The 57,671-nt window shown below is 72.4% G+C and carries 44 protein-coding genes and 1 tRNA gene (1 of these 45 running past the window's edge); 28 read left to right on the top strand and 17 right to left on the bottom strand.

Annotated features, from left to right (window positions below):
* From ACFWVC_RS02585 to ACFWVC_RS02570, 4 genes are all read left to right on the top strand, one after another.
* A protein-coding gene (locus tag ACFWVC_RS02585; protein WP_384274768.1) for a S8 family serine peptidase crosses the window boundary here: on the top strand, nt 1-1,509 show its end. It extends 1,785 nt beyond the left edge of the window; 1,509 of the gene's 3,294 nt are visible here — the last part of the coding sequence; its start codon lies beyond the left edge, outside the window; it ends in the stop codon at nt 1,507-1,509.
* 78 nt (nt 1,510-1,587) lie between these two features.
* A complete protein-coding gene (locus ACFWVC_RS02580; protein ID WP_384274759.1) occupies nt 1,588-3,009 on the top strand; it encodes an amidase in 1,422 nt (473 codons plus the stop codon).
* A 740-nt stretch (nt 3,010-3,749) separates the two neighbouring features.
* Nucleotides 3,750-5,843, top strand: coding sequence for a 4-alpha-glucanotransferase (malQ, locus tag ACFWVC_RS02575; RefSeq protein ID WP_384274752.1), 2,094 nt, complete (start codon nt 3,750-3,752; stop codon nt 5,841-5,843).
* A 58-nt stretch (nt 5,844-5,901) separates the two neighbouring features.
* Nucleotides 5,902-6,138, top strand: coding sequence for a hypothetical protein (locus ACFWVC_RS02570; protein ID WP_384275024.1), 237 nt, complete (start codon nt 5,902-5,904; stop codon nt 6,136-6,138).
* 149 nt (nt 6,139-6,287) lie between these two features.
* Here ACFWVC_RS02570 and pepN read toward each other — a convergent pair whose 3' ends face one another.
* The gene (gene pepN / locus ACFWVC_RS02565) at nt 6,288-8,858 is read right to left on the bottom strand and encodes an aminopeptidase N (protein ID WP_384274745.1); all 2,571 of its coding nucleotides are present in this window, start codon (nt 8,856-8,858) and stop codon (nt 6,288-6,290) included.
* A 207-nt stretch (nt 8,859-9,065) separates the two neighbouring features.
* Between pepN and ACFWVC_RS02560 the strand changes: the two genes are divergently transcribed.
* The 4 genes from ACFWVC_RS02560 (at nt 9,066) to ACFWVC_RS02545 (ending at nt 15,304) form a co-directional block, all read left to right on the top strand.
* On the top strand, nt 9,066-12,497 hold the full coding sequence (locus ACFWVC_RS02560; RefSeq protein ID WP_384274738.1) for a beta-N-acetylglucosaminidase domain-containing protein: 3,432 nt from the start codon (nt 9,066-9,068) through the stop codon (nt 12,495-12,497).
* A 127-nt stretch (nt 12,498-12,624) separates the two neighbouring features.
* Nucleotides 12,625-13,164 (top strand): PadR family transcriptional regulator, encoded by a 540-nt coding sequence (locus tag ACFWVC_RS02555; RefSeq protein ID WP_384274731.1) that lies wholly within the window; start codon nt 12,625-12,627, stop codon nt 13,162-13,164.
* Nucleotides 13,161-13,847, top strand: coding sequence for an ABC transporter ATP-binding protein (locus ACFWVC_RS02550; RefSeq protein WP_384274724.1), 687 nt, complete (start codon nt 13,161-13,163; stop codon nt 13,845-13,847). The genes ACFWVC_RS02555 and ACFWVC_RS02550 overlap by 4 nt, the downstream gene beginning before the upstream one ends.
* The gene (locus tag ACFWVC_RS02545) at nt 13,844-15,304 is read left to right on the top strand and encodes an FtsX-like permease family protein (protein WP_384274719.1); all 1,461 of its coding nucleotides are present in this window, start codon (nt 13,844-13,846) and stop codon (nt 15,302-15,304) included. Before ACFWVC_RS02550 ends, ACFWVC_RS02545 begins: the two co-directional genes overlap by 4 nt.
* Before the next feature lie 94 nt (nt 15,305-15,398).
* Here the strand turns inward: ACFWVC_RS02545 and ACFWVC_RS02540 are convergent, their stop codons facing one another.
* The gene (locus tag ACFWVC_RS02540) at nt 15,399-15,935 is read right to left on the bottom strand and encodes an HNH endonuclease (RefSeq protein ID WP_384274714.1); all 537 of its coding nucleotides are present in this window, start codon (nt 15,933-15,935) and stop codon (nt 15,399-15,401) included.
* Nucleotides 15,936-16,166: 231 nt separating this feature from the next.
* Between ACFWVC_RS02540 and ACFWVC_RS02535 the strand changes: the two genes are divergently transcribed.
* The 15 genes from ACFWVC_RS02535 (at nt 16,167) to ACFWVC_RS02465 (ending at nt 35,143) form a co-directional block, all read left to right on the top strand.
* Nucleotides 16,167-17,204: a mechanosensitive ion channel family protein gene (locus ACFWVC_RS02535; protein WP_384274707.1), complete on the top strand. Its 1,038-nt coding sequence runs from the start codon at nt 16,167-16,169 to the stop codon at nt 17,202-17,204.
* 339 nt (nt 17,205-17,543) lie between these two features.
* Nucleotides 17,544-18,740 (top strand): ROK family protein, encoded by a 1,197-nt coding sequence (locus tag ACFWVC_RS02530; RefSeq protein WP_384274702.1) that lies wholly within the window; start codon nt 17,544-17,546, stop codon nt 18,738-18,740.
* 158 nt (nt 18,741-18,898) lie between these two features.
* A complete protein-coding gene (locus ACFWVC_RS02525; protein WP_384274697.1) occupies nt 18,899-20,236 on the top strand; it encodes an ABC transporter substrate-binding protein in 1,338 nt (445 codons plus the stop codon).
* A complete protein-coding gene (locus ACFWVC_RS02520; RefSeq protein ID WP_384274692.1) occupies nt 20,236-21,186 on the top strand; it encodes a carbohydrate ABC transporter permease in 951 nt (316 codons plus the stop codon). Before ACFWVC_RS02525 ends, ACFWVC_RS02520 begins: the two co-directional genes overlap by 1 nt.
* 5 nt (nt 21,187-21,191) lie before the next feature.
* The gene (locus tag ACFWVC_RS02515) at nt 21,192-22,094 is read left to right on the top strand and encodes a carbohydrate ABC transporter permease (protein ID WP_384274684.1); all 903 of its coding nucleotides are present in this window, start codon (nt 21,192-21,194) and stop codon (nt 22,092-22,094) included.
* Nucleotides 22,091-23,353 carry a 6-phospho-beta-glucosidase gene (locus ACFWVC_RS02510; protein WP_384274677.1) on the top strand — a complete coding sequence of 421 codons (1,263 nt, stop codon included), beginning with the start codon at nt 22,091-22,093 and terminating at the stop codon, nt 23,351-23,353. Before ACFWVC_RS02515 ends, ACFWVC_RS02510 begins: the two co-directional genes overlap by 4 nt.
* Nucleotides 23,344-24,360, top strand: coding sequence for an N-acetylglucosamine kinase (locus ACFWVC_RS02505; RefSeq protein WP_384274672.1), 1,017 nt, complete (start codon nt 23,344-23,346; stop codon nt 24,358-24,360). Before ACFWVC_RS02510 ends, ACFWVC_RS02505 begins: the two co-directional genes overlap by 10 nt.
* Nucleotides 24,361-24,582: 222 nt before the next feature.
* On the top strand, nt 24,583-26,004 hold the full coding sequence (locus ACFWVC_RS02500) for a hypothetical protein (RefSeq protein WP_384274666.1): 1,422 nt from the start codon (nt 24,583-24,585) through the stop codon (nt 26,002-26,004).
* 20 nt (nt 26,005-26,024) lie between these two features.
* Nucleotides 26,025-27,044 (top strand): glutamate ABC transporter substrate-binding protein, encoded by a 1,020-nt coding sequence (locus tag ACFWVC_RS02495; RefSeq protein WP_384274660.1) that lies wholly within the window; start codon nt 26,025-26,027, stop codon nt 27,042-27,044.
* A 96-nt stretch (nt 27,045-27,140) separates the two neighbouring features.
* Nucleotides 27,141-28,427, top strand: coding sequence for a hypothetical protein (locus ACFWVC_RS02490; RefSeq protein ID WP_384274654.1), 1,287 nt, complete (start codon nt 27,141-27,143; stop codon nt 28,425-28,427).
* The gene (locus ACFWVC_RS02485) at nt 28,424-31,105 is read left to right on the top strand and encodes a tetratricopeptide repeat protein (RefSeq protein WP_384274646.1); all 2,682 of its coding nucleotides are present in this window, start codon (nt 28,424-28,426) and stop codon (nt 31,103-31,105) included. The genes ACFWVC_RS02490 and ACFWVC_RS02485 overlap by 4 nt, the downstream gene beginning before the upstream one ends.
* 4 nt (nt 31,106-31,109) lie before the next feature.
* Entirely contained in the window at nt 31,110-32,264 is a 1,155-nt protein-coding gene (locus tag ACFWVC_RS02480; RefSeq protein ID WP_384274638.1) for a PP2C family serine/threonine-protein phosphatase, read from the top strand.
* A gap of 76 nt (nt 32,265-32,340) precedes the next feature.
* A complete protein-coding gene (locus ACFWVC_RS02475; protein ID WP_384274631.1) occupies nt 32,341-33,690 on the top strand; it encodes a VWA domain-containing protein in 1,350 nt (449 codons plus the stop codon).
* A 101-nt stretch (nt 33,691-33,791) separates the two neighbouring features.
* On the top strand, nt 33,792-34,700 hold the full coding sequence (locus ACFWVC_RS02470) for an FHA domain-containing protein (protein WP_384274625.1): 909 nt from the start codon (nt 33,792-33,794) through the stop codon (nt 34,698-34,700).
* Nucleotides 34,701-34,729: 29 nt separating this feature from the next.
* Complete coding sequence (locus tag ACFWVC_RS02465) at nt 34,730-35,143, top strand: globin (RefSeq protein WP_384274619.1); 414 nt, start codon at nt 34,730-34,732, stop codon at nt 35,141-35,143.
* 68 nt (nt 35,144-35,211) lie between these two features.
* Here the strand turns inward: ACFWVC_RS02465 and ACFWVC_RS02460 are convergent, their stop codons facing one another.
* From ACFWVC_RS02460 to ACFWVC_RS02420, 9 genes are all read right to left on the bottom strand, one after another.
* A complete protein-coding gene (locus ACFWVC_RS02460) occupies nt 35,212-35,913 on the bottom strand; it encodes a hypothetical protein (RefSeq protein WP_384274615.1) in 702 nt (233 codons plus the stop codon).
* The gene (locus tag ACFWVC_RS02455; protein ID WP_384274611.1) at nt 35,910-36,377 is read right to left on the bottom strand and encodes an acyl-CoA thioesterase; all 468 of its coding nucleotides are present in this window, start codon (nt 36,375-36,377) and stop codon (nt 35,910-35,912) included. The genes ACFWVC_RS02460 and ACFWVC_RS02455 overlap by 4 nt, the downstream gene beginning before the upstream one ends.
* A gap of 7 nt (nt 36,378-36,384) precedes the next feature.
* Nucleotides 36,385-38,049 carry an energy-dependent translational throttle protein EttA gene (gene ettA / locus ACFWVC_RS02450; protein ID WP_384274606.1) on the bottom strand — a complete coding sequence of 555 codons (1,665 nt, stop codon included), beginning with the start codon at nt 38,047-38,049 and terminating at the stop codon, nt 36,385-36,387.
* 199 nt (nt 38,050-38,248) lie between these two features.
* Nucleotides 38,249-38,659, bottom strand: coding sequence for a cytidine deaminase family protein (locus ACFWVC_RS02445; protein ID WP_384274600.1), 411 nt, complete (start codon nt 38,657-38,659; stop codon nt 38,249-38,251).
* A gap of 21 nt (nt 38,660-38,680) precedes the next feature.
* On the bottom strand, nt 38,681-39,244 hold the full coding sequence (locus ACFWVC_RS02440; RefSeq protein WP_384274594.1) for a hypothetical protein: 564 nt from the start codon (nt 39,242-39,244) through the stop codon (nt 38,681-38,683).
* 149 nt (nt 39,245-39,393) lie between these two features.
* The gene (locus tag ACFWVC_RS02435; protein WP_384274589.1) at nt 39,394-40,806 is read right to left on the bottom strand and encodes an LAETG motif-containing sortase-dependent surface protein; all 1,413 of its coding nucleotides are present in this window, start codon (nt 40,804-40,806) and stop codon (nt 39,394-39,396) included.
* 234 nt (nt 40,807-41,040) lie between these two features.
* Nucleotides 41,041-41,487: a single-stranded DNA-binding protein gene (locus ACFWVC_RS02430; protein WP_384274585.1), complete on the bottom strand. Its 447-nt coding sequence runs from the start codon at nt 41,485-41,487 to the stop codon at nt 41,041-41,043.
* 120 nt (nt 41,488-41,607) lie between these two features.
* Nucleotides 41,608-43,269 carry a GTPase gene (locus tag ACFWVC_RS02425; RefSeq protein WP_384274579.1) on the bottom strand — a complete coding sequence of 554 codons (1,662 nt, stop codon included), beginning with the start codon at nt 43,267-43,269 and terminating at the stop codon, nt 41,608-41,610.
* 4 nt (nt 43,270-43,273) lie between these two features.
* Nucleotides 43,274-44,917 carry a dynamin family protein gene (locus tag ACFWVC_RS02420; RefSeq protein WP_384274573.1) on the bottom strand — a complete coding sequence of 548 codons (1,644 nt, stop codon included), beginning with the start codon at nt 44,915-44,917 and terminating at the stop codon, nt 43,274-43,276.
* 324 nt (nt 44,918-45,241) lie between these two features.
* Here ACFWVC_RS02420 and ACFWVC_RS02415 point away from each other — a divergent pair.
* Nucleotides 45,242-45,314, top strand: a tRNA-Arg gene (locus ACFWVC_RS02415).
* 733 nt (nt 45,315-46,047) lie between these two features.
* Here ACFWVC_RS02415 and ACFWVC_RS02410 read toward each other — a convergent pair.
* The 3 genes from ACFWVC_RS02410 to ACFWVC_RS02400 all read right to left on the bottom strand — a co-directional run bounded on the left by ACFWVC_RS02410 (nt 46,048) and on the right by ACFWVC_RS02400 (nt 49,581).
* A complete protein-coding gene (locus ACFWVC_RS02410) occupies nt 46,048-46,641 on the bottom strand; it encodes a uridine kinase (protein WP_384274566.1) in 594 nt (197 codons plus the stop codon).
* Between the two features lie 101 nt (nt 46,642-46,742).
* A complete protein-coding gene (locus tag ACFWVC_RS02405; RefSeq protein ID WP_384274562.1) occupies nt 46,743-47,903 on the bottom strand; it encodes a hypothetical protein in 1,161 nt (386 codons plus the stop codon).
* Nucleotides 47,904-48,225: 322 nt separating this feature from the next.
* On the bottom strand, nt 48,226-49,581 hold the full coding sequence (locus ACFWVC_RS02400; RefSeq protein ID WP_384274557.1) for a VanZ family protein: 1,356 nt from the start codon (nt 49,579-49,581) through the stop codon (nt 48,226-48,228).
* Between the two features lie 114 nt (nt 49,582-49,695).
* On the opposite strand from ACFWVC_RS02400, the gene ACFWVC_RS02395 reads away from it, so the two are divergent.
* The 4 genes from ACFWVC_RS02395 (at nt 49,696) to ACFWVC_RS02380 (ending at nt 55,015) form a co-directional block, all read left to right on the top strand.
* Nucleotides 49,696-50,100 carry a hypothetical protein gene (locus ACFWVC_RS02395; protein WP_384274554.1) on the top strand — a complete coding sequence of 135 codons (405 nt, stop codon included), beginning with the start codon at nt 49,696-49,698 and terminating at the stop codon, nt 50,098-50,100.
* A gap of 185 nt (nt 50,101-50,285) precedes the next feature.
* The gene (locus tag ACFWVC_RS02390) at nt 50,286-50,558 is read left to right on the top strand and encodes a hypothetical protein (protein ID WP_384274551.1); all 273 of its coding nucleotides are present in this window, start codon (nt 50,286-50,288) and stop codon (nt 50,556-50,558) included.
* A gap of 152 nt (nt 50,559-50,710) precedes the next feature.
* Entirely contained in the window at nt 50,711-52,339 is a 1,629-nt protein-coding gene (locus ACFWVC_RS02385) for a phytoene desaturase family protein (protein WP_384274546.1), read from the top strand.
* Nucleotides 52,340-52,567: 228 nt separating this feature from the next.
* Nucleotides 52,568-55,015, top strand: coding sequence for a SpoIIE family protein phosphatase (locus ACFWVC_RS02380; protein WP_384274999.1), 2,448 nt, complete (start codon nt 52,568-52,570; stop codon nt 55,013-55,015).
* 215 nt (nt 55,016-55,230) lie between these two features.
* On the opposite strand, the gene ACFWVC_RS02375 is transcribed toward ACFWVC_RS02380, so the two are convergent.
* The 3 genes from ACFWVC_RS02375 to ACFWVC_RS02365 are packed head-to-tail and all read right to left on the bottom strand — an operon-like array spanning nt 55,231 to nt 57,544.
* Nucleotides 55,231-55,800, bottom strand: a complete 570-nt coding sequence (locus ACFWVC_RS02375) for a flavoprotein (protein WP_384274539.1) — start codon at nt 55,798-55,800, stop codon at nt 55,231-55,233.
* A 9-nt stretch (nt 55,801-55,809) separates the two neighbouring features.
* The gene (locus ACFWVC_RS02370; protein WP_384274992.1) at nt 55,810-56,586 is read right to left on the bottom strand and encodes a phosphate ABC transporter ATP-binding protein; all 777 of its coding nucleotides are present in this window, start codon (nt 56,584-56,586) and stop codon (nt 55,810-55,812) included.
* A 58-nt stretch (nt 56,587-56,644) separates the two neighbouring features.
* A complete protein-coding gene (locus ACFWVC_RS02365) occupies nt 56,645-57,544 on the bottom strand; it encodes a sortase (RefSeq protein ID WP_384274533.1) in 900 nt (299 codons plus the stop codon).
* Nucleotides 57,545-57,671: the final 127 nt, after the last annotated feature.

Below are 57,671 nucleotides of genomic sequence, written 5' to 3'. Positions count from 1 at the left end.
GCCAAGCACGCCCACATCGATCTGACTCCGCTGAAGCTGCGCACCGCGCTGACCAGCACCGCGAGGAAGATCAAGGACGTCCAGGCCTTCGCCCAGGGCGCCGGCCTGCTGGACGTGGACCGCGCCTGGCACCTGATCAAGACCGGCGCCGACGCCAACACCTACACGGTCAAGGCACCGGTCGCCACCTCCCTGTCGCAGTTCCTGGCGACCCCGGGCTACGGCACCGGCGTCTACGACCGTGAGACCGGCCTGAAGGCGGGCCAGAGCAAGACGTACAACGTCACGCTCACCCGCACCTCCGGCCCGGACCGCACGATCCGCCACGACCTGGACTGGCTGAACGACGACAGCACCTGGCGGTTCCCCGGTGACGACACCGTCGACCTGCCGCTGAACAAGCCGGTCACCGTGCAGATCACCGCCAAGCCGCACACCGCCGGCGCGCACAGCGCGATCCTCGAGGTCGACGACCCGTCGACGCGCGGTGTCGACCAGCAGATCCTCAACACGGTCGTGGTCGCCACGCCGCAGGCCAAGCCGGGCTACACGTTCACCGCGTCCGGCACGGTCCAGCGCAACAGCACCACCTCGTACTTCGTGACCGTGCCCGAAGGCGCCAAGTCGCTCGAGGTCAAGATGAGCGGTCTCGCGGCGGGCAGCCAGACCCGCTTCATCGCCATCAACCCGTGGGGCGTCCCGGTGGACGACACCTCCACGCCGTCCTGCTACCCGAACTACAACAACCCCGCCAACACCTGCCGTCCCGACCTGCGCTCCTACGCGGAGCCGCTGCCGGGCGTCTGGGAGTTCGAGGTCGAGGCCCGGCGCACCTCGCCGCTGCTGGACAACCCGTACGCGCTCACCGCGACCGCGCTCGGCGTCTCGTTCGACCCCGAGGTGCAGACCGTCGCGGAGGCCACCGTCGGTACCCCGGCCCCGGTCTCCTGGAAGGTCACCAACGGCTTCGCCCCCGTTCAGGGCAAGCTGAAGGGCGGCGCGCTCGGCTCGGCGGAGGCCAGCCGTCCGTCCGTCGCCGAGGGCGTGGTCAACACCACGCAGGTCGTCGTGCCCGCGGGCGCCACCCGTCTCGACGTGGCGATCGGCGGCACCTCGGACACCGGCGCCGACCTGGACCTGTACGTCTACCGGAACGGCGTCGAGGTCGGCCGCTCCGCGGACGGCGACTCCGAGGAGGCGGTCAGCATCGCCAACCCGGCGGCCGGCACCTACACCGTCCAGGTGGAGGGCTTCTCCGTCCCGTCCGGCAGCACCGCGTACGACTACCGTGACGTCTTCTACTCGGCGTCGCTCGGCTCGGTCGTCGTCGACGAGGCGGCGAACGTGCCGCTGGCCAACGGCGCCTCGGCGAACGTCACCGCGAACGTGCTGGTGGCCGCCCCCGCGCCCGAGGGACGCCAGTTCTTCGGCGAGGTCCAGCTGCTCAACGCCAACGGCACCGCCGCGGGCACCGGCAGCGTCATCATCGGCAAGGTGAACGCGGGCTAGTCCGCGCGACCTTGCGCACGATCCGGGGCGGGTGCTGGAACGAGCACCCGCCCCGGCCTTTTGCCTAGGCTGGGCCGGGTGACCGCACCCCATGAACTGACGATGCTGGAGCAGGCCGCCGCGGTGCGACGCGGGGAGATCTCGCCGGTCGAGCTGACGGCCCACCACCTGGAGCGGATCGAGCGGATCGATCCCGCCCTCGGGGCCTATCTGACGGTCACCCCCGAACGGGCGCTGGAGGACGCGCGGCGCGCCGAACGGCTGCTGCTCGCCGGCGGGGACCTGCCGCCCCTGCTCGGCGTCCCGGTCCCGGTGAAGGACCTCACCCCGGTGGCCGGGATCCGCTTCACCTCCGGCTCCGCGGTCTTCGCCGACCGCGTCGCCGAGCGGGACGCCCACCTGGTGACCCTGCTGCGGGAGGCCGGCACGGTGCTGACCGGCAAGACCAACACCCCGGAGTTCGGGCTCCCCGCCTATACCGAGGGCCGGGCCGGACCGCCCGCCCGCACCCCGTACGACCTCACGCGCGGCGCGGGCGGCAGCAGCGGCGGCGCGGCGGCCGCCGTGGCCGCGGGCCTCGCGGCGGCGGCGCACGGCAGCGACGGCGGCGGCTCCATCCGCATCCCCGCGAGCTGCTGCGGCGTCGTCGGGCTCAAGCCGAGCCGCGGCCGCGTGAGCCCCGCGCCCTGGGGCGACGTCAGCGGACTGGCCGTGCACGGCCCGATCGCGCGCACGGTGCGCGACGCCGCCGCGCTCCTGGACGTGCTGTCCGTCCCCGCCCCCGGCGACCCCTTCCCCCTGCCGGTGCCCGAGCGGACCTTCCTCCAGTGGTGCGACCACGAACCGCGCCGGCTGCGCATCGCCCGCTGGGCCCTGCCGGACGTCGCCGGGGTCACGGTCGACCCGGAGGTGCTGGCGGCGTACGAGCGGACCTCGGCACTGCTGGAGGACCTGGGGCACGAGGTCCTCGACGTGCCCCAGCCGCTGGCACCCGGCGACCGGGACGCGTTCACCCCGGTGTGGGCGGTACTGGCGGCGCTCACGCCCGTGCCGGTGGAACACGAGGGCGAACTGCTCCCGCTCACCCGGTGGTTGCGTGCGCAGGGGCAACGCGTCGGCGGCCTCGGCTACGCGCGTGCCCTCGGGGCGATGCAGGCCGTGGGCCGCGAACTGGCGCGGGCGGTCCACCCGTACGACGCCGTCCTCACCCCGACCCTGGCCCAGCTCCCCGCGCGGGTCGGTGCCCTGCGCGACGACGCCGACCCCGAGGCCGACTTCGCCGCGCAGCTGGCGTTCACGCCGTTCACCGCGCCCTGGAACATCGCCGGGCTGCCGGCGGTGTCGCTCCCGCTGGGGTGGAGTGACGGGGGGTTGCCCATCGGCATGATGCTTGGCGCGCCTCACGGCGCGGAGGGGCGGCTGCTCGCGCTTGCGGCGCAGCTTGAGGCGGCGGCCCCTTGGCGCGAGTGCGCTGCGCGCGCGTTTGCGGTCCTCCCCTGACGGTCCGGGTGGGTTTTTCCCCCGCCCTCCCGCCCGTGTGCCCTGTGAAGTCCGGGCGGCCCGGCGCGCGTGCGGGGTGGGCCGGGGTCGGGGCCTCCGGGGCTGGCCATTCTGGACTGGGATATTTACGTGCGTGACGGGCACTTGCCCATCCCATCCTGTCCCGGATGCTGCACACAAATATCCCGCAGCGTCCAGAACATCCACCCCTCCGACCCCGCCCCCTCGGTTTCGTCATGCGCCTGATCCCCAGTGGGGGGGTTGAAGGCGGCCATGGCACAGCCCCATGGTTGGTCCAGCGGCACATCGGCCGCCCAGGCGTCACCGCCCACACACACCGGTGGGGTGGATCCAGGCAACCGCGGTCCCCCCGGACTGCCTCCATACCCCCACTGGGGATCAGGCGCGAACACTACGGAGGGGGCGGGGTCGTAGGGGTGGGCGTTCTGGACTGTGGAGCATATTTGGGTGCACAACCCGGGGTGCCCAGCGGAGAGTGCCCGAGGCACCAAAATGTGCTGTCCAGAATGGCCAGCCCCGGAGGCCCCGAACCCGGCACCCAACGAAACGCGCGCCGGGGTCACTAACTTCACAGGGCACCCGGGAGGGCGGGCGGGGGAAAACCCACCCGGAACGCACGCGCAGCGCGGCGTACACACACGGAGGGCGACTGTGCCGCCACGCAGTGGGTATGGCTGAGGCTGTCGCCCTGTTCCGCCGACGCCCGGGAGGGCACCCCGATGACCGATTCCGCCGAGAGGGACAGACTTGCCGTGCTGCACGGCGTGGCCCCGACGTACCGCCCCTCGGCCGACCGGGAGGTGCGGGTGCCGGACGAGACGGTGATCGAGGTGCTGGCCGCGCTCGGGGTGGACGCCTCGACGCCCGCGGCGGTGCGGGACGCGCTGGCGGAGCACGAGCAGCGGGCGGGGCAGCGGCTGCTGCCCCGGAACGTGGTGGTGCGGGCCGGGCGCGCGGCGGGGCTGGTGCTGCCGGACGGCACCGCGCTGCGGGTGGAGACCGAGGACGGCGTCGAGACCGAGTGGGACGGACAGGCACCGCTGCCCGTCGGCCGGCACGCGCTGCGCGCGCGTACCCCGGACGGCCGCACGGCGTCCGCGCAGCTGGTCGTGGCACCGGACCGGCTGCCGGGGCCGCCGGAGCGGGTGTACGGCTTCATGGCGCAGCTCTACTCCGTGCTGTCGTCGCGTTCGTGGGGCATGGGCGACCTGGGTGATCTGGCCGACCTCGCGGCGTGGACGGGGCGCGCGCTGCACGCGGGTTTCCTCCAGGTCAACCCGTTGCACGTGGCGGTGCCGGGCAAGCCCACCGATCCGTCGCCGTACCGGCCGTCCTCGCGCCGCTTCCCGGACCCGGTGTACCTGCGGGTGGAGGAGATCCCGGAGTACGCGCATCTGGACGCCGAGGACCGCGAGCGCGCCGCGGACCTGCTGCGCAGGGCGGCCGTGCTGCGTGACTCGGTGCTGCTCAAGGACGCCCTCATCGACCGTGACGCGGTGTGGGAGCTCAAGCGCGAGGCGCTGGCGCTGGTCCGCAAGGTGCCGCTGTCGCCGGGCCGCCGGGCCGCGTACGGGGACTTCCTGGCCGAGCAGGGACAGGCGCTGGACGACCACGCCACCTGGTCGATGCTGGCCGAGCTGCACGGCCCCGACTGGCGGTCCTGGCCGGCCGGGCTGCGCGATCCGCGATCGGGGCAGGTCGCCCGGCAGCGCGGGCAGCGGCTGGACCAGGTGGACTTCCACTGCTGGCTGGCCTGGCTGACCGACAGTCAGCTGGGGGCGGCCCAGCGGGCCGCGCGCGACGCGGGGATGGCCGTGGGTGTCGTGCACGACCTCGCGGTGGGCGTGCACCCCTCCGGCTCCGACGCCTGGGCGTTGCAGGACGCACTCGCCCGCGGCATGTCGGTGGGCGCGCCGCCGGACGCCTTCAACGCCCGCGGCCAGGACTGGGGGCTTCCCCCGTGGCGCCCGGACGCGCTGGCGGCCACGGGGTACGCGCCGTACCGCGATCTGCTGCGCGGCGTCCTGCGGCACGCGGGCGGACTGCGCATCGACCATGTGATGGGCCTGTTCCGCCTGTGGTGGGTGCCGGAGGGCAGGCCCCCGACCGAGGGGGTCTACGTCCGGTACGACGCCGGGGCCATGCTCGGCATCCTCGCCCTGGAGGCGCACCGCGCGGGCGCGGTCGTCATAGGGGAGGACCTCGGCACGGTGGAGCCCGGCGTACGGGAGGAGCTCGCGGACCGGGGCATCCTCGGCACGTCGGTGCTCTGGTTCGAGCGGGACTGGGAGGGGGCGGCCGCCGCGGGCGCGCACGGGCACGCCCGGCCGCTGCCCCCGGCGGAGTGGCGGGCCGACGTGCTGGCCACCGTGACCACGCACGACCTGCCGACGACGGCCGCACGGCTGACCGGCGAGCACGTGGACTTGCGGCACCGGCTGGGGCTGCTGACGCGGTCGCTGGAGGAGGAGCAGGCCGCCGACGCGGTCGACGTCGCGGAGTGGCTGGCGCTGCTCGGGCGGCTCGGGCTGCTGCCGGAGGGCACGCGGGACGAGGAGTCCGTGGTCAAGGCCGTGCACCGCTTCCTGGCCAGGACGCCGGCCCGGATGGTCGGGGTGTGGCTCCCCGACGGCGTCGGCGACCGCCGCCCGCAGAATCTGCCCGGCACCTGGGACGAGTACCCCAACTGGCGGCTGCCCATCGCCGACGCCGAGGGCCGCCCCTTCACCCTGGAACAGCTGGCCGCCTCGCCGCGGTTGCACGCCCTCGCCCATGAGGTGCGCACCGCGATGGAGGCGACGGACGTCCCGTAGCGGCCGCGAAGGCCACCCCGGGCGCGCGGGGTGCGGGAGCGTTCGCTAGTTTGAGAGCGTGGACAAGCTCAACAAGAACGCCCTGCGCGCCGGTGCCGTCTCGGCCACCACGGCGCTGATGCTGCTCGTGTCGTCCCCCGCGTTCGCCAACACCGTGGACGACGGCTCCGACCCGGGGCCGGGGCTGAGCGTGATCGAGACGCTGGGGCTGTTCCTCGGCATCCCGGTCCTGGCCTTCCTCGTCATCGCGGGCCTGGTCACCATGACCGACAAGTCCCGCAAGCCGCAGGCCTGACGGGTCCTTCTCCCGACCGACCGCACGGGCCGGGCCGCGGTGCCGCCGCGGCCCGTTCCGGCATGCCCGGACTCAGTCGTCCTCGGCTCCCCCGCACGGCGGAGCGTCGCCGGGGCCCGGGGACGTGATGTCCCCGGGCCCCGGCGCGGTCACGCCGCCGCCGCGTCCACGGCCTGGGCCTTGAGGGCCCGCTCGACGCCCGCACGGCTCTCGGTGACCATGCGGCGCAGCGCGGGCGCCCGGTCGGCCGCCGCGAGCCACGCGTCGGTGGCGTCCAGCGTGGCCTGCGAGACCTGCAACGCCGGGTAGAGCCCGATGATGATCTGCTGGCCCATCTCGTGCGAGCGGGACTCGAAGATGCCCGCGATCGCCTCGAAGTACCGCTGCGTGTACGGCTCCAGCAGCTCGCGCTGGTCCGGCTCGGAGAAGCCGCCGATGACCGCCTCCTGAACGGCGTTGGTCAGCGTCTCGGCCTCGACGACCGCGGCCCAGGCCTCGGCCTTGGCCTCGGCGGTCGGCCGGGCGGCGCGCGCGGTCGCCGCGTGCCGCTCACCGGCGGCGGTGGCGTCCCGCTCCAGCTCCGCGGCGATGGCGGCCTCGTCGGCGCGGCCGGTGGCGGCCAGCCGCTGCAGCAGGCTCCAGCGCAGCTCGGTGTCGACCTCCAGGCCCTCGACGACCTCGGAGCCGTCGAGCAGCGCGCCCAGCAGGTCCAGCTGGTCCTTGGTCCGCGCGGCGTTCGCGAAGGCACGCGCCCAGGCCAGCTGGTGGTCGCTGCCCGGGGCGGCCGCGCGCAGGTGCTCCAGCGTGGCCTCCGTCCAGCGGGCCAGCCCGGTCTCGCGCCACTCGGGGGCGGCGTACAGCTCCAGTGCCGTCTTCACCTGCCGGTGCAGCGACTGCACGACGCCGATATCGGACTCCTTGCCGATGCCGGACAGCACCAGCTCCAGGTAGTCACGGGTGGCCAGTTCGCCGTCGCGGGTCATGTCCCAGGCCGAGGCCCACACCAGTGCGCGCGGCAGCGACTCGGTGAAGTCGCCGAGGTGCTCGCGCACGGTGGCCAGCGAGACCTCGTCGAGCCGCACCTTGGCGTACGACAGGTCGTCGTCGTTGAGCAGCACGACCGCCGGGCGCTGGGCGCCCACCAGCTCGGGCACCGCCGTCAGCTCGCCGTCGATGTCCAGCTCCACGCGCTGGACGCGCACCAGCTTGCCGTCGCGCAGGTCGTACGCGCCGACCGCGATGCGGTGCGGCCGCAGGATGGACTCGCCCTTGGCGCCGGCCGGCAGCGCCGGAGCCTCCTGGCGTACGGCGAAGGAGGTGATGGTGCCGTCGGCGGCGGTGGTGATCTCCGGGCGGAGGATGTTGATGCCGGCGGTCTCCAGCCACTTCTTCGACCAGGTCTTCAGGTCGCGGCCGGAGGTCTCCTCCAGGGCGGACAGCAGGTCGGTCAGGCGGGTGTTCTTCCAGGCGTGGCGCTTGAAGTACGCCTGGACGCCGGTGAAGAACTCGTCCATGCCGACGTAGGCCACCAGCTGCTTCAGGACGGAGGCGCCCTTGGCGTAGGTGATGCCGTCGAAGTTGACCTGGACGTCCTGCAGGTCGTTGATCTCCGCCATGATCGGGTGGGTGGACGGCAGCTGGTCCTGCCGGTACGCCCAGGTCTTCATGGAGTTGGCGAAGGTGGTCCACGAGTGCGGCCACTTGCTGCCGGGCGCGTAGGCCAGGCAGGCGATGGAGGTGTAGGTGGCGAACGACTCGTTCAGCCACAGGTCGTTCCACCACTCCATGGTGACGAGGTCGCCGAACCACATGTGGGCGAGCTCGTGCAGGATGGTCTCGGCCCGCACCTCGTAGGCCGCGTCCGTCACCTTGGAGCGGAAGACGTACTGGTCGCGGATGGTGACCGCGCCCGCGTTCTCCATGGCGCCCGCGTTGAACTCCGGCACGAAGAGCTGGTCGTACTTCGCGAAGGGGTACGCGAAGTCGAACTTCTCCTCGAACCAGTCGAAGCCCTGCCGGGTGACCGCGAAGATCGCGTCCGCGTCGAGGAACTCGGCCAGCGACGGGCGGCAGTACAGGCCGAGCGGCACGCTGCGCCCGCCCTCGCCCTCCCAGGTGCTGTGCACGGCGTAGTAGGGGCCGGCGATCAGCGCGGTGATGTAGGTGGAGATGCGCGGGGTCGGCGCGAAGCTCCACACGTTGTCGGCCGGCTCGGGGGTCGGGGAGTTGGAGATGACCGTCCAGCCCGCCGGGGCCTTCACGGTGAAGGCGAAGGTCGCCTTGAGGTCGGGCTGCTCGAAGTTGGCGAAGACGCGGCGCGCGTCGGGCACCTCGAACTGGGTGTAGAGGTAGGCCTGCTTGTCGACCGGGTCGACGAAGCGGTGCAGGCCCTCGCCGGTGTTGGTGTACGCCGCGTCGGCGACGACCCGCAGTTCGTTGGGGCCGGCCTCCAGCGAGGGCAGCGCGATGCGGCTGTCCGCGAAGACCTCCGCCGGGTCGAGCGCCCTGCCGTTGAGGACCACCTCGCGGACGGCCGGCGCGACCAGGTCGATGAAGGTCGAGGCACCCGCCTCGGCGGACTCGAAGCGCACCGTGGTCACCGACCGGAAGGTGCCGCCCTCCTGGGCCCCGCTCAGGTCGAGCTCGATTTCGTATGCGTCCACGGTCAGCAGGCGCGCACGCTGGCGCGCCTCCTCACGTGTGAGGTTCGTGCCGGGCACGTTTCCGTCTCCTTCGTCGGTTTTTCGGCCATCCTCGCACGCGAGGGGGGTCGCGCCGCCAGGGGTTTACCCTCGACCGGCGGAGCGTTCCCCTTATGGGCGGCGGCTACCGGCGGTACGGGACCGCACGCCACGGGGGCGGGAGGGGAAGGAGGGGCTCCCGTATGCGTTGACACGCCCGCGGGCGGGTGATGGGCTGGCGCGGACATGACCCGGGGCAGAAGAACCGCCGCAGCGAGAACGGCCGCGATCGTCGCCGCCGTGGTCGGCGGCATGCTGGGCGCGTCCCCCGGCGTGCTCGCCGCGCCGGCCACCGCTCCGAGCACGCCCGCGACCCCCGCCACCCTGCCGGACGCGCCGAGCACCGTACTGGCCGATGGGTTTCCCACGGTCCACCCCAGGCCCCAAGTGCTGCGCAAGCGGGGCGGCTTCACCGCCGTTCCGGCCACGGTGACGCTGGTCGCCGGGCCGGGCGCCGACCCCTTCGCCCTCGACGTGCTCCGCGAGGTCCTGCGCGTCGCGGGCGCGACGGATCTGCGCGAGGCCGCGGACGCCCCCGTCGGCGGCCTGGTGGTGTACGCCGACGGCCACGGCGCGGACTCCGCGCTCCGTGCCCTGGGCGCCGCGCCCGTGGGCGACCTGCCCTCCGGGGGCTACCGGCTGGCCGTGGGCCGCGCCCTCGGCCACGACACCGTGGCACTGGCCGGCACGGGCGAGGACGGGCTGTTCCACGCCGTACAGACGCTGCGTCAGCTGGTGACGGCGCACGGCCTGCCCGGCGTCGTCGTGCGCGACTGGCCGGTGGCCCCCTCCCGCGGCATCGCCGAGAGCTTCTACGGCGAGCCGTGGACGCGTGAGCAGCGCCTGTCGCAGATCGACTTCCTGGGCCGCACCAAGCAGAACCGCTATCTCTACGCCCCCGGCGACGACCCCTACCGCCAGGAGCGGTGGCGCGAGCCCTACCCGGCCGCGCGCCGGGCGGACTTCCGCGCCCTGACGGAGCGCGCCCGGGCCAATCACGTCACGTTGATCTGGGCCGTGGCCCCCGGTCAGGCGCTGTGCTTCTCCTCGCCCGACGACCGCAGGGCGCTGCTGCGCAAGATCGACGCGATGTGGGCACTGGGCGTGCGCGGCTTCCAGCTCCAGTTCCAGGACGTCAGCTACACCGAATGGCACTGCGGGGCGGACGCCGACGTCTACGGCGACGGCCCGCGGGCGGCCGCCCGCGCCCAGGCGGAGGTCGCAAGCGCCGTCGCGCGCCATCTGGAGGGCAGGCAGGGCGACGGCGGCGTCCCGCTGTCACTGCTGCCGACGGAGTTCTACCAGGACGGCGACACCGACTTCCGCCGTGAACTCGCACAAACGCTGGACAGCTCCGTCGAGGTGGCCTGGACGGGCGTCGGGGTCGTACCGGCGACGATCACGGGCGCGCAGGTCGCCGACGCGCGGGACGCGCTCCGCCACCCGCTGCTGACGATGGACAACTACCCGGTCAACGACTGGGCGGACGACCGCGTCTTCCTCGGCCCGTACACCGGGCGCGAGCCGGCCGTCGCGGCCGCCACGGCCGGACTGCTGTCGGCCGCGATGCGGCAGCCGGTGGCGTCCCGGATCGCGCTGTTCACGGCCGCGGACTACGCCTGGAACCCGCACGGCTACGACCGGGCGTCCTCCTGGCAGGCCGCCGTCGACGACCTGGCGGGCACCGACCCGGCCGCCCGCGGCGCGCTGCGCGCACTGGCCGGCAACGAGGCCTCCTCCGTGCTGGACGACAGCGAGTCGGCCTATCTGCGGCCGCTGCTGAAGGAGTTCCTGGACGCGTACGAGAACGGGAGCGACAAGCGGCTGCGTCGCGCGGCACAGCGGCTGCGGGCGGACTTCACCACGATGAGCCGCGCCCCGGAACGGCTCGACGGCCTGGCCGGCGGTTCCTTCGGCAGCGAAGTACGGCCGTGGCTGAGTCAGTTGGCGCGTTATGGCTCCGCGGGAGAACACGCGGTGGACATGCTGCTGGGGCTGCGCGAGGGCGACGGCACCGGCGCGTGGAAGGACCGGCTCGCGCTGGAGCGGGCACGGCGCCGGATAGCGCAGAGCCCGGTAACCGTCGGCGACGGGGTGCTCGACCCGTTCCTGGCCAAGGCCCTGGCCACGGCGGACGCCTGGACCGGGGTGCGGGGCGAGGGCGGCACCGCCACCGCGACCCTCGGCTCGGCGCGTGCCACCGAACCGTCCCTCATGACCGACGGCAAGGACTCCACCGCCTGGGCCAGCGACGCCCCGCCGCAGCAGGGCGACACCTTCGGGGTGGACCTCGGCGGCACCCGCGAGATCCGCGAGGTGCGGATCGCCATGGGCTCCGCGCGTCCCGGCCCGGAGCAGGACGACTATCTGCGCAGTGCGGTGCTGGAGTACTCGGCGGGCGACGACGCCGGCTGGCGGCCCGTCACCGGCGTCGCGGGCGGGCGCACCGTCACCGCGACCCTGCCGGAGGGCACCCGCGCCCGCTATGTGCGGCTGCGGGCCACCGCCGCGCAGGAGAACGCCGTCACCGTGCGGGAGTTCACCGTGACCACCGGGGACGGGCACGAACCCGCCGTCGCCGAGGGCGACCCGGCGGCCCGCGCCGCCGCCGACGGAGACGCGACCACGGCGTACCGCGTGCCGCCGGAGGGGCTGACCCTGGAGTACGGCACCGCCCGCCCCCTGGAGGCGCTGACCGTGCTGACCGGCCCCGAGGGCGGTACGGGCGGCTCCGTCGAGGCGCGTGTGCCCGGGCAGGGCTGGCGCCGGCTCGGCGCGCTGGGCAGCGGCTGGACCGAACTCCGCGCGAACGGCCTGCGGGTGGACGCGGTACGGGTCACCCCGGCGCCCGGGGCGCCGGCGCCGGTCGTCCACGAGATCGTGCCCTGGTACGCGGACCGGCCGGCCGCCCGGATGACCCTGGACCGTACCGAGGCCGACGTCGAGGCCGGTGGCGCACCGGCGACGGTCACCGCCGAACTGACCGACGCCTCCCCGGGCGCCGCCCGCGTCACCCTCACGGCCAAGGCCCCGCCCGGGGTGCGGGCGGTGGCCCCCGGGACCGTGGAACTGCCGCGCGGTGGCAAGGTCTCGGTGCCGGTGAGGCTGTCGCTGCCCGAGGACGGCGTGCCGGGCGTCTACGAGGTGCCGCTGGAGTTCCGCGCCGAGGGCCGCACGGTCCGGCAGACCGTGACCGTGCACGCCTATCCGCGCACCGGCGGCCCGGACGTCGCACAGGGCGCCACCGCCACCTCCTCCGGCGACGAGACCGCGGACTTCCCCGCCTCCGCGGCCACCGACGGCGACCCCGCCACCCGCTGGTCCTCCCCCGCGCAGGACGACGCGTGGGTGCAGGCGGAGTTGCCGCGGCCGGCCTGGATCGGCCGGGTGACGCTGCGCTGGCAGGACGCGTACGCCTCCCGCTACACGATCCTGACCTCGGCCGACGGGCTGAGCTGGCACACGGCGGCCGTCGTCGACGACGGCCGCGGCGGCACCGAGTCGGTGCGCCTGGACGCACCCGCCGACACGCGCTTCATCCGTGTGCAGGGTGTGGAGCGCGGCACGAGGTACGGCTACTCGCTGTACTCGCTCCAGGCCTTCGCCGTCACGGGCTGAGCCCGCGCCCCACGGGCACATTCCGGCGAACCGCTTGCCCGGTGGTCACGCGCCTGCCACTATTCACTCAGTACATGTAGTCAGTGAATAGATTACCGACACAGCACGGAACAGGGGGTGAGGCCCGGTGAGCACCGGCGACACGCTGCTGGGACTGCTCGCCGCGGGGCCCGGACACGGGTACGACCTGAAGCGGCGGCACGACGAACGCTTCCCGCAGGCCCGTCCGCTCGCCTACGGCCAGGTCTACACGACCCTGCAGCGCCTGGTCCGCGACGGCCTGGCCGAGGTCGACGCCACCGAGAGCGAGGGCGGCCCCGAGCGGACCACGTACCGGCTCACCGAGCAGGGCACCACCGCGCTGCTCGACTGGCTCGCCGACCCCGTACCGCCCGCGCCGGTCACCGCGGCGAACGAGATCTTCGCCAAGGTCACGGCGATCATCGCCTCCGGCCAGGGCGACCCGGCGGACTTCCTGCGCGCCCAGCGCGCCGCCCACCTCGCCCGGATGCGCGAGCTCACCGCCGTCAAGACCGCGCCCGGCGCACCCCTGTCGGCCGTGCTCTCCGCCGACTACGCCCTCACCCATCTCGACGCCGACCTGCGCTGGATGGACAACGCCGCGCAGCGTCTCGGCGCACTGGCCGAGGAGGTCACCTCCGCATGACCCCACCCCTGATCGAGGCCCGCGGCCTGGTCAAGCGCTACGGCACGATGGACGCCCTGCGCGGTGCGTCGCTGCGCCTGCACCCCGGCGAGATCCTGGCCGTCAGCGGCCCGAGCGGCAGCGGCAAGTCCACGCTGCTGCACTGCCTGTCGGGCATCGTCCGGCCGGACGAGGGCGAGGTGCTGTACGGCGACGAACGCCTCGACCAGGCGGGCGAGACCCGCCGCACGACGCTGCGCCGCACCGACTTCGGCATCGTCTTCCAGTTCGGGCAACTGGTCGGCGAGCTGACCGCCCTCGACAACGTGGCGCTGCCGCTGCTGCTGGCCGGCACCTCCCGCGCGGCCGCCCACGCCGGCGCCAGGGAATGGCTGGAGCGCTTCGGCGTGGCCGGGCACGCCGCCCTGCGTCCCGGCGAGCTGTCCGGCGGCCAGGCCCAGCGCGTCGCCCTGGCCCGCGCCATGGTCACCGGCCCCAGGGCCGTCTTCGCCGACGAGCCGACCGGGGCCCTGGACTCCCTCGCCGGCGAGCAGGTCATGACCGCCCTCGTGCACGCCGCCCGCGAGGCGGGCACCGCCGTGCTGCTCGTCACGCACGACGCCCAGGTCGCGGCCTACGCCGACCGCGAGGCCACCGTCCGCGACGGCGCCGTGGAGGGCGAACCCGCGCAGGTGCTCCGGTGACCGCGCTGCGCGCCGACGCCCGGCTGGCCTGGTCGCTGCTGCGCGGCTCCCCGCGCGGCGAGTGGTGGCGGCTCGGCCTGACGGCGGCGGGCACGGCGCTGGGCACGGTCTTCGCGCTGGCGGCCACGGTCGTCGCGGTGATCGGCACCCGGTTCGGCGGCGGGGCGCACTGGTACACCCATCGGCTGTTCAACGACCCGACCACCCGGTACGGGCTGGTCATGGGGCTGTTGCTGCTGATCCTTCCGCTGCTGGCGTTCCTCGGACAGTGCACCCGGATCGGCGCCGTGCATCTGGAGCAGCGACTCGCCGCGCTGCGGCTGGCCGGGGCGACCCCGCGCCAGGTGCGCCGCGTCCAGGCGCTGGAGACCGGTGCGGCCTGCGGGATCGGGGCGCTCGCGGGGCTGGCCGCCTTCCTGGTGCTGCGGGCGGTGCTCGCCGCGGCGCAGCCGGTCGTGGTCACCGACGGCTGGACGTGGCGGCCGACGGCCTGGCCCACGGACGTACCGGTGCCGTGGCTCGCGGCCGCGGCCGTGGTGCTCGGGATGCCGCTGCTGGCGACGCTGGAGGCCCGGTTCACGCTGCGCCGCGCGGCGGCCGATCCGCTGGGGGTCGCGTCGGGAGGCCGCAGGCCGCACCCCCGGCCGGGACGGGGACGCCTGGCGCTGTGGGCGCTGGCGCCACTGGCGCTCGTCGCGGCGACCGCTCTCCAGCTGGCGAACATGTTCGTGCTCGACGGGCGGGCCACGGTCCACGGGATCTACGGGGTCGCCGCGTCGGCCGGTCTGGCCACCGTCGTGCTGTCCGTGGTCGGCGTGCTGTACGGCAGCGCCGGGCTCGCCCTCCTCACCGGGCGCCTCGCAGCCCGGTCCGGACGCCCGGCACTGCTGATTGCGGGGGAACGCCTGCAGGCCGACCCCTGGGCGGGCGCCCGCGCGCACGGGGCGGTGCTGCTGGCCGTGCTGGCGGGGGCCGGCTTCATGGGCGTACGGCGTCTGTTGATCGAGTACCTGACCGCTCCGCGCCGCTTTCCCTACAGCGCGTCGGACCTGGCCTTCTACTTCGACGGGCTCCGCCTGGTCGGCGCCGGCATCGTGATCGCCTTCGCGGTGGCCGTCGGCGGCCTGGTGGTCGGGGCAGTCGAATCGGTGGTCACCCGCCGCCGGACACTGGCCGCCCTGGCCGCCGGCGGGGTGCCCCGCGGCGTCCTGAACCGGGCGGCACTGCTGGAGACCGCTCTGCCGCTGGTGCCGGCGGTCGTGCTGGCCACGGGGTGCGGTCTGCTCGCCGTCGCCGGCTGGTGGAAGGCGGTGGGACTCGACAGCTCGTACGCGTTCCCGCTGGCGGAACCCCTGCTCGCCGCCGTCGCCCTGCCGGCCGCCGCCCTCCTGGCCACCGCCGCCTCGCTCCCGCTGCTGCGGCGCACCGTGCACCCGGCACAGCTGCGCTACGAGTAGGACGCACGCCGGCGCGGGCCCACGGGCCCCGGGACCCGCCACGAGGGCGGCCCGGGGCCCGTGGGCCCGCGCCGGGCAACACAAAGGCCCGGTCTCAGGCGGATATGCCGTCGATCCGGGCCATGGCGTCGTCCGCGCCGAATGGCTGCAGGTATGGCAGCCAGCGCGGGTCCCTATGCCCCGTCCCGATGATCCGCCAGGCGAGGCCGGACGGCGGGGCGGGCTGATGGCGCATGCGCCAGCCGAGCTCGGCGACATGCCGGTCGGCCTTGAGATGGTTGCACCGGCGGCAGGCAGCGACCACGTTCTCCCACGTGTGCTGGCCTCCGCGGCTGCGCGGGATCACGTGGTCGACGCTGGTTGCGACGGCTCCGCAGTACGCGCACCGGCCGCCGTCCCGGGCGAAGAGCGCCCGCCGGGTCAGGGGCACGGGGCCGCGAAAGGGGACTCGCACGAACTTGGTGAGCTTGACAACACTGGGTGCGGGGACAGAACAGGTCGCGCTGTGCATATAAGCGCCGGATTCCTCGAGGCACACGGCCTTCTTGTTCAGCACGAGGATCAGTGCGCGGCGGAGCGGTACGACGCCGAGCGGCTCGTACGACGCATTGAGGACCAGGACATGCGGCACGGGTGCCTCCTTTTACGCCGGCGGCGCGTGGCTCGCGCCGGGACGATCTGCCCACAGTCTCTCCGGAAGCCTGGTCGCGGCGCCACCATGACCGGGTAACGGACCGAGGGTGTTTTCGACCACACCCCTTTACATGCCCTGAATCAGCGCACGTCGCTCTCGAACGGGACAACGAGACACATCGTTTACCCCGTTAGTGTGGGAAGCCTGCCCAACCGGAGGTTTCCGCCTGTGTCCGCACCGCTCGCCACCGCCTCGACCATCGACGACGCCCACAAGTCCGCCAACGGCGCGGCCGACTACATCGGCCAGAACTGGGCCGACTGGCTCGGCGCCGGCCTGCGGATCGTGCTGATCCTGGTCATCGCGCTGGTGCTGCGCGTGATCGTGCGCCGGATGCTGACCAAGGTGATCGAGCGGATGAACCGCGGCGCCGAGGCCGCCGCGTCCGGCGCGCTGAGCGGGCTGCTGGTCAACGCCGAGCGACGGCGGCAGCGCAGCGAGGCGATCGGCTCGGTGCTGCGCAGCGTGGCGTCGTTCGTGATCATGGGAACGGCCGCGCTGACCGTGCTGTCAGTACTGCGGATCAATCTGGCCCCGCTGCTGGCCAGCGCCGGCGTGGCCGGTGTGGCCATCGGTTTCGGCGCGCGCAACCTGGTGACCGACTTCCTCTCCGGGGTCTTCATGATCCTGGAGGACCAGTACGGCGTGGGCGACGTCATCGACGCGGGCGTGGCCAACGGCACGGTGATCGAGGTCGGGTTGCGGGTCACGAAGCTGCGCGGCGACAACGGCGAGATCTGGTACATCCGCAACGGCGAGGTGAAGCGCATCGGCAACCTCAGCCAGGGCTGGGCGACGGCGACGGTGGACGTGCAGATCGGCTACCACGAGGACTTGGACCGGGCCCGTGCCCTGATCCTGCGGGCGGCCGAGGAGATGGCCAAGACCCAGCCGTGGGACGAGGTGCTCTGGGAGCCGGTCGAGGTGCTGGGACTGGAGTCGGTGACCGCTTACTCGATGGTCCTGCAGGCGCAGGCCAGGACGATGCCCGGCAAGGCGCTGTCGGCAGCCCGCGAACTGCGCTGGCGCATCAAGCGGATCTTCGACGAGGAGGGGATCGCGATCGTCGGCGGCCTGCCGGCAGCGGTGGACGAGGAGGGGGCGGTGGACCCGACGGCCGGCATCGCCGCGCCGTCGGCACTGGCCAACCCCGTGTCGCCGCAGGCCCTCGCGGCGCAGCCGCTGCCGACCGGCATCACGAAGTGATCTGACACGGCGGGCGCACGCGCCCGGGATCGGAAGGGGGCGCCGGGCAGTTGCCCGGCGCCCCCTTTTCATGCCTTGACGCCCCTGATAACACTTTGACGCCGTCCCTGATCCACCCTTGACGCTCCCGTCGCCGGGCGCCTACCTTGCCTTTCACCAACAGGAAAGTTTACTAACTACCAACCCGCCACATCCCGCGCACGAACCCCATCCAGCCCGTCCGCCGTGCCGTAGCGTGCGGCGCGAGCCGTCGACACGAGGGAGGACGAGACAGTGGCCGGTACCCCCGGAGCCCCCGGCACCCCAGGTACACCGGGTACGCCGCGCGTCCTGCGCGCCATGAACGACCGCGCCGCACTCGACCTGCTCCTCGAACACGGGACCCTGTCCCGCACCCGTATCGGCAAGCTCACCGGCCTGTCGAAGCCGACCGCCTCACAACTGCTGGCCCGGCTGGAGTCCGCCGGACTGGTGGTCGCCACCGGCACCACCGCGGGCCGGCCGGGCCCCAACGCCCAGCTGTACTCGGTCAACCCCGCCGCCGCGCACGTCGCTGGGCTCGACGTGACCACCGAGCACATCCGTGCCGCGGTCGCCGACATCACCGGCACCGTCACCGGCGAGTTCGAGCTGCCGACCCCGGGGCGCAGCCGGCGCTCCCACGGCGTCGTCGAGCAGGTGGTCCAGGCGGTGGACGGCGCGGTGAAGGCCGCCGGACTGCACCTGACCGACCTGCACCGGATCGTCGTCGGCACCCCCGGCGCCTTCGACCCCAGCACCGGACGGCTGCGCTACGCCAGCCACCTCCCCGGCTGGCACTCCCCCACCCTGCTGGAGGAACTGGCCGCGGCCCTGCCCGTACCCCTGGAGTACGACAACGACGTGAACCTCGCCGCCGTCGCCGAGCAGCGGCTCGGCGCGGCATACGGCCACGACGACTTCGTCCTGCTGTGGAACGAGGAGGGCATCGGCGCCGCCATCGTCATCGGCGGCCGGCTGCACCGCGGCCGGACCGGTGGCGCGGGCGAGGTCGGCTTCATGCCGGTGCCGGGCACACCCCTGGTCCGGCACGTGGCCAAGGCCAACGCCGGAGGCTTCCAGGAACTGGCGGGCTGCAACGCCGTGTTGCGGATCGCCCGCGAGCTGCGGCTGCCCGTGCCCCGGGGCACCCAGGCCCAGGCGGCCTCGGCACTGCTGTCCTCGGCGGCCGCGGCCACCCGCAACGGCACGGACGGCGGCAGCGACGGCGACGACGGGCCGCAGGCAGAACTGCTGCGGCACTTCGCCACCGGGCTCGCCATCGGACTCGCCTCGCTGGTGACCGTGCTCGACCCCGAACTGATCGTCCTGGCCGGTGGAGTGATCGCCGCCGGCGGGGAACCCCTGCGCGCGCTCGTCCAGGCGGAACTCGCCGAACTCGCCGTGCCCCGGCCCCGGCTGGTGCTCGGCGGGGTACCGGAACACCCCGTTCTGAGCGGGGCACTGCAAAGCGCCCTCGCCACCACCCGCGACGAGGTGTTCGACACCTCCCGCTGAACCCCGCCGAATACCGCCGAGTCCCGCCGAACCGAACCACCGCCCGCCCACCACCCGCACACGCAGCGGGGGCCACCCGTCGCCGGCACCGCCCGGCAGGGCCCTCCGCAGGCATCGCACACCCTCGAACCGCCCCCGAAGTCCCCGGAGGAAGCGAAGTGTCCGGTTCCACCAAGAAGGCCGCGGCCGCCATCGCCGCCGCCGCCGCGATATCCCTGTTGACGAGCGCGTGTACGGGCTCCAGCAACAACACCGCGAGCGACGACCCCAACAAGGACGTCACCATCACCTTCTGGCACGGCTGGTCCGCGCCGAGCGAGGTGAAGGCGATCAGCGCCAACGTCGAGGCGTTCGAGAAGGCGCACCCCAACATCCACGTCAAGGTGCAGGGCAACATCACCGACGACAAGATCAACCAGGCACTGCGGGCCGGCGGCCCGAACGCCCCGGACGTCGTCTCCTCCTTCACCACCGACAACGTCGGCAAGTTCTGCTCGTCCAACGCCTTCGCCGACCTGGCCCCCTTCCTGAAGAAGTCCGGCATCGACCCGGCGACGACCTTCCCCAAGCCGATGCTGGAGTACACCCAGTTCGAGGGGAAGCGCTGCACGCTGCCGCTGCTCGGCGACGCCTACGGCCTGTACTACAACAAGGACGCCTTCAAGGCCGCCGGGATCTCCGCCCCGCCCAAGACGCTGTCGGAGTTCAAGGCCGACGCGGTCAAGCTCACCAAGTCCAAGGGCGACTCCTACTCCCAGCTCGGCTTCATGCCGAACTTCCACGGCTACGAGTCGACCACCACGCACCTGGCCGCGCAGTGGGGCGCGAAGTACTTCGACGCCGACGGCAAGTCCAACGTCGCCAAGGACCCCGGCTTCGCGGCCATGTTCACCTGGCAGCAGGACATGGTGAAGGCGCTCGGCGGCTTCAAGAAGCTGGAGAAGTACCGGTCCACCTTCGGTGACGAGTGGGGCGCCAAGAACCCCTTCCACACCGGCCAGGTGGCCATGGCGATCGACGGCGAATGGCGGGCCGGCATGGCCAAGGAGGCCGGCGCGAAATCCGACATCGGCGTCGCCCCCTTCCCGGTGCCGGACGACCAGGCCGACACCTACGGCAAGGGCTACCTGTCGGGGACGATCATCGGCGTCGCCAACACCAGCGCCAAGAAGAACGCCGCCTGGGAACTGGTGAAGTACATGGCCACCGACACCGACGCGGTCGTCGGCTTCGCCAACGCCATCCACAACGTGCCCTCCACGCTCGCCGCGCTCAAGGCGCCGAAGCTGGACGCCGATCCCCTCTTCCGCACCTTCGTGGACATCGCGCAGAACCCCAACAGCACCACCACCCCCGCCAGCGTCAACGGTGGCACCTACCAGCTGACGCTGCAGGACTTCGGCTACGCCTACGAGTCCGGCAAGCAGTCCGACCTGACCGCCGGCCTCAAGGGCGTCGACACGCAGGTCGACAAGGACATCGCGCAGGCCCAGTGATGAGTGCGAGCGTCCACCCCCTGCTGAGGGCGAAGCGCCGCCGCGAGGCGCTTCGCACCCTCGCCTTCCTCTCCCCGTGGCTGATCGGCTTCAGCGTCTTCTTCGCCTACCCGTTGATCTCGACCGTCTACTTCTCCTTCATGAAGTACGACGGCTTCACCGCCCCGACCTGGAACGGCCTCAAGAACTGGTCGTACGTCTTCAACGACTACCCCTTCTTCTGGCCCGCGCTGCGCAACACCCTGTGGCTGGTCGTGGTCATGGTCAGCCTGCGGGTGGTCTTCGGCCTGGGCATCGGCCTGCTGATCACCAAGATCAAGACGGGCGCGGGGCTCTTCCGGACCGCCTTCTACCTGCCCTACCTGGCCCCACCGGTCGCCGCGACGATGGCCTTCGCCTTCCTGCTCAACCCTGGCACCGGGCCGGTGAACCACCTGCTGGGCAGCATCGGCCTGCCGCAGCCCGGCTGGTTCAACGACCCGTCCTGGGCCAAACCGGCCCTGACGCTGCTGGCGCTGTGGGGCATCGGCGACCTGATGGTGATCTTCATGGCCGCGCTGCTCGACGTGCCCAAGGAGCAGTACGAGGCCGCCGAACTGGACGGCGCCGGCGCCTGGTCCCGGTTCCGCTACGTCACCCTGCCGAACATCTCGCCCATCGTGATGTTCGCCGTGGTGACCGGGGTCATCCAGACCATGCAGTACTACACACAGCCCCTGGTCGCCGGAAAGGTCGCCAGCGGCATCATCGGCGGGTCCGGCCAGCAGTTCGAGCCCGGCTATCCGGAGAAGTCCACCCTGACGCTGCCGCAGTTGGTCTACAACCTCGGCTTCCAGCGCTTCGACACCGGCGCGGCCTGCGTGATCGCCCTGGTGCTGTTCGCGCTCGCCATGGCCTTCACCGCACTCCTGATGCGCCGCCGCAGCGGCTTCCTGTCGGCGGAGGACTGATACCGATGACCCACGCGACACTCGCCCCGCCCACCACCACCCCGGCGACCGGTCTGTCGGACCGGTCCCGGCGGGCCGCGACCCGCAGGGCGGCGCTGCACTGGATCGCGGTCCACGCCCTCGGCATCGCCGCCGCCCTCTTCTTCGTCCTCCCGTTCGTCTTCGTCTTCCTCACCGCGGTGATGAGCGACAACCAGGCCCTGACCCGCGACCTGTGGCCCAGAACCTGGGAATGGGGCAACTTCGGCACCGTCTGGGACACCCCCGGCTTCCTCACCTGGTGGCGCAACACCCTGCTGTACGCCGGCCTCGGCACCGTGCTGACGGTCGTCTCCAGCACACCGGTCGCCTACGCGCTGGCCAAGTTCCGCTTCCGCGGGCGGAATCTGTCGATGATGCTCGTGATCTCCACGATGATGCTCCCCCCACAGGTCGTCATCGTCCCCATGTATCTCTTCTGGGCCAAGCAACTGCACCTGTCGGGCACCCTGTGGCCGCTGATCATCCCGATGGCCTTCGGTGACGCGTTCACCATCTTCCTGCTGCGGCAATTCCTGCTCACCATCCCCAAGGAGTACACGGACGCGGCGAGGGTCGACGGCTGCGGCGAGCTGCGCACGATGCTGCGCGTCGTCCTGCCCATGGCGAAGCCCGCCATCGCCGCCGTGGCGCTGTTCCAGTTCTTCTACTGCTGGAACGACTACTTCGGGCCGCAGATCTACGCGAGCGAGAACCCGGCGGCCTGGACACTGAGTTACGGCCTGGAATCCTTCAAGGGCGCCCATCACACGAACTGGAACCTGACGATGGCCGCCACCGTGCTGGTCATGGCACCGGTGATCGTCGTCTTCTTCTTCGCGCAAAAGGCCTTCATCGAGGGCGTGACATTGACGGGAGTCAAAGGATGAAGCTGGCTGTCGTGGGCGGCGGGTCCACGTACACCCCCGAACTCATCGACGGGTTCGCGCGGTTGCGCGAGACCCTGCCGATCGAGGAGCTGGTCCTCGTCGACCCGGCCGAGGACCGGCTGCGGCTGGTCGGCGGCCTGGCCCGGCGGATCTTCGCCAGGCAGGGCCACTCCGGCATCGTCACCACCACGTCCGATCTGGACGCGGGCGTGGCGGGCGCCGACGCCGTGCTGCTGCAGCTGCGAGTGGGCGGTCAGGCCGCCCGCGCGCAGGACGAGACCTGGCCGCTGGAGTGCGGCTGCGTCGGCCAGGAGACCACCGGCGCCGGCGGGCTGGCCAAGGCGCTGCGCACCGTGCCGGTGGTGCTGGACATCGCCGAACGGGTGCGCCGGGCCGCGCCCGATGCCTGGATCATCGACTTCACCAACCCCGTGGGCATCGTCACCCGGGCCCTGCTGCAGGCCGGGCACAAGGCCGTCGGCCTGTGCAACGTGGCGATCGGCTTCCAGCGGAAGTTCGCCTCCTTCCTGGGGGTGACCCCCGAGCAGGTCCACCTGGACCATGTGGGCCTGAACCACCTCACCTGGGAGCGGGGGGTGCGGATCGGCGGACCCGAGGGCGAGGACGTGCTGCCCAAGCTGCTCGCCGCGCACGGCGACGCCATCGCCGGCGACCTGCATCTGCCCCGGACCCTGCTGGACCGGCTCGGCGTCGTGCCCTCCTATTACCTGCGCTACTTCTACGCGCACGACGAGGTCGTGCGGGAACTGCGGGAAAAGCCGTCCCGGGCGGCCGAGGTGGCCGCGATCGAGGCCGAACTGCTGGAGATGTACGGGGACGAGACCCTCGACGAGAAGCCTGAGCTGCTGTCCCGCCGCGGTGGCGCGTACTACTCCGAGGCCGCCGTGGCCCTCGCCTCCTCGCTGCTGCGGGACACCGGCGACGTCCAGGTCGTCAACACCCTCAACAACGGCACCCTGCCCTTCCTCCCGGACGACGCCGTCATCGAGGTGCCCGCCACCGTCGACGCGAGCGGGACGCACCCGCTGCCCGTCGCGCCGCTGGACCCGCTCTACAGCGGCCTGATCGCGAACGTCACCGCCTATGAGGACCTGGCCCTGACGGCCGCCGTGCACGGCGGCCGGGACCGCGTCTTCAAGGCGCTGCTGTCCCACCCCCTGATCGGCCAGCACGAGTACGCCGACGCCCTGACCGACCGTCTGATCGCGCACAACCGGGAGCACCTCGCGTGGATCTGAACCATCCCCTCGACGGGGGGGTCCTCGCGATCGACGCGGGCAACAGCAAGACGGACGTCGCCCTCGTCGCCGCCGACGGGTCGGTGCTCGGCACCGCCCGCGGCGGGGGCTTCCAGCCGCAGATCACCGGCGTGGAGGCGGCGGTCGAGGTGGTCGCCCGTATCGTCGAGCGGGCGGCCGACGCGGCCGGTGTCGCCGTGCGCCCCGGCGAGCCGCTGGTGGGGCATGTCTCGGCCTGTCTGGCCAACGCCGATCTGCCCGTGGAGGAGCAGCAGCTCGAACTCGCCGTGCAGGCACGGGGGTGGGGTGTCTCCGCCCGCGTCGCCAACGACACGTTCGCGCTGCTGCGCGCGGGCGTGGACGAACCGCGCGGGGTCGCCGTCGTCTGCGGCGCCGGCATCAACTGCGCGGGCATGCTGCCCGACGGCCGCACGGCCCGCTTCCCCGCCGTCGGCCACCTCTCCGGTGACTGGGGCGGCGGATCGGGCCTGGCCGACGAGGCGTTGTGGTGGGCGGCCCGCGCCGAGGACGGGCGCGGCGGCCCCACCGCGCTGGCCACCACTCTGCCCGCGCACTTCGGGCTGATCTCGATGTACGCGCTGATCGAAGCACTGCACCTGGGACGCATTGATCTCTCCCGGAAACACGAATTGACCCCTGTACTCTTCAAAACCGCAGAAACGGGCGATTCGGTTGCACGGGCCATCGTGGAACGTCAGGCGGAGGAGATCGTGGTCATGGCCGCGGTGGCGCTCGGCCGGCTCGGTCTGCTGGACGAGGAGACCGACGTGGTGCTCGGTGGCGGTGTGCTGGCCGCCCGGCACCCGTTGCTGATGGACTCGGTGACGGCCCTGCTGGCCGCCCGCGCCCCCCGGGCCGTCCCGCGGGTCGTCACCGCCCCGCCCGTCCTCGGCGCGGCTCTGCTCGGCCTGGACCACTGCGGAGCCGGGCCCGAGGCGCAGGCCAGGGTCCGGGCGCACTACGAGCCGGTGGCGCCGGTGCCGTAACCCGCGCGTACGCCGGGAACCGAACACGTACCCGCGTGCGTGGTGAGCTGCGAGGGGGAGCGCGCGAACGGACCGGGCGGGGGGCATCGACCGGGGCGGAGCGGGCGGTGCCGGCGACAAGATCCACCCAATTCGGGGGTGGATGTCGGCGCCGGCGGCCATACTGCTGGTCATGGGCTCGGCGCGCGTGCGCGGGGATCGAGTCGGGGGGAGGGCTGGCGGATGCGGACGCCGACGAACACGGAGCCGCCGACCGTGCGAATGCCCGGCGACACACCGGGGGACGACTCCGGCGCGCCCGGGGAGGCGCGGTCGTGGGCCTGGGTCGACCAGTTGCGCGCCTGGCGTGCGGCCGCGACCACCGAGCCGGGCCGTCTGCGGGTGATCGGGGCCCTGCTCGTGGTGCTCGTCGTGGCGTTCGGCGCGGTGACGGCCTGGCAGATCACCGAGCGAGCGGCCGCGGCCGACGACGTGATCCACCACAGCGAGCCGCTGAGTGCGCGCGCGGCGGACATCTACCGGTCGCTGGCCGACGCCGGCGCCACCGCCTCCGGCGGCTTCCTCGCCGGCGGTGTGGAGCCCAAGAACGTCAGCGACCGCTACGACAAGGACATCGACGTCGCCTCGCGGAGCATCACGCAGGCGGCGGCGAGCTCGGAGGGCTCGCCCGGTTCGCGCGACCGGCTGGAGCGGCTCAGCCAGGGGCTGTCCGAGTACACCGGCCTGGTCGAGCGGGCCCGGTCCAACAACCGGCAGGGCTTCCCGGTCGGCGGGGCGTATCTGCGGCGTGCCAACGACCTGATGAACGAGCAGATCCTGCCCGACGCCAAGGAACTGTGGACGATCGAGACGGCCCGGCTCGGCCGGGACTACGACGACGCCCAGGCCCTGCCGTGGGGTGCCTGGGCGCTCGGCGCCGTCGCGCTGGTGGCCCTGTTCTGGGCGCAGCGGCGCTCGTACAAGCGCACCCACCGGGTCTTCAACGTCGGCCTGCTGGCGGGGACCGCCGCCACCGTCGCCGTGCTGTTGTGGCTGGTCGCAGGGCACGGCGTGGCGCGTGCCCGGCTGGACGACTCGTACGCGCACGGGGCCCGGTCCCTTCAGGTGCTCAACGAGGCGCGCATCGAGTCCCTGCAGGCCCGCAGCAACGAGAATCTGACGCTGGTGGCCCGTGGCGGCGGGGACGCGTACAACACCGCCTATCTCAAGCAGATCCAGGACATGGCCGGCACCAAGGCCGACGGGAAGACCGGCCTGCTCGCCCAGGCGCTGCGTCTGGCGGACGACGCCGAGAGCCGCGAGAGCATCACCACCGCGATGAAGGACGCCAAGGCCTGGTGGCGGCTGAATCTCCAGGCCCGCGCGAAGGACGACGCGGGCAGTTACCTCGACGCGGTGGCCCAGACGATCGGCGGGCGGTACGAGAACGGCGAGCAGGCCAAGGAGTATTCGGGCGTCTGTTTCGACGGGGTCGACAGCAGCCTGGCCAAGGCCGTCGCCCATGAGCAGGACGAGTTCGAGCAGGCGGCCGAGGACGGCCGCGGCGCGCTGAACGGACTGGGCGCCGGCGCGGCGCTACTGGCGGTGTTCGGCGCGGCGGGTGCGGTGCTCGGCATCGGGCGCCGGTTGTCGGAGTACCGATGAGCGGCGGAGGGAGGCCGCGGATGACACGCGGGGGGCAAGGCATGCGGGGCTGGGGAGGCGTGGCCGCGATGGCCGGGCTGTGCGTGCTGGCGGTCGCCGGCACGGCGCTGCCGCTGCACCTGCGGGCGACCGAGCGGGCGGAGGCGGAGCGCGCGGTGGCCACCACGCACACCGCGACGCCGGCCGCCGCGGAGCAGGCAGGACAGCAGGCCGCCGACGACTGCGGCGGTCACCCGGAGGCGAGCCTGCGGCCGTCCGGGGAGAGCGGCCCGGCCATCGAACGGATCAGGGAGCGCGGCAAGCTCGTCGTCGGCGTGGACCAGAACGGCTACCGCTGGAGTTACCGCGACCCCGTCAGCCGCAAGATCATCGGCTTCGACATCGACCTGGCCAAGGCGATCGCCGAGGACATCCTCGGCGACGAGAACGCGATCGTGTACAAGACGGTGCCGACGGCCAAGCGCTTCGAGGCCGTCAACCACGGTGACGTGGACCTGCTGGTGCGCACCGTCAGCATCACCTGCGAGCGGATCAAGGAGAAGCACATCGCCTTCTCCACGGCCTACTTCGAGGCGGGGCAGCAACTGCTCGTCCCCCGGCAGGGTTCCGGGATCCAGGGCTTCGACGGCTCCATCACCGGCAAGCGGATCTGCACCGCGCAGGGAACCACCGGTGAGGCGAAGCTGGAGGAGGAGAAGGAGCGGCTGCGGCCGCGGATCGTCCTCGTGCCCAACCAGCTTGACTGCCTGGTGAAGCTCCAACTGAACGAGGCCGACGCCGTGTTCACCGACAACGCGCTCGCCGCGGGGCAGGCCGCCCAGGACCCGGCGGTGCGCCTGGTCGGGAAGCCCGTCACGACGGAGTACTACGGCGTGGCCATGAACGAGAAGGACACCGACCTGGTGCGCCGGGTCAACAAAGTGCTGGAGGACTACCGCGGTGGCGGCCCGGACAGCAGGTGGATGCAGGCGTACCGTACCTGGCTGGAGGCGGATCTCCCCGGCATCGAGGGCCCGCCGGAACCGCTCTACCGGGACTGAAGCAGACTGGCGCCCGCGAGGGCGTCGCACGACCGACGGGGAACTGGCCGACAGCTGACGCAGACACGGGGACCGGCGGAGAAGGAAGAAGGTGCGATGGCGCTCGCGGGACCATCCGGACCGGCGATGAGCCGCGAGGACGTCGACCGTGCCCTGGCGCGGCTCGGTGACGAGCGGGACGCGATCGAGGCGTCCCTGCTCGCGCTCCAGGACCACTCCGGCCGCAGGCTGCTGGACGGGGCGGCGCTCACCGGTGCCACCAAGGAGCGCTGGGCCGGCGCCGAGCAGGCCCTTTCCTTGCTGTGGGCGCACTTCGACGCGTACACCGACGCGCTCACCAGCGCCCGGGCGCTGCGCTCGCGCCGCCGCTGGCCCACCCAGAACGAGTTGCGGGAGCTGACGGAACTGCTGCGCGGCTCCGGGGTCACGGTCTCCGGAGGGGCGGTCCCGGAGGCCGCCCGCGGGCTGACCGGGCCCGCCCGGCTGAGCGAACGGCTCAGCCTGGAACAGCTGCTGGCGCGGATGAACGAGTGGTACGCACAGGTGCTGGACGTCGTGTCGGCCGCCGACGCGGTCTGGTCCGCGCTGCCGGCACGCATCGACCTGCTCGCCGCCGAGGCCCAGCGGGTCCGTTCGCTCGCCGGATCGGTCGGGGTCCGTCCGGGCACCCACCCCTCCGGCGACGACCTGGAGGAACTGCTGACGTCCCTGGCGGCGCTGCGCGGCCAGGTCGTCTCCGACCCGCTGCTGTTCTGGACCGCCGGGCGTCCCGACACCGGCCGCTACGACCGGGCGGGCCGCGCCCTGGAGGACATACGCCGCGAGGTCGAGGCCGTCCTGCACGTGCGGGACGACGCCGACCACCGGATGATGCGGCTGCGGGACGTGCTGTCGCGCGCCGACCGGACGCTCACCGAGGCGCGCAGCGCCCGCGTCGAGGTGCTCTCCAAGATCGCCGCGTCGGAGGTGCCCGCGGTGAGCGGCGCCCCGTTCGCGCTGCAGGACCAGTTGACCTCTGCCGTGGAATTCCGCAGGACGGGCCAGTGGCACCGGCTGTCCCCGCTGCTGGACGGCCTGGAGCAGCGCGCCGACGACGAGTTGCTGCGCGCCCGTGAGTCGCTGACCGCGGTCACCGCGCCACTGGCGGTCCGCGCGGAGCTGCGCGGGCGGCTGGACGCCTACCGGGCGAAGGTGGCACGTCACGGTTTGGCGGAGGATCCGCTGCTGATGGAGCGGTACGACCAGGCACGGCGTCTTCTGTGGAGTGCGCCGTGCGATTTGCGTGCCGCCGAGAGCGCGGTGCTGCGCTATCAGCGGGCGGTGTCCGACATGCTGGTACCGGGGCAGGCGGGACCTGCCGATCACAAGGGGGATGGGCGATGAAGTGCCAGCGTCCGGGCTGCGACGGGACGATCGAGGACGTCGGCGGCGGAGAGCTGTTCTGTGACACCTGCGGCCTCGCGCCGGTGACGGCGGGCGGCGGAGCGGGCAAGGGCCCGGCGAGCGCCTCGGGAACGGGGGCCGGTGCCGGGGCCGGTCCCGGCACGGGTTCGGGTGCGGGACCGGGACCGGGACCGGGATCGGCATCGAGCGCCTCTTCGGGGTCCGCTCCCTCCTCGCGTTCCTCCCGCTCGTCGGGGACCTCCCGCTCCTCCCGCCGCTCGGTGTCCGGACGGCTGTCCCGCTCCCTCAGCGGCAGCACGATCGGCGGCACCCCGGTCTCGGTGCGCAGTTCGCGCTCCGGCTCCAGCGGCCCGACCCGCAGCAAGCTCGGCGCGGGACTGGTGGCCGTTCCGCCGATCCCGCGGCCCGACCCCGCCGCGTCGGTGCTGCAGGACCCGCAGGTGCCCGAGCGGAAGCGGTTCTGCAGCAAGGGCGACTGCGGTGCGCCGGTCGGACGCAGCCGCGGCGACCGCCCGGGGCGCACGGACGGTTTCTGCACCAAGTGCGGCCACCCGTACTCGTTCACGCCCAAGCTCCAGGCGGGCGACGTGGTGCACGGCCAGTACGAGGTGGTGGGCTGCCTCGCCCACGGCGGACTGGGCTGGATCTACCTGGCGGTGGACCGGGCGGTCAGCGACCGCTGGGTGGTGCTCAAGGGCCTGCTGGACACGGGCGACGAGGACGCTTTGGCGGCCGCGGTCTCCGAACGGCGCTTCCTGGCCGAGATCGAGCACCCCAACATCGTGCGGATCTACAACTTCGTCGAGCACCTCGACCCGCGCACCGGCAGCCTCGACGGCTACATCGTGATGGAGTACGTCGGCGGCAAGTCCCTCAAGGAGATCGCCAACGAGCGCCGCTCCGCCGACGGCAGGCGCGAGCCGCTGCCCGTCGACCAGGCGATCGCCTACGCCATAGAGGCGCTGGACGCGCTCGGCCACCTGCACAGCCGCAATCTGCTCTACTGCGACTTCAAGGTCGACAACGCCATCCAGACCGAGGACCGGCTCGAACTCATCGACATGGGCGCGGTCCGCCGCATGGACGACAGTGACAGCGCGATCTACGGCACCGTCGGCTACCAGGCCCCCGAGGTGGCAGAGGTCGGCCCCTCCGTGGCCTCCGACCTCTACACGGTCGCGCGCACCCTGGCGGTGCTCACCTTCGACTTCCAGGGCTACACGAACGTCTTCGTCGACAGCCTCCCCGACCCCGGCAACATCGAGGTCTTCTCGCGCTACGAGTCCTTCTACCGGCTGCTCGTGCGGGCCACCGACCCCGACCCGGGGCGCCGCTTCGCCTCTGCGGAGGAGATGGGCGACCAGCTGCTGGGCGTGCTGCGCGAGGTCGTCGCGATGGACACCGGCACGCCGCGGCCCGCGCTGTCGACCCTGTTCGGGCCCGAGCTGCGCGTGGTGGACACCGAGTTGCTGGCGCCCGCGAACGGCGACGCCTCCTCGCTCGGCGGCGGCCGCCGGACCAACGGCCGGGCCGCCGGCAAGGCAGCGGTGGCCGCCCCCGCTCTGGCAGCCGCGCCCCCGCCGCCCGCCCTGCCGCCGGCGAACGGCACCTACAGCCCGACGGTGGCAGGCGCCGCCTACACCGTCCCGGCGCAGCGGACCGGGTCCGCCCCGGCGCCCGTGGCCGGTCATGCCGGGCCTGCCGGTCCGGCGGTCACACGGCTCGACGTACGGGCCGCCGCCCTCGCGCTGCCGGTGCCGCACGTCGACTCGGCAGATCCCAACGCCGGCTTCCTCGCGGGCATGGCTGCCGCCGCGCCCGCGGAGCTGGTGGCGGCCCTGCAGGCGGCGCCGACCGAGTCCACGGAGCTGAGGCTGCGCCTGGTGCGCGCCTGGCTCGACACCGCGGACGTGCGCTCGGCCACCGAGGCGCTGGACGCGCTCCAGGGCGAACACGGCGACGACTGGCGGGTGGTGTGGCACCGCGGCCTCGCCGCGCTCGCCACCGGCGACCACGAGACCGCCGCCCTCGCCTTCGACGCGGTCTACGACGCCTTCCCCGGCGAGCCGGCACCGAAGCTGGCGCTCGGCATCTGCGCCGAGGTGCTGGGGCAACTGGACAACGCCGCCGAGTACTACCGCCTGGTGTGGACCACCGACCACAGCTACGTCAGCGCCGCCTTCGGCCTCGCCCGGGTCCAACTCGCCTCGGGGAACCGCGCGGGGGCCGTCGCGGCGCTTGAGTCGGTGCCCGAGGCGTCCATCCACTACACGGCGGCGCGCGTCGCGGCGGTACGGGCGCGGTTGCGCGACCGCCCGCCGCAGGAGGCCCTGCTCGGCGACCTGCGGGCCGCCGCGCGGCAGGTCGAGGATCTGCAGCGGCTGGGCCTGGACACCCGGTTGCGCGAGCAGTTGTCCACGGAGGTGCTGGGCACCGCCTTGGACTGGGTGCTCGCCGGGCAGCAGGGCGGCTCGCCGGCCGGTGCCCCAGTCGAGGCAGGATCGCCGGCGCTGCTGGGCCGGGATCTCGACGAACGCGGCCTGCGCTTCGGCCTGGAGCAGTCCTACCGGGTGCTGGCCCGCCTTGCCGACCAGGGCCGGACGAGGATCGAACTGGTGGAGCGGGCCAACCGCTTCCGCCCCCGGACGTGGGTGTAACGCCATGCCCCAGACGACCGTTTGCCCGGAGTGCGCCGAGCCTCTGGAGCCCGCCGACAAGTTCTGCGACGCCTGCGGCGCCGATCTGACCGCCCCGCGGCGGCCTGACGGCTACGCGCTCGCGCCGCCCGAGGAGCCGGAGGCGTACGAACTCGCCCCGCCCGCCGGGGAGTCCGACACCCTCGCCTTCGGCCTCGGCACCTCGGGGCTCACCCAGGCCCGCATCGCCGACCCCCGTGTCGAGCAGCCGGGCGCCGCGCCGGCCCCCCGGCCGCACTGCGTGGCCTGCGAGGTGGGCACCATCGACGCCGACGGCTACTGCGAGCGCTGCGGCCACGCCCAGCCGCGTCCGCGCGACCACCAGGAAGTGGAGCTCGGCGGGGTGGCCGCGGTCACCGACCGGGGCCTGCGGCACCACCGCAACGAGGACGCCTTCGCGCTGTCGACCACCACGTTGCCGGACGGCACTCCGTCGGTCGTCGCCGTCGTGTGCGACGGCGTCTCGTCGGCGTACCGTCCCGACGACGCCTCGGAGACCGCGGCGGAGGCGGCGGTGAAGGCGCTGGTGCCCTCGCTGTCGCGCGGCGTGCGGCCCGAGGAGGCGATGCGCGAGGCCCTGCTGGTCGCCGCGCAGGCCGTCGCCGACCTGGCCGCCGAGACCCCCGAGGAGGAGAGCCGGCGGCACCAGAACGCGCCCGCCTGCACGTGCGTCAGCGCGGTCACCTCGGGCAAGACCTTCACCGTCGGCTGGATCGGCGACAGCCGCGCCTACTGGATCCCCGACGACCGCTCGGTCCCCGCCGCCCGGCTGACCGAGGACGACTCCTGGGCCGAGCGCATGGTCTCGCTCGGCCTGATGACGCAGGCCGAGGCGTACGCGGACGAGCGGGCCCACGCCATCACCGGGTGGCTCGGGGCGGACGCGGTCGAACTGGACCCGCACACCGCTTCCTTCGAGCCGGACGGACCGGGTGTAGTGGTGGTGTGCACCGACGGACTGTGGAACTACGCGGAATCGGCCGCGGAGCTCGCCTCGGTGATGCCCGAGGACGCCCGCGCCCGGCCGCTGCACTGCGCCCGCACCCTGGTGGGCGTCGCCATCGACGGCGGAGGACACGACAACATCACCGTGGCCGTGCTGCCCTTCCCGGTGGCCTGACCTCGACTCCACCACTCCTCAACTCGTTGACTCGTTGATCCTTCTTCTTGGTTGACAAGCGCAAGGAGCGCACCCGATGGCCAACTTCTCCAAGTCGAACGTGCCGCAGTTCTCCGTCGACATCTACCAGAACGAGTTCCTCCCGGAAGGCGGCCGCGAGGTCAACGCGATCGTCACCGTGACCTCGACGGGCGGCGGCACCTCGGGCGGGCTGCCGCTGGCCAGCCAGACCCCCACCGACCTGCCCGGCACACGCCCCGGCGCGGCGGTTGTGATCATGGTGGACTGCTCGGGCTCCATGGACTACCCGCCGACCAAGATGCGCAGTGCCCGCGACGCGACGGCCACGGCCATCGACACCATCCGCGACGGGGTCGCCTTCGCGGTGGTGGCCGGCACGCACCAGGCCAAGGAGGTCTACCCGGCCGACGGGGGCCTGGCCGTGGCCGACCCCACCACCCGCCACCAGGCCAAGCAGGCGCTGCGCCGGCTCAGCGCGGGCGGCGGCACCGCGATCGGCACCTGGCTGCGGCTGGCCGACCGGCTGCTGTCCACCGCCGACGTGTCGATACGCCACGGCATCCTGCTGACCGACGGCCGCAACGAGCACGAGAAGCCGGAGGACCTGCGGGCCGCCCTCGACGCCTGCGCGGGCCGCTTCACCTGCGACGCGCGCGGCGTCGGCACCGACTGGGAGGTCAAGGAGCTGACCGGCATCGCCTCGGCGCTGCTCGGTTCCGTCGACATCGTCGCCGACCCGTCCGGCCTGGAGGCCGACTTCCGGCAGATGATGGAGACGGCCATGGGCAAGGAGGTCGCGGACGTGGCCCTGCGCGTGTGGACTCCGCAGGGTGCGGAGATCCAGTACGTGAAGCAGGTGGCGCCCACCGTCGAGGACCTCACCGCCCGGCGCGCCGAGGCCGGTCCCCGGGCCGGCGACTACCCGACCGGTTCCTGGGGCGACGAGTCCCGCGACTACCACGTCAACGTGGTCGTGCCGACGGCCGGAGTGGGCCAGGAGATGCTGGCGGCCCGGATCTCGCTCGTCCAGCCGCAGCCGGACGGCACGCCGCAGGTGCTCGGGCAGGGCCTGGTACGGGCCGTGTGGACCGACGACATGGTCGCCTCCACCCGGATCAACCCCCAGGTCGCCCACTACACCGGCCAGGCGGAGCTGGCCCAGGTCATCCAGCAGGGCCTGGAGGCCCGCAAGCAGGGCGACTTCGACTCCGCGACCGCCAAACTCGGCCGCGCGGTGCAGCTGGCCAGCGCCTCGGGCAACGAGGACACCGCGAAACTGCTGGCCAAGGTGGTGGACGTGGTCGACGCGGCGACGGGTACTGTGCGGCTGAAGGCCAGGGTCGCGGACGCCGACGAGATGACCCTGGAGACGCGTTCGACGAAGACTGTCCGCGTCAAGAAGTAGCGTGGTGGGGTAAAACGGGGCGGAGGGGGAGAGAAAACGACATGTCGACTTGCCCGAACGGTCATGAGTCCGCGACGGACGACTGGTGCGAGGTGTGCGGGATGCGCATGACCTCACCGGCGGCCACCTCCGCCCCACCCGCCTCCTCCTACCCGCCGCCACCGCCCCCACCGCCGTACTCGGGCGGCTACGACCCCGGGTACAACCCCGGTTATGACCCCGGCTACGACCCCGGCCGCGGCTACGGCGGCGGCCGGGCCTACGACCCGGACGCCACGGCGGCCGCGGAGCCGTGCCCCCACTGCGGGACTCCCCGCGAGGGCTACGCGCAGTTCTGCGAGGAGTGCCGCTACAACTTCGTCACGCACGTGGGCACGACCTTCGTCCCGCAGGCACCGGCCGGCGGGACGGCCGCGCCGCCGTTCCCGGCCGCCCAGCCCGGCATGCCGCCGTACCAGCGCTACGAGTCGTCGTCCCTGACCCGCCCGTCGCAGGTGAACCGGCCCGCCGAGCCGCTGGAGCCGGAGTCGGTCACGGCCGGCTCCGGCGACTTCCTGCTCACCCCGCCCGCCGCGCACGAGCCCGGGGCGGCGCCGGCGGGCCCCGGCACCTGGACCGCCGTGATCGCCGCCGACCGGGAGTACTTCACCGCGATGATGGGCCGCAGCGGCCCCGAGGCGCAGGGCCTGTACTACCCCTCCTACTCCCCCGAGCAGCGTCTGCCGCTCACGGGCCCGCAGATCACCATCGGCCGTCGCCGGCACAGCACCGGCGAGGCACCCGACATCGATCTGGCGCGGGCGCCCGAGGACCCGGGCGTCTCCCACAAGCACGCCGTGCTCGTGCAGCAGCCGGACGGCAGCTGGTCGGTGGTCGACCAGAGCTCCACCAACGGCACCACGGTCAACGACGGCGAGGACCCGATCGCGCCCTTCGTGCCCGTACCGCTCACGGACGGGGACCGCGTACACGTGGGCGCCTGGACGACGATCACGATCGTGCGCGACTGACTCCCGGCTCCGCCGGGCCGTCTGAGACCATGGGACACGTGACTGAGATCCCGCGGGGCACACTCGACCAGCAGACGTTCTACGAGGCGGTGGGCGGCGAGCCGACCTTCCGGCGGCTCGTCCACCGCTTCTACGAGGGCGTCGCGCAGGACCCGGTCCTGCGGCCGATGTACCCCGAGGAGGACCTGGGCCCCGCGGAGGAGCGCCTGGTGCTCTTCCTCATGCAGTACTGGGGCGGCCCGCGCACCTACAGCGAGAATCGCGGCCACCCGCGGCTGCGGATGCGGCACGCGCCCTTCCAGGTCGACCAGGAGGCGCACGACGCGTGGCTGCGCCACATGCGCGACGCCGTGGACGAACTGGGCCTGGAGCCCGACCACGAGCGGCAGCTCTGGGACTACCTGGTGTACGCGGCCGCGTCGATGGTGAACTCAACCGGCTGACAGAGCTCGCGCTGGACGGACCTCGCGCCGGGCGCCGCGCCGGATCGCCCGGCCCGGCTGCCCGGCGGTCAGACGGGGCTGACCGTGAGCCCCAGGCCGCTGCCGCGGCGCACCGCGACCGAGCCGTACGACGTGCGGAGCCGCAGCCACGACCCCGCCGCCAGCAGGTCCATCGCGAGCTCCCCGTCCCCGCCCGCCGTGCGCGGGGCCGGGACGGTGGCGCGCACCGGGCGCAGGAAGCCGAGGGCGTGGGCGGCGTGCACCGCCCGCAGCGGCAGGCCGGTCGTGCCGAGCTGCCGGGACCAGATGTCCTCCGCCAGCGCGTCGAGTTCCGCCCGGGTGCGGTGCTCGGGCACCAGGGCCTCGCTGCGGGTGCGGAACTCCGTCACCACCGCGGCGGCCACCGCCCGCACGTCGTCCGGGGAGGGCAGCCCCTCCACGCGCCGCCAGCCGCCGCGCGGCGGCAGCATCCCGGCCCAGGCGGGGCCGGTGACGGCGGCCGGCACGGCGACCGTGCCGGTCTCCTCGTCGAGGCCGTCGAGCAGTTGCCCGGCGGCGACGGTGGCGTCGAACTCGTACGCCTCGGCGAGTTCCGCCGTGTGCACGGCCAGCACCCCGCCCCCGAAGGGCGGCTGCCCGAAGACCGCGAGCACATTTCCGAACGCCTGCAGCCGGACGGCCGCGGCCTTGTCCCAGCGCAGCAGCCGCGCCAGGAAGGCGGCGAGACCCTCCGCCTCCCTGGCCTCGGCGAGCCGCAGCGACGCTGTCATGCGGCCGCTGCCTCCTCCTTGCCGGCGCCCGCGTCGGCGGAGGCACTGGCGGAGGCGCTGTCGTCGTAATACTCCTCCAGGAACGCGCGCTCCTCGGCGGTGATCCGCCGCGGCCTCCCCTGCTCGAGGTTGTACGGGACGACGATCGTGGAGGCCCGCACGTAGACGGTCTCCCCGTCCTTGATCTCGTACGCGACGGTCATCGAGGCCGCCCCCACCTTGGTCACCCACGTCTCGACGGTCACCGGCTCGTGCCGGTGGACCAGCGGGCGCAGGTAGTCGATCTCGTGGCGGGCGATGACCGAACCGCCGGTGAACGACGCGCTGCCCTCCCCGGGCGCCAGCCGGAACATGAAGTCGACACGCGCCTCCTCCAAGTAGCGGAGGAAGACGACGTTGTTGACGTGCCCGAAGGCGTCCATGTCCGACCAGCGCATCGGGCAGGGGTAGATGTGACGGGCCATCAGATGATCAGCCCCGGGTGAGCTTCTTGTACGTGGCGCGGTGCGGACGGGCCGCGTCCGGGCCGAGCCGCTCGACCTTGTTCTTCTCGTAGGACTCGTAGTTGCCCTCGAACCAGAACCACTTGGACTCGCCCTCGTAGGCGAGGATGTGGGTGGCCACCCGGTCCAGGAACCAGCGGTCGTGGGAGACGACCACGGCGCAGCCGGGGAAGTCCAGCAGCGCGTTCTCCAGCGAGGACAGGGTCTCGACGTCGAGGTCGTTGGTCGGCTCGTCGAGGAGCAGCAGGTTGCCGCCCTGCTTGAGGGTGAGCGCCAGGTTGAGGCGGTTGCGCTCACCGCCGGAGAGCACGCCGGCCGGCTTCTGCTGGTCCGGGCCCTTGAAGCCGAAGGCGCTGACGTAGGCGCGGGACGGCATCTCGACCTGGCCGACGTTGATGTAGTCCAGCTCGTCCGACACGACCGCCCAGAGGGTCTTCTTGGGGTCGATGTTGGCGCGGGTCTGGTCGACGTACGAGATCTTGACCGTCTCGCCGACCTTGATCGTGCCGGAGTCCGGGGCCTCCAGGCCCTGGATCATCTTGAACAGCGTGGTCTTGCCGGCGCCGTTGGGGCCGATGACACCCACGATGCCGTTGCGCGGCAGGGTGAAGGAGAGGTCGTCGATGAGGACCTTCTCGCCGAACGCCTTGGAGAGGTTGCTGACCTCGACCACGATGCTGCCCAGGCGCGGGCCCGGCGGGATCTGGATCTCCTCGAAGTCGAGCTTGCGCATCTTCTCGGCTTCGGCGGCCATCTCCTCGTAGCGGGCCAGACGCGCCTTGGACTTGGCCTGCCGGCCCTTGGCGTTGGAGCGGACCCACTCCAGCTCTTCCTTGAGCCGCTTGGCGCGCTTGGCGTCCTTCGCGCCCTCGACCTTGAGACGGGACTGCTTGGTCTCCAGGTACGTGGAGTAGTTGCCCTGGTAGGGGTAGGCGCGACCGCGGTCGAGCTCGAGGATCCACTCGGCCACGTTGTCCAGGAAGTACCGGTCGTGGGTGATCGCCACGACGGTGCCCGCGTACTTGGCCAGGTGCTGCTCCAGCCACTGGACGGACTCGGCGTCCAGGTGGTTGGTGGGCTCGTCGAGCAGCAGCAGGTCGGGGGCCTCCAGCAGCAGCTTGCAGAGCGCGACGCGGCGCTTCTCACCACCGGAGAGGTTGGTCACCGCCCAGTCGCCGGGCGGGCAGCCGAGGGCGTCCATCGCCTGCTCCAGCTGGGCGTCCAGGTCCCAGGCGTTGGCGTGGTCCAGCTCCTCCTGCAGCTTGCCCATCTCGTCGAGCAGCGCGTCGGAGTAGTCGGTCGCCATCAGCTCGGCGATCTCGTTGAAGCGGTCCAGCTTGCGCTTGATCGGGCCCACGCCGTCCTGGACGTTCTCCAGCACGGTCTTGGACTCGTCCAGCGGGGGCTCCTGCAGCAGGATGCCGACGCTGTAACCGGGTGAAAGGAACGCGTCACCGTTGGACGGCTGCTCCAGACCCGCCATGATCTTGAGCACCGTGGACTTACCGGCGCCGTTCGGCCCCACGACACCGATCTTCGCTCCGGGGAGGAAGCTCAGGGTGACGTCGTCGAGGATCACCTTGTCGCCGTGCGCCTTGCGCGTCTTGCGCATGGTGTAGATGAACTCAGCCAAGAGAAACCGTCCGGCAATCGATGTGTGGGCAGATACACCCCATCTTGCCTGACCGCCACCCCTCGGCGGAAACCAGTAAGTCGGGAGCCCTGTGACCTGCGAACTCTCAAGCGGCACAGGTAGTCGATCTGTCACCACCGGTCGCCGGCGGTCGTCCGGGCGGCTGGGCCCGGCCCGGGCAGGCACGGGCAGTTACAGGTCAGCCCAGCGGGTCGGGCCACTCGTGGACGGGCAGCAGGTCACGGAGTCTGGCCGTCCTGGTGCGTCCGAGGACCACTTCTGTATCCAGGTTCGCCGGGGTGATCTGGCGCATGAACTCCCGGCAGCGGCCGCACGGCGGCAGGACGTGCAACGCGCCCTCGTCGTTGCGCCATACGGCGACGACCTTGGCGATCCGGTACTCGCGGGCGGTGACCATGGCGGCGATGGCCGCGTGCTCCGCACAGAATCCGGTGCCCGACCCGGTGTCGATGCACACGCCCGAGTACAGGTTGCCGGCCTCGGTGACCAGCGTGCAGCCCACGTCGCCGAACAGCCGGTCACCCACCCGGTGCGGGTGGAGCACGGCCTGCGCGGCGGCGATCAGTTCGTCGTTCGACACGGTGATCACACCGTCGAAGGTACCGGGTCGTCAGCGCGGGGCGCCGCTCGCGGACAGGCCGAACGCGGCGCGGGCCTTGGCCTCCGGGTCGGTCAGGTTGGCGGTGGCATCGCCGGTGAGGCGTTCGGCCTCGGCGGCGCCTCCGGGGGAGAAGTGTGCCGCCGCCCAGGCGGAGGAGTCGCCGTCGGGCTCCCACGAGACGTCGCTCACCCGGGCGGGCGCCGAGGCCGGAGACACGGTCAACACCCCTGCCGAGATTCCGGCGTCGAGCGCCGTCATCCGGGAGCCGTGCCGTGCGAAGTGCCCGCACCAGGCCACCAGTCCCACTCGCAGACCGGCTCCGGCGGGCCGGATCTCGACGACTCGCTCCGTGCAGAAACCGCGCGAGGCGGCTCCGTTCTCCTCGGGGAAACCGTCACCGGCGAAAGGGCTCAGGGAGTCCGTGAGCAGGTAGCGGTCCACCACGGGGAGCACCGCCCGTTCGAGCGCCGGGTCGACGCGTGGCGCCGCCGGAACCGCTTCATTGGCGTACAGGACCGTCCCGGCCAGGACCACGGCCCCCACGATCCCGGCCGTGGCCCACCTTGCGCGCATCTCCCGCCCCTCTCACCGCTGTACCGAAGGCTACGGACGCCGGCGCCGGGAAGAGGGTTCCTGGGAAGAGCCGGGAAAGCGCCCAGGGGGCGGAGGTCGGTGACCTCCGCCCCCTGGGGCTGGACTACGGCCGGAGCCGGTCAGTCAGTTCACTCGGCAGGAGCGGCCGGCTTCTTCTTCCGCAGGAAGAAGACCGCGCCGCCACCGATGAGGACCAGCACGATCGCGATGCCGGCGATCACCGGGGTGGCGCTGCTGGAGCCGGTCTCGGCGAGGTCGCCGCTGGTGGTGGAGCCGGTGTCAGTGGTGCCCTCGCTGGAGCCGCCGGCCGAGGCCGGGCTGGGCGAGGAGGAGGGGGTGCTGCCGCCGCCGGAGCCGGCGGTGTCGCAGTCGAGGACACCCTCGAAGGTCTTCTCGAAGCCGTTCGGACCCGTGATGGTGATCTTGTACGACTGGTCCTCGTCCACCGGGACGGTCACGGTCTCGGACTTGCCGGCCTCGATCGTGTAGTCCTTGCCGGACAGCGAGAACGTGAAGGGCTGGTCACCCTCGTTGGTGGCGGTGACGTCGACGCCGTTCTTGTCGCAGTCGACCTGGGCGGAGACCGCCGGGATCGGGCCCTTGGCGGCCCAGGTGCCGGTGGCCGACGCGGTGACGGTGCTGTCGCTGGAGCCGGCCAGGATCTGCACCTGCGTGGTGGTGTCGATGCCGGTGAAGGCACGGCCGACCGGGAGCTTGGTGTTGGCGGAGGCCGTCAGGGACGTGGTGCCGTCCGGGGTGCCGGCCGCGATGTCGAAGTACAGCGCGTCGCCGTCCTTGGCGGTGCTGACCTCTTGGCCGTCCTTGTCGGTGATCTTCACGCCCTCGGGGGTGCTCGGCGCGGGGCTCACCGTGACGCTGGCGGCGTTGGTGTGGACGGTGATCGGGCCGAGCAGGTCACCGGCCTTGCCGGAGACGGCCGGCGGGTCGAGGGTCAGCGAGGCCGCCGGCTCCTCGAGGTTCTCCGCGTTCTTGCCCAGGTACTCGGCGAGTTCCTCCGCGACGGGGTTCACCGCGTCCACGTCGGCGTTGTCCGAGAAGCGCCAGATGGCGACCTGCGTGCCGGCGGCGGCGAGCTGCGGGGTGAGGTCACCGCTGAGCTTGGCCGCGGACTTGAGCGCCGCCAGGTCGTTCACCTGCGGGTACGAGTGCTGCAGGATCCAGTTGATCTTGCCCGCGTTCGAGTTGTTGTGCAGGCTCGACTGGTCCCAGGAGACTTCCTTGTAGCCGGCCTTGCCCTGGGTGGGGTTGTGGATGTCGATGCAGTACGTCTGGATGGTGCCGCCACCATCGACGGTCATCTCGAAGAGACCGGCAGAGACCTTCTCGTCCTTGCCGTTGTCGTGGATGACGGCCTTGTCGAAGGTCTTGAGACCGCCGAGAGTGGCCTTGGCGCCCGCGGTGGGGGTCGCGTCGTCCGCCGCAGCGGACCCGGCGCCGGCCATGGAACCGACCGCGATGAGGCCGGAGGCCACTATCGCGGCGGCAAGACGGGCAGCTCCCCGCCTCCGTACAGTGAACATGAAATTCCCCTCCGGGCGAGGCCGGTCGTGGGGCACGTGCCTCGCCGACAGCTGTGGATCCCCGTGGAACGCCGGGGTACCCGCAGAATCCTAGGAAGCACACGTATCAAAGCCATCAGGATTCACGGTGGCCCGGGAATTCGAATCGCAATCGTTACCGGCGCGTACGTGTGAACGCGAGATTGTCGATAAATCCTCGCGCGTTCGCGTGGTGCGAAATACCCGCTGTCCGGATTATCCGGACAGGACTGCCGCCGGGTCCGCCGGCATGGATTCCCCGCCCCCCGGCGCCTGCTGCGGAACCGTCAACTCCGTTCGGGGCAGGGCCACACGGCGGAACGCCGACGTCCCCCGGGTCAGGTCGTGGCCCGCGGCGACCGCGTCGATGTCGGCCGAGATCCAGCGCTTGCCGTCCCGCTCTTCCTCACGCACCCTCAGCCGCCCCTGGACCAGCAGGGGTTCTCCCACCCCCACCGAGGCCACCACGTGCTCCCCGAGTGACCGCCAGGCCCACACCGTGTAGAAACTGGTGTGACCGTCCGACCAGCCGCCGCGCTCCCGGTCAAAACGACGCGCGGTGGCGGCCAGACGGAATCGGGCCACCGGCACACCCGTCGGCGTCTTCCTGAATTCCGGCCGAGTCGCGACATTTCCGACGACCGTGACCAGCGTCTCGCTCACAACCGATTCCCCCTTGTTTTCGTGCCACCGCCGGCGGCCCTTTCGCCGCCGTCCGCGCGACAAGGACATCGTGCCCCGCCGACGGCAGCCATGGAGAAATCGGATTCAACCTGTGGATTACTACCCGGTTGTGGACAACTCCGTCACCCGGAAGTGGCGACCGGCCAGAACCCCGTACTGCTCCCGCACTTCCCGGTAGCGCAGCAGCTCCGCCGCGACCGGCTCCAGCACTCGGGCCCGGCCGCAGTCGGCCGCCGCGTCCGCCAGCCGGCGCTCCGCCGCCTGCCCGTGCCGCCTGGCCGGACCGCGCGCCGCGAAGTGGCCGGCCCGGGCCAGCGCGGGCCCGCCGCCCGCCCCGGCACCCAGCAGCACCAGCGACAGCCACCACGGCGCGCCCACCGCACCCGCCGCGGCCGCGGCGCCGCACAGGGTGCCCGCCATCACCAGCAGCGCCAGCAGCCACTGCGCCGTGCCCACCGCGGACCACCAGCCCGGCCGCCCCGGCTCGCCAGGCTCGGCGCGATCCGCCGCGGCGTCCAGCGCCTCCGGCAGAGCGTCACCGCCGCGCCGGGCCGCCTCGCGGACCGCCTGCGCCCAGGGGGCGGGCAGTCCCACGGCCGCGTCCGCCGCGACCATGCGCACCGCGTCCTCCACAGCCGCCCGCGACGCGGCGAGTGCGGGACGCCGCCCGCCCGGCGTCACGTCGTGCGGCCCGTCCCCGGCCGAGGCCCGTGCACCCCCGCGGCCGAGGCCCGGCAGCCGTCTCCACGGTGTCCCGCACGCCTCGTCGGCGGCCCGGAGCCACTCCCGTTCGGCGGTCCGCCCGGCGGCCCCGGCGCCGACCGCCTGTGCGAGCCGGACCGCGAAGTCCTCGCGTGCCGCGTCCGTCAGGCCTGTGGCGCCCTCCGCGACGTACAGCGGGCGCAGTCGTTCGGCGAGCCCGTCCACGTCCGCCGACAGCCGCCGGCCCGCCGCGGCGCGCTCCGCCACGATCTGCCCGATCGCCGACCGCAGTTCGGGCACGCCGTCACCGCTCAGCGCGGAGGTGGCCAGCACCATGGCGCCGTCCTCGCCGTGCTCGCCGACCGCGAGGCCGTCCTCGTCCAGGAGGCGGCGCAGATCGTCCAGGACGAGTTCCGCGGAGTCGCCCGGCAGCCGGTCGGTCTGGTTCAGGACGACGAGGGTGACGTCGGCGTGCCCGGCGAGCGGCCGCAGATAGCGTTCGTGCACGGACGCGTCCGCGTACTTCTCCGGGTCCAGCACCCACACGACGACATCGACCAGGGTGAGCAGCCGGTCCACCTGGTCGCGGTGGGTCAGCGCCGCCGAGTCGTGGTCGGGGAGGTCGAGCAGAACGAGCCCGCCGAGGCCGCCGGATCCGAAGGTCCCGACGGTCCCGTCGTGTTCCGTGCCCCCCTCCCCCGCCGGGTGCGCGCCGTCGAGCACGCTGTGCCGGGCGTGCCGGTGCCGCGGCGGGATGCCGAGCCGGTCCAGCAGCCCGGCCGCGCCCCGGGGGTCCCAGGCGCAGGCCACCGGCTCGGACGTCGTGGGCCGGCGCACGCCGACGCGCGCGAGATCCAGCCCGGTCAGGGCGTTGAACAGCGACGACTTCCCGCTGCCCGTCGCTCCGGCGAGCGCCACCACGGTGTGGTCCGCCGACAGCCTGCGCCGGTCGCCGACCCGTTCCAGGAGCTCCCCGGCCCCGTCCAGCGCCTCAGGGCTCACCCGCGTGCGCGACAGCCCCAGCAGTTCCGACAGCGCGTCCACCCGTTCCGCGAGCACCCGCTCACCTCTCCCAGTGTCCGTACGACTTCTGCATCACGGAGAGCTCCGCGATCAGGGATGCCTGCTGGCCCGCCGTGACGTCCAGGGCGTCCACCGGCCGCATGCGGCGCTCGCGTTCGGCGTCCAGCAGTTCCCCGACGATCCGGTCCAGCGCCTCGCGCGCCCGGTCGCCGGCCCGCAGCGCGGCCAAGGCCCCGCCCAGCGTGGCGAGCCGTTCACCGGCGGGGGTGCCCGCGCGGCCACCGAGCAGGACGACACCGAGCAGCGCGGCCGCGTCCTCGGGGTCCACGTCCTCGGGCGCGGAACTCACGGCCTCGTACGCGATCCTGCTCAGGTTCCAGCTCCAGTCGGCGACGGCCTCCTCGATGCGGTCCTCGAGGCCCTCGTCGGCGGGCATCCCGATGGCCGCCTCCAGAGGGGCACTGCCCGCGCGGTCGCGCCGCCAGCCGTCCAGGATGCGTTCGTCGGCGGCGGTGATCCGCGTGCGCAGGAGTACCGCCAGGCCGTCGGCGAGCGCGCTCTGCAGGGCCACGGAGCCGCAGTCCGGGTAGCCGCGCCAGCACGCCAGCGCCTCGCCGGCGAGCGCCGCCCCCGAGGTCACGGCCTCGTCGAAGGCGTCCTGCGCCGCGTCGTACGCGTCGTCCACGTACCGTGCCAGGCGCGTCGCCGCCGCGTGCTGGGCGGCGGACGCGCCCGCGAGTTCCGGCAGCCGGCTGTCGAGCGAGCCGAGCACGCCGGACGCGGTGCGCCGGGCCGCCTGGTGCCGCGCTGCCGGGTCCTCCGCGCAGTGGGCGAGCCAGCTGCCGAGCGCGGCCACGGCGGTGTGCGGCAACAGCCCGCCGCCGCCCGCCGACTCCGGCAGCTCCGGCACGGTGAAGCGCGGTACGTCCCCGAGTCCGGCCCGGTCCAGCAGCGCGGCGTAGTGGTCGGAGACGTCGTCGAGGATCTGGTGCGGCACCCGGTCCAGCACGGTGGCCAGGGTGACGTCGTACTCCTTGGCGGTGCGCAGCAGATGCCACGGCACCGCGTCGGCGTACCGGGCCGCGGTGGTCACCAGGATCCAGATGTCGGCGGCGCAGAGCAGCTCGGCGGCGAGTTCGCGGTTGCGCACGACGAGGGAGTCGATGTCGGGCGCGTCGAGCAGCGCCAGCCCGCGCGGCAAGGTGTCGTCGGTCTCCAGCCGGAGCCACAGCGGGCCGTCGGAGGCGGCATTGTCGTCGTCCGCCTCACGGCCCCCGTCGTCCGCGTCGCTCGCGGCGCGCGGCCGCGGTGCCCAGGCTCGCGCCAGCCCCGGCAGCACCCGCGGATCGGCGAACCACGCCCGGTCCTCCGGATGGCACACCAGCACCGGTGTTCGCGTCGTCGGCCGCAGCACCCCCGCGTCGCTCACCCGCCGCCCGATCAGCGAGTTGACCAGCGTCGACTTCCCCGCGCCCGTCGACCCGCCGACCACCGCCAGCAACGGCGCCTCCGGCGCCCGCAACCGGGGCACCAGATAGTCGTCGAGCTGCGCCAGCAGCTCCCGGCGCGTGCGGCAGGCCCGCTCCGCGCCGGGAATCGGGAGAGGAAAGCGCGCGGCGTCAACGCGGTCGCGCATCGCGGAGAGCACGTCCAGCAGCTCGGGCCTCGTGTCCAAGATCGCCACAGACGCAGAATGCCCCATTTTGGTGGGTTTTTGAAGTGTATTTCGCGTACTTCACGCCTTTCGGCCCGCAAGAGGGTCCCAACGGGGCGGATGGGCCGCGAGAGACAGCGGCATAACGAGTACACAACAGCCGCCGACTGGGGCGTCAAAACTGGTGCGACATTCGCACCTGCCTGCGATTATCAGACCGCTTCACCGAACCTACACAACGTGTCATGAAGGCGAAGCAACCGGCCGCACATCAGCCGCGCCCTATCCTTGTCCCCGGCAAGGTCACGGATACCGTCGACACCAAGGGGCGGGTTCGGTCGCGGCCATCGTCCGGCCCCCGTAGCTCAGTGGATAGAGCAGGCGCCTTCTAAGCGCTTGGCCGCAGGTTCGAGTCCTGCCGGGGGCACGTCTTGCGCCCCTCCCCCAGGGAGGGGCTTTTTGCTGGTCGCACGCCTGCCGGAGCGAGCGCCGCAGCGCCGGAACTCCCCCGGGTGATCATGAGAACGGTCCGACGCTGTCCGGCTGTCACCGGGTGTTCGCGGGTGGCTCTGTCGAATACGCGCCGAAGTTTTCGCAGCCGTTCAGCGATCTTCGTCCGGATCGGGGAGGTCTCCCCCGGCCTCGATCCGCCTCTGATGATCTCCGAGCCGACCGGAGATACAACGCGCGTAGGTGGCAAGCAGGACGGGGACGCCGTTGCCCGCCCACTTGGCCACCTGCGCCGGCGGAATCCCCGCGTTCAGCCACGTCGTCAAGCAGGTATGCGCAGGTCATACACACGCGCTTTCCGAGCGGCGAGGCGAACTCCGCCGGGGCGAGCACCTGCTGCCGGGCGGAGCGTCAGGCCCGGCGGAAAACCGACCCCACGAGGACGTCTTCGTCGTCCCCTGCCGGCAGCCGGACGTTCAGGACGCGCATGGCCACCGCTGCCTCCGGGACGGGGCCCCGCGTAGTAGAGCGTGGCGAAGAAGGCGTGCAGCCGTCGGCCGCCGCGGGGACGGCGGCGGATCCAGCCCAGGAGAGGCCTCGCCGCGGCAAGTGGCGGACACCGGTTCCGCGCGGAAGGAGGCCGCCGGAGCCGAAGTCGGGAACGGCTCGCGATACGGCTTGCCGGCGAGAACCCAGCGCACGGGGACAGTTCAGTGCCCGGGGAGCACCAAGTCGGCCCGTTCCTGAAGGCGGGTCACAGCCAGGTAGTGCTCTTCGGCCAGGCGCCGGCGGGACTCCCAGTCGATCGGGCCGTGATCGTGACCGCGCTCGCGGAGCCGGCGCAGGGATTCCTCGCGCGGGGTGTCCACATGGACCACCAGGTCGTAGTGGTCGGCAAGTTCGGGCCGGGCGGTGCACACGCCCTCGACCACGACCAAGCCCGAGCGGGAGACGGTGTGGATCTCGTCCGGCGCCAGGGCCCCGGTACTCCAGTCGTAGCGCCGGTAGGCGGCCTCGCAGCCACCGGCAAGGGGGGCGAGCACCTCCTCGCGCAGTCGCTGCCAGTCGAAGTAACGGTGGTAGCCCTGCACAGGATCCAGCCTGGCGCGCTCCTCCGCGTCCATGGGGCGGTAGAAGTCGTCACCATGCACAACCACGGCGCCGCCCAACTCGGCAAGAGCCCCCGCCAGGGTCGATTTCCCGGAACCCCCCATGCCATCGAGCGCAATCAGGGCGAACCCCTCACAGCTCCGGGCGTCGACTGCAGCGGCGACCTGCTCAGCACCAATCGAGATCACCGTCATGCCGGCATTCTGTTCGAGAAGAAGTACTCGTCCGCACGTGATCCGGCCTCTCAGGGCGGAGCCATCCGTAGGCGGCAACGGGCTCCCCGCAAAGCGGAGCCTCAGTGAACCGGCGAAGGCCATCGAGTACGCCCGAGGATCTCTGCGGCAATCTCGTTTGCGGGCCGGTCGTCGGTGCCCACTTGCAGATCACCAAACCCGTCCAAGGCGTCGAGGTTCCGTGCCGCCTGATCGGAGATCTCGCGTAGTCGTGCCTGCGGTTGGCCGATCAGTTGGTCGCCGGCGAGCCCCGGGGCCGGAGTGATGCCTCGGCCCCGGCGCATGGCTCGGTCGGCCAGTGTTCCCTGGCCGGCGCGCAGTTGGCACAGGGTGATCGTGGCGGCGGGCAGCGCTGCGGTGTACGCCCTCATGTCCTCGGGCCGGCCGAGTGGGCCGACGGCGATCAGACATTCCGCTCCGTTGGCCCGAAACGTGCCCCAGACCGCGGCCAGGTTGGCGGCCTTGAGCCGGTGGTTGCCCGGGTCGTCGGTCGGGATGGGGCGGTGGAAGCCGATCTGGTCGAGGTCAACGAATGCGGCGTGCACACCGGCCCGGCGAACCTGCTGGTACACCTCCCAGCCGACCGTGGACTTGCCGATGGCGGCCGGCCCGCACAGCCAGAGGATGCTGCCCGGCGTGCGGTCCGGTTCCCGTCGCATCGTGCTCGGGTTTTCCACCCGTTCCCGCGGACAGGGCCAGCCGGTGCGCGTGCGGACGCGGTCGGCGACCTCGGCGACGGTCAGACCGGTCGTGTCGATGCACAGGCCGGTCGGGAAGGCACGGTCAAGGGCGTCGGCGTACGCGAGCTGCTCTGTGAAATCGTCGTTCGGGCGACCGCGGGCAGCCAGTCGCCGGCGCAGCTCCGCCGGCTCTGCTCGCAGTCGGCAGGCCGTCACCGTAGCGTGCGGCACGAGGTCGGCTTCCACTCCGCGATCAGGGTCGGTGACGCCCGGAACGACCAAGAACCTCGCACCCGCGTCGCGGAAGTTGGCCACTACCGCGTCGAGAGTGCGCGCTTTGAGCCGATGGCGGCCCGGATCCGTGTCCGGCTCGGGCGCCCAGTGTCGTGGCGTCGGCGGCGCGTAGCACATCCCGATCTGGTCGATGTCCACATATCCGGTGGGCGCGCCCACCCTGGCGAGCTGGACGAACACCTCCCAGGCCACGGTGGTCTTCCCGACCCCGGACGCCCCGTACAGCCACAGCACAGGCAGCGCGATCACGATGGTGAGTATCGGGACCGGCGAGCGCCCGGTCCAGCGATATTCGTCGCTTGGCAGCGGAAACCGCGGGCACCCTTCATCGAACTGTGAGCACGCATGCGGATCGCCCGTAGAAGGCGAGGCGTCTCCAACGGCGCGTACTCACGGCTCTGTCGAATGTGTGTCGCAGTGCGCCTCGATTGGTTCACCGCAGCTATCTGCGGAGCAGGTCGAACGGTCGACCAGAAGCTGGCCGGACAGCCGGACGAGAGCAGGTTCGAGTCCTGCCGGCCGGCACCGGGTTTTCGCGGGTAACTCGCCGCGCTCGCCCCGGGACACTCACCTATTCCTGGGACTGAACCATCTGGCCGGAAATCGCGTCCAGATGCACAGCAGTGCCGTGAGGGCCGGATTCTCCGTCCTGGATCATGTTGATGACCCAAACCGGACGCCAGGCCCCGAAGACCTCTTGGGCGATCATGAAGGCCGGGTCCCCGGCTTTCATGCCGGACAATTGTTCGGCACGCTTCTTCGCCGCCGCCTCGCTCAGCTCTGGCTTGGGCAGGTCGGGGTCGGGGAGGAGGCGGGCGTTGATTTCCATGATGCGGCCGGACGACGTGACCGTGATGTCGAGTCGCAGGGGCATCATGACGTCGTCTTTGTAGCGACGATAGCTCAATACGTAAGGGGCCCCATTTTTTGCGAGGGGATCAAAGGTGGCCCTGCCTCCTCGGATCTCGTCCGCGTACCACTTTTCCGCGAATCGCTCACCGACCGCCCGCGCCTGCTCGGCCGTGAGAGACCCTCCATCGTCCTTGCTGTCGACGGAGAATACGCTCTGAATCTTGCGTTCGGGCCACAGAAGCATCAGATTTCCCTGGTCGGTGGTGACATCCACTTTTCCTGGAAAACCTGGTGCTGCCTCTCGCTGCTTGACCTGGACCACCTTGGTGTCGGGGCCGTACACCTGGACTGCGACGCTGCGCGCCCACCTGTCTTGTTCCGCTGTCGCCCCGACGGCTTCGGCACCCGCGTGGAGGGGCGTGACCCCGAAGCAAAGTGCCGCGGCGACCACCGCCCCGCCGGCGCCGAGACAGGAGATGGATCGTCTCGTCTCCCGCCAGGAGATAGCCGGCCCACGCCGCCTGATGGCAAGCCAGGCCAGGCCGCAGAGCACACCGGCAACCGTGCCGAGCGTGTTGGCCGCGAGGTCGGAGTAACCGCACGACCGGCCGAGTGGCAGGAGCGCCTGGAGCAGTTCGACACCGCCGGAGAGCAGCAGGCCGCCGCCGAGTACGGGCACCGGCCGCCGGAAGGCACTCACCCCGAAGGCGCTGACGGGAACGAAGAGCAGCACGTTCAACTGCCCCGGGGTCGTGGACAGCACACCCCTGAAAGACGGGCCGATGTAACAGGTGATATCTCCGCCCGAATTACCCATCCCGCCTGGCAGAAGGGTTACCGCAAGAACGCCTGCCAGCGACACGGACCAAAGGGTGACCGCTGTTGTCGGCCACTTCTTGGCCCGTGCCAGCAGCGCCACCGGTACGGCGATGAGAACCGCCACCGCCGCGAAAACGGGGATGAGGCCGGCCACAGCGCGGATCGACGCTTCAATCATGATGTCTTTCTCTCGCCGCTCGGCAAAGGAGGTCTTGCGACCCTGCATTCCGGCTTGCGCCCGCACGGCGAAGATCAATTTATAGGTCGAGGGGGTTTGCCTGCAAGGAAAGTGGCAGAGCCCGTGAACGGCTCCTGCGGCGCCGTGTGCCGGCCCGTTACGATCGCGGCCGGCCGCGGATGAGGAGAAGCCATGGAGCAGGGGCAGTCTGTCGAGCGGGGTGAGGCCGGGGCCGAGCCCTTCATGCGGGTCGCCCGTGGCTGCCTGGTTGCCTTCGTCTTCGGCTGTGCCGCGTCTGTGGTGCTGTTCGGCATCGCGGGGAGCATCGAGATGGAGACGGGTCCCGGGCTGCGGGAGAATCAGGGGCCGCTGGTCGTCTGCCTGTTGGCGTTCGGGGCCTTGGTGACCGTCGGCGGGCTGGCGCTCAGCGGATGGCGGTCGTACGGCGGATGGGCCGCTGTCGCCTGCCTCGGTGTCCTCATATCACTGCGGATGTGGACGCTGGCGCCCGCGCTTCACTGCTGGTCGTACGACAGTGTGGTGCGCGATGACGACGGCTCGTACCACTGCGTGAACCGGGGTGACGCACGCCCCTGAGGAGGGGCGCCGGCGCCTCGGGGCCGGAGTGCGTGCGGTGGCGGGCTGTTCTAGTGTCGGACGAAGGAGGGGCGGTTCTGCCGAGCCGACGGGTGCGGGGGCCCGGGTCCCCGGTCGTGCACCGATGGGGTCCGCTGCTCGGCGCCCTGAGAGCCCCGACCAGTTCCGGAGAGCAGGTGCCTCCCATGCGCACGTCAGCCCGTATCGCCGGTGTCCTCACCGGCCTGACCATCGCACTCGGCGGCGCGGCTTTCGCCGTCCCCGTCGCCCACGCGGACATCCCGTCCTGCATGAACATGGTCCAACTGACGGGCGTCGACGCGTCGGATGCCGTCAGAGCGTCGTGCACCCGTGGGGTGATCGGCGACTGGCAAGGCTGTGTGAGCGGCCTGTCCGGGGCCGGTGTGCCGGGCGGCGCAGCGAGCGGTGCCTGCCGGGCGGCGGCCAACCCTCCGTGACGGTCCCTGCCGCGGCGTGCGCCAACACGCCGCCGTTGGAAAGGCCTTGAACCGCGCCGACGCCGAACCCCGGCACCCGAGCCGCCGCGATGTTGCGTTCCGCTGCCACGGGAGGAGCATGGGGAGAGGGAGAGTGGCAGGGAACCCAGGGCATGAACGCAACAGGCTCCTACGACGCGGTCGTCATCGGCGGCGGCCACAACGGGCTCGTCGCGGCCCACCTGGCCCGCGCCGGGTGGTCGGTGGCAGTGCTGGAGCGCAACGCCGCGGTGGGCGGTGCCATCGCGAGCGGTGAGATCACCTCGCCCGGGTTCACGCACGATCTGTACTCCACCAACCAGAACCTCTTCCTCGGATCCCGGGCCTATGCCGACTTCGCTCCCGATCTGTCGCGCCACGGGCTGACCTTCGCCAGTACCGACCGCCCCTACGCCAACGTCTTCCCTGACGGACTGAGCCTGCGGGTCCATTCCGACTACCCGCGCACCCTTGGGCAGTTGGCGGCACACGACACCGGCGATGCCGACGGCTTCGCCGGCCTCTATCAGCGGTACAGGCAATTCGCCCCGTACTTGTTCGGCCTCTACGGAACCGCCGTGCCGTCGGCCCAGGCGGTTCGGCAGGTGCTGGACCTACTGCGCCGCCACGGGCTGCGCGGCGCGGGGGAACTCGTCCACACGCTGCTGATGAGTACCCGGGAGCTGGGCGAGACCTGGTTCACCACCAGGGAGGCACGGGCCATGGCGGCTTGCTGGGGCATGCACCTGGACTTCGGCCCGGACGTGGCCGGCGGCGCGATGTTCCCGCTCCTGGAGATGTTCGCCGACATGGAGAACGGCATGTCCGTCGTCGAAGGGGGCGCACAGCGACTGCCCCAAGCGCTCGCCGCGGTACTGGCGGAGCGCGGCGGCGAGATCCGCACCGGTGCGGAGGTGGATCGCGTCCTGTGCCGGAGCGGCCGGGCCGTCGGTGTGCGCTGCGCCGACGGCGGCACCCTGACGGCGCGCCGCGCCGTGATCGCGGACGTCGGGCCCGCGGCCCTGTACGAGCGGCTGCTGGAATCCGAGCAGGTGCCCGCGCACGTGCGGCGCAAAGCACGTCGCTACCGGTACGGCCCCGGCACCATGATGCTGCACCTCGCGCTTGCCGGGCCGTTGCCCTGGGCGGCAGGAGACGAACTGGCAGGTTTCGGCTACGTGCACGTGGCACCGTACGTCGACGATCTGGCCCGCACCTATACCGAGACCCAGGCCGGGCTCCTGCCCGCGGACCCGCTGCTCGTCGTGGGACAGACCTCGGCGATCGACCCGACGAGGGCCCCGGAGGGCCGCTGCGTCGTGTGGATCCAGATCCGCACGGTGCCCTCGGTGATCCGCGGGGATGCGGCCGGAGCCATTCGGCACACCGGCTGGCCCGAAGCGGTCGGGGCGATGACCGACCGCGTACTGGCCAAGCTCGAGCACTACGCGCCCGGTTGCCGGTCACGGATCATCGGCGCCACCGCTTACACCCCTCAGGACCTGGAAGCGGCCGATCCGAACCTCGTCGGGGGCGACAGCGTCGCCGGCAGCCACCACCTCTCCCAGAATTTCCTCTTCCGGCCGATGCCGGGGCACAGCGGCTACCGCACGGCGATCCCCGGTCTGTATCTGACCGGTGCGGCGACGTGGCCCGGCGCGGGCAACAACGCCACATCCGGCCGGCTCACCGCCCTCCGCGTGCTCGGCGACGTGCGTCTGCGCGGTCGGGCCCGGGCAGCGCGCAAGCCGCGGAACCCGTAACCGCACCGGCAGGGAAGCCCCTCAGGCAGGGGCTTTCCTGCTGCCTCGGTGAGCCCGCGCGTCGCCCCGGCCCCACCGCGCCTTGTCACAGATCCGGACCCTGTTCGGTCAGTCACGTAAATGGCACGAAACAGACATATCGCAGGACGCATCGCGTCTGGACCGACAACCAGGTGCACTGCCGCACGCCGCCCCACCCTGCCCGAGGAAGAAAGTGCGATGACCACGATGACCACGACCGACACGGTGACCGTCAGTGATCACACGGACGCGTCCGGGGTGTCCGACTCGGCGATCGCGCTGCTCGACGAGCGGGGGACGGTGGTCGCATGGACACTGGCCGCCGAGCGGCTGGTCGGATATGCCGCCCGCGATGTGGTGGGCCGGTCCGCCGCGGTCCTGCTCCCGTCATTCGGGGAGGCGCCGACGGTGTCGGCGTTCGTCGAGCAGTGCCGGGCCGACAACGGCTGGTCGGGTACGCCGGAGGTGCGCGACCGGCACGGTCGCACGATCGACGTCGGGCTGCGGTTCTCGATGGTTCGGGGGCCGCACGGAACGACGCGGTGGCTCGCGTCCGTGGGCGACGTCGGCGCGCAGTCCGGGGAAGCGGCGGCCGGATCGGTGCGGGGATCGCTTCTCACCCGCGCGCCGATCGGCATCGTCATTCGCGACCGGCAGCTGCGGTGCACCTGGGCGAACGAGGTGATGGAGAGCCACGACGGCATCCCCCTGGACCGCCGGCTCGGAAGCCGGTTCACCGACGCGCTGCCCGGCGCCAAGGCCGAAGCGCTCGAGGCGGTGATGCGGCAGGTGCTCCAGAGCGGTACGACCAAGGTCCACGAGTACCGGACGTGGCTGCCGACGACGCTGGGCCCGGAGCACCCGTTCGCGGCCTCGTTCCACTGCCTGCAGGGCGCCGACGGCGAACCGCTCGGGGTGTGCGTCATCAGCGTCGACGTCACCGAGAGCCGGCGGGTGCGCGAGCGCTTGGCCGTACTCGGCGAGGCCACCGCGCGCCTCGGCAGCACCTTGGACGTGATGCAGACCAGCCAGGAACTGGCCGAGCTCGCCGTGCCCCTGCTCGCCGACTACGTCGCCGTCGATCTGGAGCAGTCGGTCCCGTTCGGCGAGGGGCCCCCGGTCCGCGTCGGTCCCACGGGCGATCGCCTTCCCGTCTTCCGGCGCGCCGGGCTGGCCTCGGTCCACCGAGGGGCCCCGGAATCGCCCTGGGTGCGCGGCGAGCCGGTCCCCGTACCGCCCGACTCGCCCTTCAGTGATGTCCTGCAGACCGGGAAGCCCTATCTGGAGCCGATCCTGGACACCGCTCCGGGCATCTGGATCGACAAGATCCCGGCACTGGCGCGGAAGGTCCACGAGAACGGCATGCACTCGCTGATGATCGTGCCCATCCGGGCGCGGCGCACCGTGCTGGGCATGGTGCTGTTCATCCGTACACAGGACCCGATGCCGTTCCAGGAGGCCGACCGGCTGCTGGCCGAGGAGCTCGTCAACCGCGCAGCGGTCTCGCTGGACAACGCCCGCCAGTACGCCCGTGAGCACACGGCGGCCCTCGCGCTCCAGCGCAATCTGCTCCCCCGCCGTCTGCGGGGCGGTACGGCGGTCGAGGCGGCGTCGCGCTACCTGCCCGCCGACATGGACCACGGTGTCGGTGGCGACTGGTTCGACGTCATCCCGCTGTCCGGCGCGCGGGTGGGCCTGGTCGTGGGCGATGTGGTCGGGCACGGCCTCCACGCCGCCGCGGCCATGGGCAGGCTCCGCACGGCCGTACAGACGCTCGCGGACATGGACCTGCCGCCCGACGAACTGCTGGCCCACCTCGACGACACGGTCCAGCGCCTGGCCGACGAGGACGCCGACCTGCCCGACCAGGCCCCCGCGGCGGTGGGTGCCACCTGCTTGTACGCCGTGTACGACCCGGCCACCCGCCGCTGCACCATGGCACGGGCCGGGCATCCCCCGCCCGCGATCATCGATCCCCAGGGCCGGGTCACCTTCCCGGAACTTCCCGCCGGAACCCCGCTGGGCATCGGGCTGGGGGTCCCCTTCGAGTCCGTGGAGCTGGAACTGCCCGAGGGAAGCCTCCTCGCCCTGTACACCGACGGCCTGATCGAGGCCCGCGGCCACGACATCGACGAGGGAATGCACCGCCTCGGCGCCTCCCTCGCACAACCGGGCCGGTCCCTGGAAGACCTCTGCGACCTCGCGACGGCGTCCTTCCCGGCCCAGGCACCGTGCGACGACGTCACCCTGCTCCTGGTCCGCACCCGCTCCCTCAGCCCGGCCCAGGTCGCCTCGTGGACGCTGCCCCGTGACGAGACCGCCGTGCGCCACGCCCGTAACCTGGCGGCCTTCCAGCTGGACGAATGGGGCCTGGAAGGTCTCGGGGAGTCCACGAAGCTGATCGTCAGCGAACTGGTCACCAACGCCGTCCGCCACAGCACCGGCCCGGTCGGTCTGCGCCTGATCCAGCACACCGTTCTCACCTGCGAGGTCTTCGACACCGACGTCTGCTCCCCACGTCTGCGGCACGCCCGCACCATCGACGAGAACGGCCGCGGCCTCTTCCTGGTCGCCCAGATGTCCCGCCGGTGGGGTTCCCGTTCGGTGTCGGGCGGCAAGGTCGTCTGGGCCGAGGCGGACCTCTGCGACCACTGAAGCCGTCCGGGTGTGGCCGGGGCGCCGGAGGTAGGCGCGCCTTCCATCGGGAACTGACCGCCCAATTCCCCGAGTCGGACGCCGACGACGCGTCGCCCTGGGCATCCGTGATCAACATCTCGGACGGTCATGCGCTCATGGCGACGAGCTGGTCGCGTGCCGGGCAGGTCGCACTGCGTGTGCGCCAACTGGCCGGGCGGCACGGCCGCCCGCGTTCAGGCGGCGGTGACGCGGTCCAGCGCTTCGAGTACGGCGGCCCAGGGGAGTTCGGCCGCGGTGGGGGACGCGCGGGGCTCGGGGAGCGGGTGGGCGGGCGGGTCGTCGACGAGGTGGACGCCGGCCTCGCGGAGCGTGGCGAGGTGGCGCTGCCACGCCGGGTGCCGGGCGTGGGCGGCGTTCACCGCGGGCAGGACGACGACCGGGACGCCCGGGGTGCCGAGGGCCTCGCAGGTCTGGGTGAGGGCCTGGTTGTCGCCGATGCCGAGGGCGAGTTTGGCGACGGTGTTGGCGGTGGCGGGCGCCACGATGTGGCAGTCCGCGGCCGGGTGGGGCCGGGCCTCGGTGGGCAGCCGGGGCGCGTCGCGCACCGGCAGGCCCGTGGCGCGCTCCAGGCGGTCGATCTCGCCGAGGGGGCGCAGCCAGCGGGCCGCGGCGGGCGTGAGGGTGACGGCCACCCGCCAGCCGCGGGCGAGGGCGGGCAGCACGAGGCCGCCGCGCAGGGACTCGACGCCGTCGGCGGCCGAGCCGACGACGGCGAGGACTCCACGGACCGGTTGAGGAGGCATGGCCTTCCCTTACCCGAAGCGGCCCTCCACGTAGTCCGCGGTACGCGGATCGGTGGGCGTGGAGAACATGGTCGTGGTGAGGCCGTGCTCCACGATGCCGCCGGGGGTGCCCTGTTCGGCCAGGAAGAACGCGCACTGGTCGGAGACGCGGGCGGCCTGCTGCATGTTGTGGGTGACGATCACGATGGTGACCTCGTCGGCCAGTTCGCGGATCGTCTCCTCGATGCGCCGGGTGGACGTCGGGTCCAGCGCCGAGCAGGGCTCGTCCATCAGCAGCACCTTGGGGCGCACGGCCAGCGACCGGGCGATGCACAGCCGCTGCTGCTGGCCGCCGGACAGGGCGCCGCCGGGCTGCCGGAGCCGGGACCTGACCTCCTTCCACAGGCCCGCCTTGGTGAGGCACTCCTCGACGAGGTCGTCCTTGGCGCCGCTGCGCACGCGCAGCCCGGTGAGCTTCAGGCCCGCGGTGACGTTGTCGTAGATGGACATCGCCGGGAACGGGTTGGGCTTCTGGAAGACCATCCCGATACGGCGGCGGGCCTCGGTGAGGCGGCGGCCGGCGGCGTAGATGTCCTCGCCGTCCAGCAGGACCTCGCCGGCCAGCGACGCGGACGGGACGAGTTCGTGCATGCGGTTCAGGGTGCGCAGGAAGGTCGACTTGCCGCAGCCGGACGGGCCGATGAGGGCGGTCACCTGCCCGGCGGGCATGGTCAGGGAGACCTGTTCGAGGACCTTGTGGTCGCCGAACCAGCAGGAGACGCGGCGGGCTTCGATGGTGGCGCCCAGGACGGCGTCCTCGGGGATCGGCGGGAGCGGGATGGTGGTCTCGGTCACGGGCGGGTCCTCACATCAGGTTGGGCAGGAGCAGCGCGGCGTTGTCCGCGACGAGCAGGCCGAGCACGCCGAGCACGGGAACACCCACGACCCAGGCGTGCCGCCGTCCCCAGCGGGCGTGGGCCCACGCGAGCAGGGCCGCCGCGGCCACAAGGGCCTGACCCCACAGGACCAGGGGCAGCCAGGCGGACTTCTGGACGGCCATGGGCTTCTCGTCGTCCGGCAGGGCGACCGTGGCGACGGCGGGCGCCGAGGCGGGCTGGGCGGGCGATACGAGGTCGGCGTCGACGCGCAGGATGCCCCACGGCATGAAGGGCGTGCCGTCGGCGGTGATCAGGGTGAGACGGCCGCCTCCCTGGGCCACGGCCTGCGGCTGGGGGTCGCCGCCGCGGCGCACGCCGATCACCTTGTAGGTGTGGGTGCCCTGGCCGGTGGTGACCTTGATGACCCAGCCCTCGTGCACTTGGTCCAGGTTGCGGAAGGGCCCGCCGTACATCCCCTGCCGGCCCATGATGACGCTGACCCCGGCCTGGCCGGGCAGGGGTGTGTCGCGACGGTGGCCCGGCCCGCGGGACAGGGTGCGGGCGGTGGTGCCCTCGTCGACGACCTCGCGCAGGTTCAGCCTCGGGATCTCCAGCACGGCGAAGGGCACACCGGGGCCGAGCGGCGTGATGCCCTCCTCCGCCGCCGCGCTCACGGGGGCGACGCCGTTGGCGAGTTGGCCGCGCAGGTCGGCGTAGTCGACCTGCCGGTCGCGGACGTGCCGGACGTGGCCGAGCAGGCCGACGTCGGCGACGAAACCGAGGAGCAGTGCCGCCAGGATGCTGAGCGCTGCGCCGGCCACGCGCAGCCCGGGGCCGGCCGAGTGCGTCACGCGCACCCGGCCGGCCTCGGACTCAGCCTCCGGCACAGGGGTGCGGGCCCCCCGCCCCCCCCCCCCCCCCAGGGCCGCGGGGCCGGGGCCCCCGGAAGCGGCCCCGGGCCGGGGGGCCGGGGGGGGGGAAACCCAAACAACACCCAGGGGAACGGGGGGGCCG

The sequence above is a fragment of the Streptomyces sp. NPDC058691 genome (assembly GCF_042714775.1).
In the GTDB taxonomy this organism is placed as follows: Bacteria; Actinomycetota; Actinomycetes; order Streptomycetales; family Streptomycetaceae; genus Actinacidiphila.
This window is presented reverse-complemented; position numbering and strand designations above follow the sequence as displayed.

Coding starts and splice junctions, on each gene's coding strand:
- malQ (WP_384274752.1), top strand. CDS start 3,750: ATGACCGATTCCGCCGAGAGGGACAGACTTGCCGTGCTGCACGGCGTG.
- ACFWVC_RS02485 (WP_384274646.1), top strand. CDS start 28,424: ATGAAGTGCCAGCGTCCGGGCTGCGACGGGACGATCGAGGACGTCGGC.
- ACFWVC_RS02480 (WP_384274638.1), top strand. CDS start 31,110: ATGCCCCAGACGACCGTTTGCCCGGAGTGCGCCGAGCCTCTGGAGCCC.
- ACFWVC_RS02395 (WP_384274554.1), top strand. CDS start 49,696: ATGGAGCAGGGGCAGTCTGTCGAGCGGGGTGAGGCCGGGGCCGAGCCC.
- ACFWVC_RS02550 (WP_384274724.1), top strand. CDS start 13,161: ATGACCCCACCCCTGATCGAGGCCCGCGGCCTGGTCAAGCGCTACGGC.
- ACFWVC_RS02490 (WP_384274654.1), top strand. CDS start 27,141: ATGGCGCTCGCGGGACCATCCGGACCGGCGATGAGCCGCGAGGACGTC.
- ACFWVC_RS02470 (WP_384274625.1), top strand. CDS start 33,792: ATGCGCATGACCTCACCGGCGGCCACCTCCGCCCCACCCGCCTCCTCC.
- ACFWVC_RS02385 (WP_384274546.1), top strand. CDS start 50,711: ATGAACGCAACAGGCTCCTACGACGCGGTCGTCATCGGCGGCGGCCAC.
- ACFWVC_RS02375 (WP_384274539.1), bottom strand. CDS start 55,800: ATGCCTCCTCAACCGGTCCGTGGAGTCCTCGCCGTCGTCGGCTCGGCC.
- ACFWVC_RS02460 (WP_384274615.1), bottom strand. CDS start 35,913: ATGACAGCGTCGCTGCGGCTCGCCGAGGCCAGGGAGGCGGAGGGTCTC.
- ACFWVC_RS02440 (WP_384274594.1), bottom strand. CDS start 39,244: ATGCGCGCAAGGTGGGCCACGGCCGGGATCGTGGGGGCCGTGGTCCTG.
- ACFWVC_RS02560 (WP_384274738.1), top strand. CDS start 9,066: ATGACCCGGGGCAGAAGAACCGCCGCAGCGAGAACGGCCGCGATCGTC.
- ACFWVC_RS02495 (WP_384274660.1), top strand. CDS start 26,025: ATGACACGCGGGGGGCAAGGCATGCGGGGCTGGGGAGGCGTGGCCGCG.
- ACFWVC_RS02520 (WP_384274692.1), top strand. CDS start 20,236: ATGAGTGCGAGCGTCCACCCCCTGCTGAGGGCGAAGCGCCGCCGCGAG.
- ACFWVC_RS02390 (WP_384274551.1), top strand. CDS start 50,286: ATGCGCACGTCAGCCCGTATCGCCGGTGTCCTCACCGGCCTGACCATC.
- ACFWVC_RS02515 (WP_384274684.1), top strand. CDS start 21,192: ATGACCCACGCGACACTCGCCCCGCCCACCACCACCCCGGCGACCGGT.
- ACFWVC_RS02510 (WP_384274677.1), top strand. CDS start 22,091: ATGAAGCTGGCTGTCGTGGGCGGCGGGTCCACGTACACCCCCGAACTC.
- ACFWVC_RS02475 (WP_384274631.1), top strand. CDS start 32,341: ATGGCCAACTTCTCCAAGTCGAACGTGCCGCAGTTCTCCGTCGACATC.
- ACFWVC_RS02380 (WP_384274999.1), top strand. CDS start 52,568: ATGACCACGACCGACACGGTGACCGTCAGTGATCACACGGACGCGTCC.
- ACFWVC_RS02435 (WP_384274589.1), bottom strand. CDS start 40,806: ATGTTCACTGTACGGAGGCGGGGAGCTGCCCGTCTTGCCGCCGCGATA.
- ACFWVC_RS02410 (WP_384274566.1), bottom strand. CDS start 46,641: ATGACGGTGATCTCGATTGGTGCTGAGCAGGTCGCCGCTGCAGTCGAC.
- ACFWVC_RS02500 (WP_384274666.1), top strand. CDS start 24,583: ATGCGGACGCCGACGAACACGGAGCCGCCGACCGTGCGAATGCCCGGC.
- ACFWVC_RS02465 (WP_384274619.1), top strand. CDS start 34,730: ATGGGACACGTGACTGAGATCCCGCGGGGCACACTCGACCAGCAGACG.
- ACFWVC_RS02530 (WP_384274702.1), top strand. CDS start 17,544: ATGAACGACCGCGCCGCACTCGACCTGCTCCTCGAACACGGGACCCTG.
- ACFWVC_RS02455 (WP_384274611.1), bottom strand. CDS start 36,377: ATGGCCCGTCACATCTACCCCTGCCCGATGCGCTGGTCGGACATGGAC.